At 70.0% G+C, this 42,030-nt stretch carries 39 protein-coding genes, 2 tRNA genes and 1 riboswitch; of the genes, 19 read left to right on the forward strand and 22 right to left on the reverse strand.

All coding sequences use genetic code 11. The annotated features are described in order from the left end of the window. Window positions 1-266: 266 nt before the first annotated feature. Entirely contained in the window at window positions 267-1,823 is a 1,557-nt protein-coding gene (locus ACWEF2_RS18285) for an alkaline phosphatase D family protein (RefSeq protein ID WP_453816600.1), read from the forward strand. A gap of 241 nt (window positions 1,824-2,064) precedes the next feature. Here ACWEF2_RS18285 and rocD read toward each other — a convergent pair whose 3' ends face one another. The 5 genes from rocD to ACWEF2_RS18310 all read right to left on the reverse strand — a co-directional run bounded on the left by rocD (window position 2,065) and on the right by ACWEF2_RS18310 (window position 7,188). Further along, entirely contained in the window at window positions 2,065-3,276 is a 1,212-nt protein-coding gene (rocD, locus tag ACWEF2_RS18290; RefSeq protein WP_453816602.1) for an ornithine--oxo-acid transaminase, read from the reverse strand. Between the two features lie 43 nt (window positions 3,277-3,319). Next, window positions 3,320-4,114 (reverse strand): dimethylargininase, encoded by a 795-nt coding sequence (gene ddaH / locus ACWEF2_RS18295; protein ID WP_355592952.1) that lies wholly within the window; start codon window positions 4,112-4,114, stop codon window positions 3,320-3,322. 108 nt (window positions 4,115-4,222) lie between these two features. Next, on the reverse strand, window positions 4,223-4,696 hold the full coding sequence (locus ACWEF2_RS18300) for an Lrp/AsnC family transcriptional regulator (RefSeq protein WP_355592950.1): 474 nt from the start codon (window positions 4,694-4,696) through the stop codon (window positions 4,223-4,225). 210 nt (window positions 4,697-4,906) lie between these two features. Next, window positions 4,907-5,614, reverse strand: coding sequence for a DUF5941 domain-containing protein (locus tag ACWEF2_RS18305; protein WP_453816605.1), 708 nt, complete (start codon window positions 5,612-5,614; stop codon window positions 4,907-4,909). Beyond that, on the reverse strand, window positions 5,611-7,188 hold the full coding sequence (locus tag ACWEF2_RS18310) for a CDP-alcohol phosphatidyltransferase family protein (protein WP_453816607.1): 1,578 nt from the start codon (window positions 7,186-7,188) through the stop codon (window positions 5,611-5,613). Before ACWEF2_RS18310 ends, ACWEF2_RS18305 begins: the two co-directional genes overlap by 4 nt. A gap of 162 nt (window positions 7,189-7,350) precedes the next feature. Between ACWEF2_RS18310 and recO the strand changes: the two genes are divergently transcribed. Together recO and ACWEF2_RS18320 are read left to right on the forward strand one after the other, a co-directional pair. Continuing rightward, window positions 7,351-8,088, forward strand: a complete 738-nt coding sequence (recO, locus tag ACWEF2_RS18315; RefSeq protein WP_453816609.1) for a DNA repair protein RecO — start codon at window positions 7,351-7,353, stop codon at window positions 8,086-8,088. Further along, window positions 8,085-8,864 (forward strand): isoprenyl transferase, encoded by a 780-nt coding sequence (locus ACWEF2_RS18320; RefSeq protein ID WP_453816611.1) that lies wholly within the window; start codon window positions 8,085-8,087, stop codon window positions 8,862-8,864. The genes recO and ACWEF2_RS18320 overlap by 4 nt, the downstream gene beginning before the upstream one ends. Before the next feature lie 64 nt (window positions 8,865-8,928). Here ACWEF2_RS18320 and ACWEF2_RS18325 read toward each other — a convergent pair whose 3' ends face one another. The 6 genes from ACWEF2_RS18325 to ACWEF2_RS18350 form a co-directional block, all read right to left on the reverse strand. After that, window positions 8,929-9,477, reverse strand: a complete 549-nt coding sequence (locus ACWEF2_RS18325; RefSeq protein WP_355592940.1) for a CGNR zinc finger domain-containing protein — start codon at window positions 9,475-9,477, stop codon at window positions 8,929-8,931. A gap of 169 nt (window positions 9,478-9,646) precedes the next feature. Continuing rightward, entirely contained in the window at window positions 9,647-10,051 is a 405-nt protein-coding gene (locus ACWEF2_RS18330) for a Fur family transcriptional regulator (protein WP_453816613.1), read from the reverse strand. Further along, window positions 10,048-10,881 (reverse strand): metal ABC transporter permease, encoded by an 834-nt coding sequence (locus ACWEF2_RS18335; protein ID WP_453816615.1) that lies wholly within the window; start codon window positions 10,879-10,881, stop codon window positions 10,048-10,050. The genes ACWEF2_RS18330 and ACWEF2_RS18335 overlap by 4 nt, the downstream gene beginning before the upstream one ends. Then, window positions 10,878-11,630 carry a metal ABC transporter ATP-binding protein gene (locus ACWEF2_RS18340; protein WP_453816617.1) on the reverse strand — a complete coding sequence of 251 codons (753 nt, stop codon included), beginning with the start codon at window positions 11,628-11,630 and terminating at the stop codon, window positions 10,878-10,880. Before ACWEF2_RS18340 ends, ACWEF2_RS18335 begins: the two co-directional genes overlap by 4 nt. 57 nt (window positions 11,631-11,687) lie before the next feature. Beyond that, the gene (locus tag ACWEF2_RS18345) at window positions 11,688-12,608 is read right to left on the reverse strand and encodes a metal ABC transporter substrate-binding protein (RefSeq protein ID WP_453816619.1); all 921 of its coding nucleotides are present in this window, start codon (window positions 12,606-12,608) and stop codon (window positions 11,688-11,690) included. A 74-nt stretch (window positions 12,609-12,682) separates the two neighbouring features. Further along, window positions 12,683-13,072: a DUF6703 family protein gene (locus ACWEF2_RS18350; protein ID WP_453816621.1), complete on the reverse strand. Its 390-nt coding sequence runs from the start codon at window positions 13,070-13,072 to the stop codon at window positions 12,683-12,685. A 186-nt stretch (window positions 13,073-13,258) separates the two neighbouring features. Between ACWEF2_RS18350 and ACWEF2_RS18355 the strand changes: the two genes are divergently transcribed. The 4 genes from ACWEF2_RS18355 (at window position 13,259) to ACWEF2_RS18370 (ending at window position 19,549) form a co-directional block, all read left to right on the forward strand. Next, the gene (locus tag ACWEF2_RS18355) at window positions 13,259-13,537 is read left to right on the forward strand and encodes an antibiotic biosynthesis monooxygenase family protein (RefSeq protein WP_355592930.1); all 279 of its coding nucleotides are present in this window, start codon (window positions 13,259-13,261) and stop codon (window positions 13,535-13,537) included. A gap of 122 nt (window positions 13,538-13,659) precedes the next feature. Next, window positions 13,660-15,045 (forward strand): glycine--tRNA ligase, encoded by a 1,386-nt coding sequence (locus ACWEF2_RS18360; RefSeq protein WP_453816623.1) that lies wholly within the window; start codon window positions 13,660-13,662, stop codon window positions 15,043-15,045. Between the two features lie 415 nt (window positions 15,046-15,460). Further along, entirely contained in the window at window positions 15,461-18,103 is a 2,643-nt protein-coding gene (ppdK, locus tag ACWEF2_RS18365) for a pyruvate, phosphate dikinase (RefSeq protein WP_453816625.1), read from the forward strand. 213 nt (window positions 18,104-18,316) lie between these two features. Continuing rightward, entirely contained in the window at window positions 18,317-19,549 is a 1,233-nt protein-coding gene (locus ACWEF2_RS18370; protein ID WP_453816627.1) for a deoxyguanosinetriphosphate triphosphohydrolase, read from the forward strand. Window positions 19,550-19,592: 43 nt separating this feature from the next. On the opposite strand, the gene ACWEF2_RS18375 is transcribed toward ACWEF2_RS18370, so the two are convergent. Beyond that, the gene (locus ACWEF2_RS18375; protein WP_453816629.1) at window positions 19,593-20,417 is read right to left on the reverse strand and encodes a peptidoglycan DD-metalloendopeptidase family protein; all 825 of its coding nucleotides are present in this window, start codon (window positions 20,415-20,417) and stop codon (window positions 19,593-19,595) included. Window positions 20,418-20,608: 191 nt separating this feature from the next. On the opposite strand from ACWEF2_RS18375, the gene dnaG reads away from it, so the two are divergent. From dnaG to ACWEF2_RS18400, 5 genes are all read left to right on the forward strand, one after another. Continuing rightward, entirely contained in the window at window positions 20,609-22,471 is a 1,863-nt protein-coding gene (gene dnaG, locus ACWEF2_RS18380; protein WP_453816631.1) for a DNA primase, read from the forward strand. Between the two features lie 185 nt (window positions 22,472-22,656). Further along, window positions 22,657-23,760: an RNA polymerase sigma factor RpoD gene (gene rpoD / locus ACWEF2_RS18385; RefSeq protein ID WP_453816633.1), complete on the forward strand. Its 1,104-nt coding sequence runs from the start codon at window positions 22,657-22,659 to the stop codon at window positions 23,758-23,760. A 249-nt stretch (window positions 23,761-24,009) separates the two neighbouring features. Next, a complete protein-coding gene (gene efeO, locus ACWEF2_RS18390; RefSeq protein WP_453816635.1) occupies window positions 24,010-24,867 on the forward strand; it encodes an iron uptake system protein EfeO in 858 nt (285 codons plus the stop codon). A 757-nt stretch (window positions 24,868-25,624) separates the two neighbouring features. Further along, a complete protein-coding gene (locus ACWEF2_RS18395; RefSeq protein WP_453816637.1) occupies window positions 25,625-26,923 on the forward strand; it encodes an MGH1-like glycoside hydrolase domain-containing protein in 1,299 nt (432 codons plus the stop codon). Continuing rightward, on the forward strand, window positions 26,920-27,381 hold the full coding sequence (locus tag ACWEF2_RS18400) for a hypothetical protein (protein WP_453816639.1): 462 nt from the start codon (window positions 26,920-26,922) through the stop codon (window positions 27,379-27,381). The genes ACWEF2_RS18395 and ACWEF2_RS18400 overlap by 4 nt, the downstream gene beginning before the upstream one ends. 162 nt (window positions 27,382-27,543) lie before the next feature. Here the strand turns inward: ACWEF2_RS18400 and ACWEF2_RS18405 are convergent, their stop codons facing one another. Continuing rightward, window positions 27,544-27,879, reverse strand: a complete 336-nt coding sequence (locus ACWEF2_RS18405) for a YtxH domain-containing protein (RefSeq protein ID WP_453816641.1) — start codon at window positions 27,877-27,879, stop codon at window positions 27,544-27,546. Window positions 27,880-28,042: 163 nt separating this feature from the next. Between ACWEF2_RS18405 and ACWEF2_RS18410 the strand changes: the two genes are divergently transcribed. From ACWEF2_RS18410 to ACWEF2_RS18420, 3 genes are all read left to right on the forward strand, one after another. Further along, window positions 28,043-28,118: transfer RNA gene (locus ACWEF2_RS18410), tRNA-Asn, on the forward strand. A gap of 356 nt (window positions 28,119-28,474) precedes the next feature. Then, window positions 28,475-29,584 (forward strand): nitric oxide synthase oxygenase, encoded by a 1,110-nt coding sequence (locus ACWEF2_RS18415; protein ID WP_453816643.1) that lies wholly within the window; start codon window positions 28,475-28,477, stop codon window positions 29,582-29,584. 215 nt (window positions 29,585-29,799) lie between these two features. Beyond that, on the forward strand, window positions 29,800-30,573 hold the full coding sequence (locus ACWEF2_RS18420) for an enoyl-CoA hydratase-related protein (RefSeq protein ID WP_453816644.1): 774 nt from the start codon (window positions 29,800-29,802) through the stop codon (window positions 30,571-30,573). A 29-nt stretch (window positions 30,574-30,602) separates the two neighbouring features. On the opposite strand, the gene ACWEF2_RS18425 is transcribed toward ACWEF2_RS18420, so the two are convergent. Both ACWEF2_RS18425 and galK read right to left on the reverse strand, forming a co-directional pair. Then, a complete protein-coding gene (locus ACWEF2_RS18425; RefSeq protein ID WP_453816646.1) occupies window positions 30,603-31,106 on the reverse strand; it encodes a DUF402 domain-containing protein in 504 nt (167 codons plus the stop codon). Between the two features lie 223 nt (window positions 31,107-31,329). Continuing rightward, window positions 31,330-32,448 (reverse strand): galactokinase, encoded by a 1,119-nt coding sequence (gene galK / locus ACWEF2_RS18430; protein ID WP_453816648.1) that lies wholly within the window; start codon window positions 32,446-32,448, stop codon window positions 31,330-31,332. Between the two features lie 153 nt (window positions 32,449-32,601). Here galK and ACWEF2_RS18435 point away from each other — a divergent pair. Together ACWEF2_RS18435 and ACWEF2_RS18440 are read left to right on the forward strand one after the other, a co-directional pair. Further along, window positions 32,602-32,675, forward strand: a tRNA-Ile gene (locus ACWEF2_RS18435). A 355-nt stretch (window positions 32,676-33,030) separates the two neighbouring features. Continuing rightward, entirely contained in the window at window positions 33,031-33,870 is an 840-nt protein-coding gene (locus ACWEF2_RS18440) for an SAM-dependent methyltransferase (protein ID WP_453816650.1), read from the forward strand. Window positions 33,871-34,006: 136 nt separating this feature from the next. Here ACWEF2_RS18440 and ACWEF2_RS18445 read toward each other — a convergent pair whose 3' ends face one another. Then, window positions 34,007-35,263, reverse strand: coding sequence for an RNA polymerase sigma factor (locus tag ACWEF2_RS18445; protein WP_453816670.1), 1,257 nt, complete (start codon window positions 35,261-35,263; stop codon window positions 34,007-34,009). 3 nt (window positions 35,264-35,266) lie between these two features. Further along, window positions 35,267-35,665, reverse strand: a complete 399-nt coding sequence (locus tag ACWEF2_RS18450; RefSeq protein ID WP_453816652.1) for a YciI family protein — start codon at window positions 35,663-35,665, stop codon at window positions 35,267-35,269. 296 nt (window positions 35,666-35,961) lie between these two features. Between ACWEF2_RS18450 and ACWEF2_RS18455 the strand changes: the two genes are divergently transcribed. After that, entirely contained in the window at window positions 35,962-36,330 is a 369-nt protein-coding gene (locus tag ACWEF2_RS18455) for a hypothetical protein (protein WP_453816654.1), read from the forward strand. Between the two features lie 167 nt (window positions 36,331-36,497). Here ACWEF2_RS18455 and bluB read toward each other — a convergent pair whose 3' ends face one another. Together bluB and ACWEF2_RS18465 are read right to left on the reverse strand one after the other, a co-directional pair. Further along, window positions 36,498-37,118 (reverse strand): 5,6-dimethylbenzimidazole synthase, encoded by a 621-nt coding sequence (gene bluB, locus ACWEF2_RS18460; protein ID WP_453816656.1) that lies wholly within the window; start codon window positions 37,116-37,118, stop codon window positions 36,498-36,500. Window positions 37,119-37,154: 36 nt separating this feature from the next. Continuing rightward, window positions 37,155-37,350, reverse strand: a riboswitch (cobalamin riboswitch). Between the two features lie 114 nt (window positions 37,351-37,464). After that, window positions 37,465-38,892 carry an aldehyde dehydrogenase family protein gene (locus ACWEF2_RS18465; RefSeq protein WP_453816658.1) on the reverse strand — a complete coding sequence of 476 codons (1,428 nt, stop codon included), beginning with the start codon at window positions 38,890-38,892 and terminating at the stop codon, window positions 37,465-37,467. 93 nt (window positions 38,893-38,985) lie between these two features. On the opposite strand from ACWEF2_RS18465, the gene ACWEF2_RS18470 reads away from it, so the two are divergent. Further along, complete coding sequence (locus tag ACWEF2_RS18470; RefSeq protein WP_453816660.1) at window positions 38,986-39,429, forward strand: MarR family winged helix-turn-helix transcriptional regulator; 444 nt, start codon at window positions 38,986-38,988, stop codon at window positions 39,427-39,429. Window positions 39,430-39,475: 46 nt separating this feature from the next. On the opposite strand, the gene ACWEF2_RS18475 is transcribed toward ACWEF2_RS18470, so the two are convergent. From ACWEF2_RS18475 to ACWEF2_RS18485, 3 genes are read right to left on the reverse strand one after another with little or no spacing between them, the layout of a single operon-like run. Then, window positions 39,476-40,021 (reverse strand): NADPH-dependent FMN reductase, encoded by a 546-nt coding sequence (locus ACWEF2_RS18475; RefSeq protein ID WP_453816661.1) that lies wholly within the window; start codon window positions 40,019-40,021, stop codon window positions 39,476-39,478. Window position 40,022: 1 nt separating this feature from the next. Beyond that, window positions 40,023-40,580 (reverse strand): flavin reductase family protein, encoded by a 558-nt coding sequence (locus ACWEF2_RS18480; RefSeq protein WP_453816663.1) that lies wholly within the window; start codon window positions 40,578-40,580, stop codon window positions 40,023-40,025. After that, window positions 40,577-41,707 (reverse strand): LLM class flavin-dependent oxidoreductase, encoded by a 1,131-nt coding sequence (locus tag ACWEF2_RS18485; protein WP_453816665.1) that lies wholly within the window; start codon window positions 41,705-41,707, stop codon window positions 40,577-40,579. The genes ACWEF2_RS18480 and ACWEF2_RS18485 overlap by 4 nt, the downstream gene beginning before the upstream one ends. Window positions 41,708-42,030 lie beyond the last annotated feature (323 nt).

The raw sequence follows: 42,030 nt of genomic DNA on the forward strand, positions 1-42,030 counted from the left end.
CGTCGTGGCGCGAGAGCGCGCGGTCGGTGGCACCTCGCCCGGCGGACGGTGGCCGCCGGATGATTTGTCAGACCTTTACCGGGTGATGCGGTCACTTGCGATCCTGTGGCCGCGTTTTGGGTATTCCCCTACTTTGGTGTCATCCGTTGTTATCCGCCCTGGTGTCCGGGCACTGTGAAGGTCCGGGCACCGTGATGGGACGTGCCGACAGGGCGGGCTTCAGGACGTCGGAGCCCGCCGGTTGAGTAGTGGCTGAGGGGTTGAACGTGCCGGAACTTGTGGTCGGGCCGCTGCTGCGTTACGTGGACGAGACGAGCGCGTCGATATGGGTGGAGACCAGCGAGCCGTGTGAGGTGACGGTCGAGGTCGGCGGGGTGGAGACGCGGGCGCGGACGTTCTCCGTGCACGGCCACCACTATGCGATCGTGGACGTCTCCGGGGAGGGGACCTACGAGGTCCGCCTCGGCGGAAGGGCCGTCTGGCCGTTGCCGGACCAGCCGCCCAGCCACATCCGGCTTCTCGGCCCCGGAGGGCCGCGGCGGGTGATGTTCGGTTCCTGCCGGACCAGCGTGCCGCACGACATGCCGCACACCGTCTCCCACGGGGTGGACGTTCTGCGCGCCTACGGCTGCACGTTGATGGAGAGGCCGCGGGAGGAGTGGCCCGACATGCTCCTGCTGCTCGGCGACCAGGTCTACGCCGACGAGCCCTCCGCGGAGATGCTGAAGTTCATCGCCGGGCGCAGGGACGACGAGCCGAAGACCGAGATCGCCGACTTCGAGGAGTACGCCGAGCTGTACCGGGTCGCCTGGACCGACCCGGAGATCCGCTGGATCCTCTCCACGGTGCCCAGCGCCATGATCTTCGATGACCACGACCTGCGGGACGACTTCAACACCTCCGCCTCCTGGCGCGAGAAGATGGCCGGGGTTCCGTGGTGGCGGCGCCGGGTCGTCTCCGGGCTCGGCGCCTACTGGGTCTACCAGCATCTGGGCAACCTGTCCCCGGCGGAGCGCGCGTCCGACGAACTGCTCGGCAAGCTGTGCGCCGGGGAGGACGACGGGGCCGATCTTCTCGACGCCTTCGCCGAACACTCCTACCAGGTCCCCGCCGACAACCGCTGGAGCTACTGCCGCGACCTCGGCGACACCCGTCTGATCATGCTCGACTCGCGCTGTGCCCGCCAGCTCACCCCCGGCGACCGGCGCATGATCGATCCGGTGGAGTGGGAGTGGCTCACCGAGCAGCTCCACCGGGGCGGCGCCGAGCGCTTCGTGATCGGCACCTCGGTGCCGTTCCTGCTGCCCGCCGGCATCCACCACATCCAGAACTGGAACGAGGCCCTGGCCCAGGGCGCCTGGGGCAGGCGGGTGGCCCGGTGGTCCGAGGCGCTCCGCCAGGCCGTCGACCTGGAGCACTGGGCGGCCTTCCGCCGCTCCTTCGAGGACCTGTCCAGGCTGCTCGCGGCGCTGGGCAAGCCCGTGGTCCTCCTCTCCGGCGACGTGCACTACTCCTATGTGGCCAAGGCCAAGGGGCTGCCCATCTATCAGCTTGTCTGCTCGCCGATCCGCAATCCGCTGAGCCGTACGCTCCGGCTGGCCAACATCGTCGCGCAGTTCGGCCTCGCCACCCTGATCGGCGGCAGCCTGTCCCGCCTGGCCAGGATCCCCAGGCCGCCGTTCAGCTGGCGGATCATCCACGGCCCGTGGTTCTCCAACGCGGTGGCCGGTCTGTCGCTGGACACCGTGCCGCTCTCCGTCCGGTGGGACACCGCCGGGACCAACGGGATCTCGGAGATCAGTACGGTGAAGCTCACCCCCTAGGGACGTCCGCGGGGAGTGCCGGCCGGGGGCGCCGCCGGTACCGGTGCCGGGCGGACGGCGGCGCGGGCCGCCCGGGTACGGCCCGCGCCCCGGGAGCGCTCTCGCCCCTCCCGGATCTCACGGCCCGTCGCGGCCCTCGACCGAGGTGTCGCGACGACCACGAGAACGACAGGCGGGACGCGGGCCGTACCCGCATGGTCCCGTGCGGTCCTGTACGGTGCCGTACCGGGCCCGTGCCGGGTTACCCGGCGTATTCCTTGAGGGCGTCGGCGAGCTGGTCGACGGCCCAGTTGAGGTCCTCCTCGGAGACGACGATCGGCGGGGCGAGGCGGATGGTGGAGCCGTGGGTGTCCTTGGCCAGGACGCCGCGGCGCATCAGCGCCTTGGAGATCTCCCGGCCGGTGGCGAGGGAGGGGTCGACGTCGACGCCGGCCCACAGGCCCCGGCAGCGTACCGAGACCACGCCCTGGCCGATCAGGCCGCGGAGCCTCTCGTGCAGCACCGCCCCGAGCTCCTTGGCCCTGGCCTGGTACTCGCCGGTGTTGAGCATCTCGATGACGGCGCCTGCCACCGCGCAGGCGAGCGGGTTGCCGCCGAAGGTCGAGCCGTGCTGGCCCGGCTTGATCACGCCGAGCACGTCCTCGTCGGCGGTGATCGCCGAGACCGGGACGACACCGCCGCCCAGGGCCTTGCCCAGCACGTAGATGTCGGGCACGACCCCCTCGTGGTCGCAGGCGAAGGTCTCTCCGGTGCGGCCGAGGCCGGACTGGATCTCGTCGGCGATCATCAGGACGTTCTCCGCGGTGCACAGCTCGCGGACCTGGGTGAGGTAGCCGTCCGGGGGGATCAGCACGCCGGCCTCGCCCTGGATGGGCTCCAGCAGCACCGCGACGGTGTTGGCGTCGACGGCCTCGCGGATCGCCTCGATCGAGCCGTACTTCACGACCTTGAAACCGGGGGTGTAGGGGCCGAAGTCGTCGTGGGCGTCCGGATCGGTGGAGAAGCTGATGATCGTGGTGGTGCGGCCGTGGAAGTTGTCCTCCATCACGATGATGTTGGCCTGGTCCTGGGCCACGCCCTTGACCTGGTAACCCCACTTGCGGGCCACCTTGACGGCGGTCTCCACGGCCTCGGCGCCGGTGTTCATCGGCAGGACCATGTCCTTGCCGGTGAGGTCGCCCAGGCCGGCGGCGAAGGTGGCGAACTGGTCGTGGAAGAAGGCGCGGCTGGTCAGAGTGAGCTTCGCCAGCTGCTCCTGGGCCGCTCCGATGATCTTCGGGTTGCCGTGGCCGAAGTTCAGTGATGAGTAGCCCGACAGGCAGTCCAGGAACCTCTTGCCCTCCACGTCGGTCACCCAGGCGCCCTGCGCCTCGGCGATCACGACGGGAAGAGGATGGTAGTTATGCGCGCTACGGCGCTCGCTGAGTTCAATGAACTCTTCTGTGCTCGTCATCCGATACTCGCCGTTCCTTGGTTCGTGACCGTCCTACCGTGAGTTATCCCCGGATCTCCAACGTGCAGCACTTGGGGCCGCCGCCTGCCTTGCGGAGCTCCGACAGCTCCACCGGGACGACCTCGAAGCCGCGACGCTTGAGCTCCAGCTGGAGGCCGGTCGCCTCTGCGTTGATGACCACATTGGTGCCGTCGCTGACCGCGTTGAGTCCCAGCACGGTCGCGTCATTCTCGTCTGCGATGACGGCGTCGGGGAAGAGGCTTCTCAGCACCTCCTGGCTTCCCGCCGAGAAGGCCCCTGGGAAGTATGCCACGTTATGTCCGTTTAGCGGGAACAGGGCGGTGTCCAGGTGGTAGAACCGCGGGTCCACCAGCCGCAGCGACACCGTCGGCCGGCCGAGGAACTCCTGGGCCTCCCCGTGCGCGCCGACGTCGGTGCGGAACCCCGTCCCGGCCAGCACCAGATGGTCGAGCGTGAGGAAGTCGCCCTCGCCCTCGTTGGTGAAGGCGGGCTCGTGCAGCCGGTCGTAGCCGTTGCGGGCGAACCAGTCCAGGTAGGCGGGCCCCTCGGCCGCGCGCTCCCGATGGGTGAACCGCGCGCCGTACACCCGGCCGCCGACGACCAGTGCCCCGTTGGCGGCGAAGACCATGTCCGGCAGGCCTTCCACCGGGTCGATCAGGCTGACCCGGTGTCCGAGGTCCTCGTAGGCGCTCTTGAGCCCCTCCCACTGCCGGACCGCCACCTCGCGGTCGGCGCCGGACTCGGGGTCCATCCACGGATTGATCGCGTACTCGACCGCGAAGTGGTCGGGCCGACACATGAGGTAGTGCTTGGTCATGGAAACCCCGTAAGGGACGTCGTGGTGAGGACGGCACAAGCCTAGAAACGGGGGTTCACGCGGGCCAAGAGCTTGTTTTTGCGCGTTGGCGCGGGTTTGTTGCGTAGTTCAGGCGACGAACGGCGATTCGTTGTGTGAGGTGATCAACGGCGCGTCGATCAGGCGGGAGAGCACGATGGAGCTCTTGGTCCGCACCACGAACGTCTCCGAGGCGATGCGCTCGATCACCTGCTCCACGTGGCGCACATCGGTGGCCCTGATGTGCAGCAGGGCGTCGGCCTCGCCGGTGATGGTGCACGCGGAGACCACCTCGGGATGGCGGGTGACGGCCACCCCGATCTCCGCCGGCGAGGTCTTGCCCGCACAGAACAGCTCCACATAGGCCTCGGTGGTCCAGCCGAGCGCCGCGGGTTCCACCCGGGCGGTGAATCCGGTGATGGCCCCCGTCTCGCGCAGCCGGTCCACTCGCCGTTTCACCGCCGACGCCGACAGGCCGACACGCTGGCCGATCTCCGCGTAGGTGGCACGGGCATCCTCGACGAGCGCCCCGATAATGTCACGATCCAATCTGTCTAGTTCCACGTTGTTTTCTAGCACAGTGAGAGACCGCGAGAGACTTTCGCGGCCCCCCGGGAGGCTCGGGAGGACCCCTGATGGTCTAGGCCGTTTTGGAACGAGTCCACCTGCGGCGGGTGTCCCGGGCCCCGCCCCACGGAGGTCCCGGGATCGATCCATGTCTCCGGCGGACGGCCGGGCCGGGTTTCGGGCCGGGGTCTCGGCCCCGCGGGGGTCTCAGGCGGTCTCGGCCTCGCCGGTGGCCTGCTCCATGGCCTCCTCGGGGGAGGCCTCCAGGTCGTCACCGGCCTGGGCGAGCGCCGTCGCCTTGTCCAGGCGGACCCAGCTCGTCACGCTCTCCACGGCGAACAGCACGCCGAGGTAGAGCGTGAGCGCGGCCAGCACCCAGGTCAGCACGCCCAGCGCGGCCCCGGCGCCGATCAGCAGCAGCCGGATCTCCCAGCCCAGGCCCGCCTTGAACACCCAGTCGGGCGGCCAGATGCTCTGCCGCGTCCGGTACACCGTGTCGTAGGTGTGGTAACCGATCACGTAGATCAGCACGAACAGCATCCACTTGGGCGCCCCGGCGTCCAGGCCGATCAGGATGATCGTGAGAAACTCGGTCCCCCGGATCAGCGGCGGCACCAGCCAGTCGAGCCGCCCCAGGTGGTCGCGGGCCGCGGTCGGCAGCACCAGGGCCACCATGATCAGCACCGGGGCGAGCAGGATCGGGCCGTCCTTCAGCAGCCCGGTCGCCGCCATCGCGACGATCGCGAGCAGCGCGACGACGACGGACGGCACCGGGGGCAGTCCCGGGCCGACCCGGCCGCGGAGCGCCGCCACCAGCGGGCCGTCGTCGCGGTAGGCGAGGAGCCGGGCGGTCTGGACGCGCAGCCGCTCCTCGTAGGGGTCCGGGGCGGGGGTGGTCTGCGGCTGGGTGATCATGCGAGTGACCTCATCAGACGTCCGGTGAGAGAGTAGGTGGCGCCGATGCCACCCCAGATGATCAGGGTGAGGAAGGTGACCCGGGCGTCGAAGAGGGCACCGACGATCGCGATGGCGGCGAAGCGCTCGCCGATCGGGAACACGATCATCTTGCGGACCCAATAGACGATCTTGTACTTGCCCGCCTTGGCCCAGATCCTCAGCAGGCCGCGGATCCCGCCGCTGCGTGCGATCTTCCGCTGCTCCAGGGCCGCGCGAAGGTCGGTGTCGGGACTGACCGACAGCGATACCGAGGGCAGCGGTGACGGGGGTCTGCGCCGGTTGGCCGCGCCGAAGGAGAAGTCCAGCAGGTGCCTGATGGACTGCACGCCGAGCGCGATCAGTGCCAGTGTCCACACGTCGCCCACGCCGGAGACGGCCGCGCCGACCGCCAGACCGGCGAAGACCACATACTCCTTGAACCGGTCGAAGGTGGCGTCCAGCCACGCCCCGAGCACACCGAACTTGCGGGCGTAGCGGGCTACCTGCCCGTCCACGCAGTCGAACACGAACGCGAAGTAGATCAGGATGCCGCCGGCGACCATCCCGGCCCGCGCGCCGGTGGCGAAACAGGCCGCCGCCGCCACGCCCAGCGCGATCGAGATCAGTGTGACCTGGTTGGGCGTGAGCCCGCGCCGGGCGGCCCAGCGGGCGATGAAGCGCGAGTAGGTGCTGACGAAGTAGGTCGTGAAGAAACCGTCGGCGCCCTTGACCGCGTTGTTCAGCCGGGCCTGGTCCTCGTTGAACGACGACATCTCGGCCACCGCCTGGGCGGCCTCCTCCGGGGTGTTCAGCCGGCGGAAGAACAGGTCCCGCCGCCCCCGGACGCCGACCGAGACGCCCCGCCGTACCAGCCCCAGGACCAGGAGCTGGACCAGGTCGTCCTCCGGGCCGAACAGGTGGGCCATGTCCGCGAGCTCGCGGGCGGCCTCCGCCAGCGTGGCCGCGTGTTTGTGGTGCAGGTGCAGCGGGCCGAGGAGGACGGAGTTGGGACGGGTGACCGCGTGGAAGGCCGAGCCCACCGAGATCACCCGGGACCTGCCGGCGCGGACCCGGACGGGGAGACCCTCCAGGGTCCGGTCGCCGATCTCCGGCAGCGCCTCCTCGATGGGGACGTCGGGGACGATGGCGTCACCGTTCTCGTCCTCCTCGCGGGGCTCCTTGACGATCAGCGCGAGCGCGCCGCGCTTCGATTTGGTGATCTGGTAGATCAGCTCGTCGTGGATCAGTGAGCCGGCCGGGAGGATGAGCAGGTTCTCGGTGGCGTGCTCGACCGCGTCGGCCACGGCGCGCAGGTCGCCGGCCAGATCGGAGGTCTGGACGAGCCGCCCTGGCAGGCCCCGGTAGGCCGCGGCGTCGCCCGAGCGGGCGATCGTCACCGGTGCGGGGTCGAGGGAGGCGAGCTGGCCGTGCAGCTTGCCGATCACCGTGGGGCAGCCGGGCAACGCGGGCAGAGTCAGCGCGGCGGACGGGGTCGACTGACCGGGAGCGGCATCGGGGCCGGGGGATGAACCCAGCAGGACCACGCGGGGCATGGGACCCTTTCATGCAGGGATGGGGTGAAACATGGCGCGGAGAGGTCGCCAGGGGCCAAAGTTTAATGAGTTTTAGGGGAACAACACGCACTCGTGATCCATCCGTGCCCGTTGATCATGATTGAAGCCCCGTCACGCAGGTCACCGCACTAGACTGATCGGGTGAGTCTGTACCGTGACGAGGGCGTCGTGCTCCGCACCCACAAGCTGGGCGAGGCCGACCGCATCGTCACCGTCCTGACCAGACGGACCGGCAAGATCCGGGGTGTGGCCAAGGGGGTCAGGCGGACCATGTCGCGCTTCGGCGCGCGGCTGGAGCCGTTCACCCACGTCGACCTTCAGCTTCACACCGGCCGCACGCTCGATGTGATCACCCAGGCCGAGACCATCCGCCCGTACGGCGAGGCGCTCGTGGCCGACTACCCGCGCTACACGGCGGGCACCGCGATGCTGGAGACCGCGGACCGGCTGATCATGGCGGAGAAGGAGCCGGCCCTGCGGCAGTTCCTGCTGCTGGTCGGGGGCCTGCGCACGCTCGGGGGCGGGGAGCACGAGCCCCGGCTGGTGCTCGACGCCTACTTCCTGCGCTCGCTGGCCGTCGCCGGTTACGCCCCCGCGCTGGAGGCGTGCGCCCGGTGCAAGGGCACCGCGCTGCGGGCCTTCGCCATCGTGGCGGGGGGAGTGGTGTGCGGGGCCTGCCGTCCCGCGGGCGCCGCGGTGCCCGCCGGGGAGACGATCACCCTGATGGCCTCGCTGCTCAAGGGCGACTGGCTCACCGCCGACGCCTCCGACCACCGGCACCGCGTCGAGTGCAGCGGCCTGGTCGCCGCTTACCTCCAATGGCACCTGGAGCACGGCATACGCTCTCTCCGACACGTAGAAAGGGAGCCCGCCACGTGAACATCCGTCCCCCGTCCCCTCACCCGTCCGGCGCCACCCCGCCCCCCATCCCCCGTGACCTCGTGCCGCGGCACGTGGCGATCGTGATGGACGGCAACGGCAGATGGGCCAAGCAGCGCGGTCTGCCGCGCACCGAGGGGCACAAGGCGGGGGAGGCGTCGCTCTTCGACGTGATCGAGGGCGCGATCGAACTGGGCGTCCCCTACCTGTCGGCCTATGCCTTCTCCACCGAGAACTGGAAGCGCTCCCCCGACGAGGTGCGCTTCCTGATGGGCTTCAACCGCGACGTCATCCGCCGCCGCCGGGACGACCTCCACGCGATGGGGGTCCGGGTCCGGTGGGCCGGTCGGCCGGGGCGGCTCTGGAAGAGCGTCATCCAGGAGTTGCAGGACGCCGAGCGGATGACCGAGGGCAACTCCACGCTGACCCTGCAGTTCTGTGTCAACTACGGCGGTCGCGCCGAGATCGTGGACGCCGCGCTGCGCCTGGCCCAGGACATCGCCGACGGGCGGGTCAAGCCGGCCAGGGTGAAGGAGGAGACCTTCGCCCGATATCTGGACGAGCCGGGGATCCCCGACGTGGACCTGTTCGTGCGCTCCTCCGGCGAGCAGCGCACCTCCAACTTCCTGATCTGGCAGACGGCCTACGCCGAGATGGTCTTCCTCAACCGCCTCTGGCCCGACTTCGACCGTCGTGACCTGTGGGAGGCCTGCGAGACCTACGCCAAGCGCGACAGGAGGTACGGCGGGGCCGTGCCCAACGCGGTGCGGACCTGAGCTGAGCCGGGCGGCCGGACCCCCGCCGCGCGAGCCCGGTCACGGGTGGTCCCCGGGGGGTGTCTCAGGCGCGGCGGCGGGCCCGGTAGGCGGCGACGTGCATCCGGTTGCCGCAGGTGCGGCTGTCGCAGTACACCCGGGAGCGGTTGCGCGACTCGTCCACGAAGAAGTTGTCGCAGTCGGGGGCCGAGCATGTGCGCAGGCGCTCCCACTCGCCCTCGACGAGCAGGTGGGCCAGGGCGACGCCCAGGTCGGCCGAGAGATGCTCGTTGAGCGAGGCCCCCGGCGCGAAGTAGTGGATGTGCAGGGGGTGGCCGTCGTGCTCGGTCAGCCGGGGGATGATCCGGGTCCCGCTCAGTAGCGTGTTCAGCCGAATGGCCGCGGTGGCCTGGTCGGGGGCGGCGAAGACCTTGAGGAACGCCTCGCGGAGGGCCCGCACCCGGGTCAGGTCCGTGGTGGTCAGCTCGCCGATGCCGCTCACCTCGCGGCGTTCCACGAACGCGCCGAGCTGGCGCAGGTCGGTCAGGCAGTCCGGGCCTCCGGTGGCCGGGGAGGTGTTGACCAGATCGACCACGGTTGCGAGTGAGTGCACCATGTCATGTCCGAATGGCATGTTGACTCCTGTTGGGTGCGGTTTTGGCGCGGGGAACGTGCACGGCGGTCCGCCGTTCCGGAAGATTATCTCTCCGGCACGTGATCGGGGGGCTTTCCCCGCCGCGAGTCACGGGTTCGCCGCGGGCGGGGCCCGCGGCCGTGCGAACCCACCGTGACACCGGGGCGGTTCAGACCCGGCCCACGGCCTCGGGGACCTGGACGGTCGAGCACGAGGCGCAGGTGCCGAAGACCTCGACCGTGTGGGTCACCTCGGTGAAGCCGTGCTCGGAGCCGACCGCCTCGGCCCAGCGCTCCACCGCGGGACCGGCGACCTCCACGGTCCGGCCGCAGTGGCGGCAGACCAGGTGGTGATGGTGGTCCCCGCTGGTGCACGCGCGGTAGACCGACTCCCCGTCGTCGGTCCTGAGCATGTCGACGTGGCCGCTGTCGGCGAGAGCCTGCAGCGCCCGGTAGACGGTTGTAAGCCCAATTTTGGCTCCTTCTGCACGCATTTCGGCGTAGACGTCCTGCGCGCTACGGAAGCCCTCGCTGTGGCGGAGAACGTCATGGACGGCATCGCGTCTGTTGCTCATGGAATGGACTCCTGTGGTCGGCTCCGGCGTACGAATCTACCGAGCCCGAGGGCCAGGACGAACCCTCCGAGCGCTACGATCACAATGATGGCACCCGGGGGCACCTTGACATAGAACGACGAGGTGAGCCCTCCGAGCGTGGCGGCCATTCCGAACAGCATGGAGAGCAGCATCGTGCTCCGGAAGCTCCGGGTGAACTGCTGGCTGGTCGCCACCGGGACCACCATCAGCGCGCTGACCAGAAGCAGCCCCACCACGCGCATGGCGATGACCACGGTCAGCGCCGCGGTGACGGCGATCAGCAGGCTCAGGAAGCGCACCGGCAGGCCACTGGCCTTGGCGACCTCCTCGTCCTGGCAGAGCACGTAGAGTTCGCGTCCGAAAAAGAGGACGACGCCCAGAACCGCCGCGGCCAGCACGGCGATCACCCACACGTCCTCGACGGTGACGCTGCTGATCGACCCGAACAGGTAGGACATCAGGGTGGAGTTGCCGCGGCCCGGCGCGAGCGAGATGAGCAGCACGCCTCCGGCGATGCCGCCGTAGAACAGCAGCGCGAGCGCCACGTCGCCGCCGGTCCTGCCGCGCTCGCGGACCAGCTCGATGGCCACGGCGCCGGCCACCGAGACCACCACGGCGGTCAGCACCGGGGCGGTGTTGGTCAGGAAGCCGAGCGCCACACCGGTCAGCGCGACGTGCCCGATGCCGTCGCCGAGCAGGGCCAGGCGGCGCTGCACCATGAAGGTGCCGATGGCGGGGGCGGCCAGGCCGACCAGGAGGGCCGCGATCAGCGCCCGCTGCATGAAGTCGAATCGCAGAAGCTCGATCACGACGTGGGCCTCCAGTCGAGCGGGCTCAGGGGGTTCTCGTCGGCGTGCGGATGCACGTGGTCGTGGCCGGGCAGGGCGTGCGCGCCGACCGCGTGGGGCGGCGGCCCATCGTGGCACACGCACCCGTCCCTGAGCACCACCGCGCGGGTGATCAGCGGCTCCAGCGGGCCGAGCTCGTGGGCGACCAGCAGCACCGTCCTGCCCTGGCCGATGAGCCTGCCCAGCGTGTCGGCCAGCAGTTGCCGGCTCTCGTGGTCCACGCCGGCCGTGGGCTCGTCCATGACGAAGGTGTCGGGTTCCCCGGCGAGGGCGCGGGCGATCAGCACCCGCTGCTGCTGTCCCCCGGACAGGGACTGAACCGGATCGGCGGCCCGATGCGCCATGCCGACGGCCTCCAGGGCGCGGTCGGTCGCCTGGCGGTCGGCCGCGCCGGTCGGGCGGAACCGCCGCTGTCTGGCGATCCTGCCGGAGGCGACGACCTCGCGGATGGTGGTCGGCACGCCGCCGCCCACCGAGAGCCGCTGGGGCACGTAGCCGATCCGCCGCCACTCACGGAATCGCGCGGGTGGAGTGCCGTACAGCAGGGTCGTGCCGCCGGACAGGGGGCGTAGACCGAGCAGGGCACGGATGAGGGTGGACTTGCCCGACCCGTTGGCCCCCAGCACGGCCACCGCCTCGCCGGGTTCGATGGTCAGGTCGATGCCGCGGAGCACCGGGCGGCGGTCCAGGGTGACCTGGCCCCCGTTCATGCTGAAAACCGCTTGGTTGGATGTCACAGATCGCCTTACGAGCAGCGGAAGGGCGTTTTACGAGCAGCGCAGGGCTGCCTGAAGGGTGCTGAGGTTCTGGCGCATGGCGGACAGGTAGTCGCCGTTCGCCGGTCGGCTCTCGACCGGGTCCAGGACCGCGGTCGTGGCGCCGACCTCCTTGGCGAGAACCTCGGCGACCTTCGGGCTGACGAGGGTCTCGGTGAAAATCGTAGTCACCTTCTCCTGCTTGGCCACTTTCGCCACCTCGGCGAGACGGGCCGGAGCGGGCTCGGACTCCGGATCGAGACCACTGATCCCGATCTGACGGAGTTTGTAGCGGTCGGCGAGGTAGCCGAACGCGCTGTGGCTGGTGACGATCGCCGTCGAACCGCACCTGCCCAGGCCCTGGGCCAGCTCGCCGTCCAGGGCGTTGAGATCGGCCGAAGTCTTGTTGGCACGGTCCCTGTAGGCCCGCGCGTGGGCGGGGTCGGCCGCGGCGAGCCTCTCACCGAGCTCGGTCGCGATCGTCGCGAGGCGGGAGGGGTCGAGCCAGATGTGCGGGTCGTAGCCGGTGTTCTCGCCGTCCCCCTGCTCGCCCTCCCCCGAGGGGCCGGGGAGGACCTTCACCGCGCCCGTCACGTCGAAGCCTCGGCCGGGCGCGTGCTGCTCGACCGCCTCGTCCACGGCGGGCTGCACGCCCTTGACGTAGACGACGAGCCTGGTCCTCTCCAGTTCGGCGATCTGGTTGAGCGTCAGCTCCAGGTCGTGCGGCTCGACCCCCGGCCTGGTCAGGCCGGTGACGGCGGCGTCGCCGCCGCCGACCCGCTCGGCCAGCCACTGCAGCGGGTACATGGCGGCGGTGACGTCGGTCCTGCCTCCCTGGGCACCGCTGGGCTGGGCGGAGTCGGTGGAACCGGAGCCGCAGGCGGTCGTGGCGGCGAGAACGGTGGTGAGAGCGAGCAGCCCTACGGTGCACATGCGGGTACGTCGGGAGGAGTCGGACATCATGCGTATCAGTATGCGCGCAAATGAAAACGGTTGTCAAAATCGCCTTAGAACGCTCCGAAACGGTCGGCGGCGAGCAGCAGCAGGAAGGTGAGCAGGGCGACGCGCAGGATCCGGCCCCTGACGCCCAGTGACGGCCACGACATGTAGGCCAGCCAGCCGACGAACCCGATCACCGGCAGCACCGCGAGGGCGCCCCAGAGGGACGGCACGGCGAAGGCGGCCAGGAGCAGCGCCACCAGCACCACGGGAAGCACCCACCGGGGGAGCTGGAACAGGAGGACCAGCGGGGCCGCGCTCCGTCTTTCGACCCTCCGCCGCAGGCCGGTGGCGCCCGGGGTGAAGAACCGCTCGCCCGGCGGGAGCGGGCGTCTCTCCTTGCCGGGGCGGCGCCGGGCCAGTGGATGTACGGGGCGCTCACGGCGTTTGTCGGCCACGGCCAGAGCCTAGCGCCGGGGCCCCCGCCGGGACATGCTCCCGCGCCGGTCGGCTTACATGCGGTATGTCGGCTTACGTGCGATGTGTCGGTCCACACGCGCCGGCCGTACGCGCCGGATCGGTCCACGGGCGCCGGGGAGCGGTCCGTGCCGGGACCCGGGCGGGAACTCTGGCATGCTGGGCGGATGCTCGCCGTCATCCGTTACTCGGTGCCGCCAGGCCGGGCCGAGGAGTTCCTGAAGCAGGCGCACGACATCGTCGGCACCCTGGCCGGGCAGCCGGGGTACGTGCGCGGCCGGGTGGTCCGCTCGGTGGACGAGCCGGAGCTGTGGGCGCTGGTCAGCGAGTGGGAGGGCGCCGGATTCTACCGGCGGGCACTGGGGGCGGCGCGGATGACGATGTATCCGCTGATGACCCTGATGATCAACGAGCCGAGCGCGTTCGAGGACGTAGATCATCCCTAGTTACCTTTATGCACACAAGGCGGGCGCGATGGTTTATGCGCGCCTGCCGGTTGCCCGGCTCCCCTAAGCTGGGAACTCAATCAATTCCTCGCCGACCTCCAGCCGGATGGAGATTTTCCGTTATGGCACGCCGTACCGACATCATGGACACCATCGTCAGCCTCGCCAAGCGACGCGGGCTCGTCTACCCCTCCAGCGAGATCTACGGCGGCCTGCGGGCCTCGTGGGACTACGGACCACTGGGGGTGGAGCTCAAGAACAACGTGAAGCGGCAGTGGTGGAAGACCGTGGTGCAGGGCCGTGACGACGTGGTCGGCCTCGACTCCTGTGTGATCCTGGCCCGTGAGGTGTGGCAGGCCAGCGGCCACGTTGACACCTTCAGCGATCCGCTGACCGAGTGCCAGTCCTGCCACAAGCGCTACCGCGCCGACCACCTTGAAGAGGGGTATCAGGACAAACACGGCAAGCCGCCGGTCAACGGCCTGGCCGACATCACCTGCCCCAACTGCGGCACCAAGGGCTCGTTCACCGCGCCCAGGCAGTTCAGCGGGCTGCTGAAGACCTACCTCGGCCCGGTCGAGGACGAGTCCGGGCTGGCCTACCTGCGGCCGGAGACCGCCCAGGGCATCTTCATCAACTACCTCAACGTGCAGCAGTCGGCGCGCCGGAAGATCCCGTTCGGCATCGGCCAGATCGGCAAGTCGTTCCGTAACGAGATCACCCCGGGCAACTTCATCTTCCGCACCCGCGAGTTCGAGCAGATGGAGATGGAGTTCTTCGTCAAGCCCGGCACCGACGAGGAGTGGCACCAGTTCTGGATCGACGAGCGCTTCCGCTGGTACACCGACCTGGGCATCAACCCGGAGAACCTGCGCCTGTACGAGCACCCGCAGGAGAAGCTGTCGCACTACTCCAAGCGGACCGTCGACATCGAGTACCGCTTCAACTTCACCGGCGGGGAGTGGGGGGAGCTTGAGGGCGTCGCCAACCGCACCGACTTCGACCTCACCGCGCACGGCAAGGCGTCCGGCACCGACCTCAGCTTCTTCGAGCAGGAGAGCGGCGAGCGCTACGTTCCCTACGTGATCGAGCCCGCCGCCGGTGTGGACCGCGCCACTCTCACCTTCCTGATCGACGCCTACGACGAGGACGAGGTGCCCAACTCCAAGGGCGTCATGGAGAAGCGCACGGTGCTCCGCCTCGACCACCGCCTCGCCCCGGTCAAGGTCGCGGTGCTGCCGCTGTCGCGCAACGCCGACCTGTCGCCGAAGGCCAAGGACCTGGCCGCCCAGCTCCGCCGCCGGTGGAACGTCGAGTTCGACGACGCGGGCGCGATCGGCCGCCGCTACCGCCGCCAGGACGAGATCGGCACGCCCTTCTGCGTCACCGTCGACTTCGACACCCTCGACGACCACGCGGTGACCATCCGCGAGCGCGATTCGAGGGGCCAGGAGCGGGTGGCCCTCGACAAGGCCGAGTCCTACCTCCGCCAGCACCTCAACGACTGAGGACGGATCCGTCCGACCGCCGGCGGCCGGTGTCCCCGTAAGGGGCCGCCGGCCGCCGTTTTTCCTCGGTGTCCCACCCCCCCGGGCTCCGCCGGAAGGGCCGTCCCGCGCCGTACGGCCGGGCCGCCCCTGCGGCGGTACGGTCCGGCGGCCGTATACCCCGGATGGTGAACCTTCGGTGAACCCGTTTGAATACTGAGACAATTGGTTTATACCAATTGGTTTATACCAGTTCTTGGGGTGGGCCATATCATACCGGTTTTGGCGCCGATTTAAATTGGATTAGACCGCTATATGGGCCTTGACCTGCATAAATGCGTCTTCGCCGGGTGGGTGGTGTTTCGTCGGGTTCTCCGTCGGTAGAGTCCCAAGCAGGCGGAACCACACGTCGTTTGAAGTCGCAGAAGGAGCAACCGTGCCCAAGTACGTTTACGACTTCACCGAGGGCAACAAAGATCTTAAGGATCTGCTCGGCGGTAAGGGGGCCAATCTGGCGGAGATGACCAATCTCGGGTTGCCGGTGCCCCCCGGCTTCATCATCACAACCGACGCGTGCCGCCGCTTCCTGCAGGACGGCGAACTCCCCGAGGGCCTGGAGGAGGAGATCTCCCACCACCTGGCCGAGCTGGAGAGCCGGATGGGCCGTCGCCTCGGCCAGGCGGACGACCCGCTGCTGGTGAGCGTCCGCTCCGGCGCCAAGTTCTCCATGCCGGGCATGATGGAGACCGTCCTGAACATCGGTCTGAACGACGAGTCGGTACACGGCCTGGCCAAGCAGGCCGGCGGCAACGAGCGGTTCGCCTGGGACTCCTACCGGCGTCTCATCCAGATGTTCGGCCGGACCGTGCAGAACATCGACGCCGAGCTGTTCGACGACGCCCTGGAGGAGCTCAAGAACGGCCGCGACGACCTGGAGCTCGACGCGGCCGACTTCCGGAGCCTGGTCAAGACCTACAAGGGCATCGTCCGCGACCGGACCGGCCGTGACTTCCCCGCCGACCCGCACGAGCAGATGCGCATGGCGGTCACCGCCGTCTTCGACTCCTGGAACGCCCCGCGCGCCATCCTCTACCGCCGTCAGGAACGCATCCCCGCCGACCTCGGCACGGCGGTCAACATCTGCTCCATGGTCTTCGGCAACTGCGGCATGGACTCCGGCACCGGGGTGGCCTTCACCCGTGACCCCGGCAGCGGCCACCAGGGCGTCTACGGCGACTACCTGCAGAACGCCCAGGGCGAGGACGTGGTGGCCGGCATCCGCAACACCATGCCGCTGCAGGATCTGGAGCGGCTCGACAAGTCCGTCTACGACGAGCTCATGAAGATCATGGAGACGCTGGAGAACCACTACCGCGACCTGTGCGACATCGAGTTCACCGTTGAGCGCGGCAAGCTGTGGATGCTCCAGACCCGGGTGGGCAAGCGGACCGCGGGCGCCGCGTTCCGCATCGCCGTACAGCTGGTCGACCAGGGCCTGATCGACCTCGACGAGGCCGTGACCCGGGTGACCGGCGCCCAGCTCGCCCAGCTCATGTTCCCGCGCTTCGCCGGGGACGCGGAGAGCGCCAGGATCACCAGGGGGATGAACGCCTCCCCGGGCGCGGCCGTCGGCAAGGCCGTCTTCTCCTCCGAGCGGGCCGTCGAGCTGGCCGCCGCGGGCGAGGCCGTCATCCTGGTCCGCCGCGAGACCAACCCCGACGACCTGGCCGGCATGATCGCCGCCCAGGGGGTGCTGACCAGCCGGGGCGGCAAGACCTCGCACGCCGCCGTGGTCGCCCGCGGCATGGGCAAGACCTGCGTCTGCGGCGCCGAGGAGCTGGAGGTCTCCACCAAGGAGCGCAGGTTCACCGCCCCCGGCGGGGTCGTGGTCTCCGAGGGGGACGTCATCTCCATCGACGGTTCCAGCGGCGCCGTCTACCTCGGCGAGGTGCCCGTGGTCCCCTCCCCGGTCGTGGAGTACTTCGAGGGCGCGGTCGACCAGGACGACGAGCTCGTCCGGGCCGTGCACCGCGTCATGACCCACGCCGACGCCTCCCGGCGGCTGCGGGTGCGGGCCAACGCCGACAACGCCGAGGACTCCGCCCGCGCCCGCCGGTTCGGCGCCGAGGGTATCGGGCTCTGCCGTACCGAGCACATGTTCCTCGGTGACCGGCGGAAACTGGTCGAGGACCTCGTCCTGGCCACCTCGGACGAGGAGCGCGAGCACGCGCTGGCCGCGCTGGAGCCGCTGCAGAAGTCGGACTTCACGGAGATCTTCCAGGAGATGGCCGGGCTGCCGGTCACGATCCGTCTGATCGACCCGCCGCTGCACGAGTTCCTGCCCGACTACAGCGAGCTGTCGGTGAAGGTCGCGCTCGCCGGGGACCTGGCGGACGCCAAGGACCGCAGGCTGCTCGCCGCCGTCAAGCGCCTGCACGAGCAGAACCCGATGCTGGGCCTGCGCGGGGTACGGCTCGGCCTGGTCGTCCCCGGCCTGTTCGCCATGCAGGTCCGGGCGATCGCCGAGGCGGCCAAGGCCGTCGATGGCGCCCGCGCGGAGATCATGATCCCGCTGGTGGCCGCGGTGCAGGAGCTGGAGCACGTCAAGGACGAGGCGCGGCGGATCCTGGCCGAGACCGGTGTCGAGGCGCTGGTCGGCACGATGATCGAGGTGCCGCGTGCGGCGCTGACCGCCGGGCAGATCGCCGAGGCCGCCGAGTTCTTCTCCTTCGGCACCAACGACCTGACCCAGATGACCTGGGGATTCTCCCGTGACGACGTTGAGGCCGCCTTCTTCTCCAAGTATCTGGAGCTGGGCGTCTTCGGGGTCTCCCCGTTCGAGTCGCTGGACCGCGACGGGGTGGGCAGGCTGATGCGGATCGCCGTGGAGGAGGGGCGGAGGACCCGCCCCGACCTCAAGCTCGGCATCTGCGGCGAGCACGGCGGCGACCCCGACTCGGTCCACTTCTGCCACCAGGTGGGGCTGGACTACGTGTCCTGCTCGCCGTTCCGAATCCCCGTCGCCCGGCTGGAGGCCGGACGGGCGGCCCTGGCCGCCGCGGGCTCCGACACCCGCTGACCCGCTGACCCGCTGACCCGCTGACCCGCTGGATCGCCGGGACGCCCGCCGCCGATGTCCTCCGGCGGCGGGTACCGGTGGTGAAGGAGGACGGCATCGGGGCCGGTGGGGAGGTTCCGCGCGTCCTGGACGTCGTCCGCGCCCCGGAGTCATCAGGTGTTTCCCCGCTGTTCGGCATGGGACGCCACTTTCCTGGATAAAATCACTGCACTTATGCATCCCTACGACGAGCATGACCAGGACAGATGGGTACCGGAACCACCCGGCAACCCCGAGAGAGGCTCGTTCGAGCGGGATCGCGCCCGGGTGCTGCACAGCGCCGGGCTGCGCCGGCTCGCGGCCAAGACCCAGGTGGTCGGGCCGGGGGAGACGCTCGGCAGCGGGCAGCACATCCCGCGTACCCGGCTGACCCACTCGCTGGAGTGCGCGCAGATCGGCCGGGAGATGGGCCAGGTGCTCTGCAGGGATCCCGATCTGGTGGAGACCGCCTGCCTGGCCCACGATCTCGGGCATCCGCCGTTCGGGCACAACGGGGAGACCGCGCTCAACGAGCTGGCCGCCGGCTGCGGCGGGTTCGAGGGGAACGCGCAGAGCCTGCGCCTGCTGACCCGGCTGGAGGCCAAGGTCCTCACCGAGGACGGCCGCAGCGCCGGCCTCAACCTCACCCGTGCCTCCCTGGACGCCGCGGTCAAATATCCCTGGACCCGTGAGACGAGCCCCAAGTACTGCGCCTACGGCGACGACATGGTGGTCTTCGACTGGATCAGGGAGGGCGCCCCCGAGGGACAGGTCAGCTTCGAGGCCCAGATCATGGACTGGGCCGACGACGTCGCCTACTCGGTGCACGACCTGGAGGACGCGCTCCACTCGGGCGCCGTCGTGCCGCAGGCGCTGCGTGACCCCGCCGAGCGTCAGGAGGTGTGCGTGACCACCCGGGCCTGGTACGCCCCGGACGCCGACCCCGGCGAGCTGGAGGACATCTTCGATCGGCTGGTCGCCCAGCCGCTCTGGCCTCGCCACTTCGACGGTTCCCTGGCCGACCTCGCCGCGACCAAGGGGCTCACCAGCGCCCTGATCGGTCATCTCTGCCGTTCCGCCCAGGTCGCCACCCGCGAGGCGTACGGCCCCGCCGCCGGCCGTTACAGCGCCGACCTGGTCGTTCCCCGGGACGCCCGCCTGGAGTGCGCCCTGCTGAAGGGGCTGACCGCTCACTACGTGATGACCAGGGACGAGCACAGCGCCAAGCAGGCCAGGCAGCGTGAGCTCATCCACGACCTGGCCCACCTGATCATGTTGGGCGCCCCCGGCACACTGGAGCCCGCGCTCCGCCCCTCCTTCACCAGGGCCGCCGGCGACGGCGGGCGGCTGCGGGTGGTGATCGACCAGATCGCCTCCCTCACCGACACCTCGGCCGTCACCTGGCACAGGCACCTGTCCGGGCGCTGAACCTCCGGCCGGCCGCCGTACGGATGATCGCGGCGTCCGGCCTCTAGCCGCCCAGCGGGATCTTCTCCTCCGGGGTTCTCCCCGGCTTCGTGGTGGGCGTGGGGCCGGATTTGGGGGCGCACAGCGTCGCGCACTCGGGCGCGGCCCCGGTCTTGCTCATCACCGCCCGTGTCTCGTCCGAGGGGGAGAGCGTCCGGTTGCCCTTCAGCCAGGCGTCCAGGTAGTTCCACGGCTTGACCATGCCGCGCCGTACCCACCAGAGCGAGGGGTCGGCCTTCCAGGAGATCGCGAAGTAGAGGTTGCTGGCGGTGGACCGGGCGTTGCCCGAGTTGCCGACCTGGCCGAGGACCTGGCCCCCGCTGACCCGTGTTCCCGGTTTGATCCCCGGGGCGATCCGGTCCAGATGGCCGCCGAGGTAGCGCACGCCGTCGTCGCCGATCACGGTGACGAAGCGTCCCTCACGGTCGGGGCCGCGGTCGGTGGAGGGCTTCCACCGGTTCTGGGCGTTGACCTCGTCGACCACCCCGTTCACCGGGGAGACGAACGAGCATCCCCGGTGTGACCAGATCGTGCTCTTGGGCAGGATGAGCAGCTTTCTCTCGTAGGTCACCCTGCAGTCCTTCACCGGGAAGGTGTAGGTGAACTTCGAGATCTTGGGCGGCGGTACCTGCACCGGATCGTCGGCCGCCGGACGGGGCACGGTCGACTCGGGCCCCGGTGTCGGCGCGGGAATCGTCGCGGTGGCCACTCCTGGCGAAGCGGCGGCCACCTCGACCGCCGGAACCGGGGGCAGGGTACTGATGCCCGCCACCCCACCCGGTGACGCGCAGGCTCCGGTGACGAACACCGCGCCGCTGACGATGATCAATCGTGCTATATGCCCCGATCGCATGGTCTCCACCCGCGTAACGTTATCGAGAATCAGGCTTTACCTTTGTAACCGACCTTCCGATTGGTCATGACCTGTTCCGGAAAGTCGCCCGTCCCAACCGGCCTCCGAACCCCCGGAGCGTTCCGCCGGAGCGCCAACCTGTCGGGGCGCCCCACTAGACTCGCGGCGTGGCAGGCCGGATCAGTGACGAGGACATCGCGCTCGTGCGGGAGCGCTCACCGATCGCGGACATCGTGGGTGAGCACATCCAGCTCCGCAACGCGGGCGGCGGCAACCTGAAGGGGCTCTGCCCCTTCCACGAGGAGAAAAGCCCGTCCTTCAACGTCACCCCCACCCGTGGTTACTGGTACTGCTTCGGCTGTGCCGAGGGCGGGGACGTCATCACCTTCGTCCGGCGGCTGGAGCACCTTTCGTTCGGCGAGGCCGTGGAGCGGCTGGCGAACCGGGCGGGCATCCAGCTCCGCTACGAGCAGGGCGGCTACGTTCCAGGGCGGGAGCAGGGGGAGCGCAGCCGGCTCGTCGAGGCGCACCGGGCCGCGGCGGAGTTCTACGTGGCGAAGCTGGGCGGGCCGGACGCCGCGCTCGGACGCACGTTCCTGTCGGAGCGCGGGTTCGAGCGGGTCGACGCCGAGCATTTCGGGGTGGGCTACGCGCCCGCCGAGTGGGAGGCGCTCTCCCGGCATCTGATGGCCCGGGGCTTCACCGCCGCCGAGCTGATCAAGGGGGGGCTGGCCAAGGAGGGCCGCCGGGGCCCGATCGACCGGTTCCGGGGGCGGCTCGTCTGGCCCATCCGTGACATCACCGGCGATGTCATCGGTTTCGGTGCGCGAAAACTGAATGAGGCCGAAGATGGCCCAAAATACCTCAACACCCCTGAAAGTCCGCTCTACAAGAAGAGCGAGGTCCTCTACGGCGTGGACCTGGCCAAGCGGGAGATCTCCAAGCGTTCCCAGGCGGTGATCGTCGAGGGGTACACCGACGTGATGGCCTGTCACCTGTCGGGCGTGCCGACGGCGGTGGCCACCTGCGGCACCGCGTTCGGCCAGGAGCACATCAAGGTGCTGCGGCGGCTGCTGCTCGACCAGTCGGGGTCGCAGGGTGAGGTGATCTTCACCTTCGACGGTGACGCGGCGGGGCAGAAGGCGGCACTGCGGGCCTTCGCCGACGAGCAGAGGTTCGTCACCCAGACCTTCGTGGCCGTCCAGCCCGACGGGCTCGACCCGTGCGACCTCCGCGTCACCCGCGGCGAGGCCGCCGTACGGGACCTGATCGCCGGCCGGGAGCCGCTGTTCGCCTTCGCGATCCGCAGCGTGATCTCCCGCTACGACGTGAGCACCAACGAGGGGCGGCTGTCCGCGCTGGACGCGGCGGCGCCGATCGTGGCGGGCATCAAGGACAGGGCGCTGCGCCAGCTGTACGCCGTGGACCTCGACCGCTGGCTCGGCTTCAACAACGAGCGGTTCGTCATGGACCGGATCGCCGAGATCTCCGTCACGGCCCAGGCCACCGTCCGGGCGCGCGAGAGGCGGCCCGCCGGGCCACGCCGGGTCGCCGATCTCACCGACCCCGGCGTGCGGACCGAGGCCGAGGTGCTGAAGCTGGCCGTGCAGCGTCCGGCGCTGCTCGGACCGGGCTTCGAGGCGATCGGGCCGGAGGCGTTCACGCTGCCCGAGCACATCGCCCTCCACAAGCTGATCCTGGACACCGGGGGCATGGCCGCGGCAGGTCCCGGCGGGCGCGAGTGGGTGGACCGGCTGCTCGGCGAGGTGCCCGACACCTTGCGCGCGGTGGTCACCCGCTTCGCGGTGGAGGAGCTTCGCGCCGACCTGGCGAACGAGGAACGGTACGCCTCGGCCATGCTGGCCGCGCTGGAACTCATCTCGGTGACCCGGGCGATCGAGGAGCTGAAGTCGCGGATGCAGCGGACCAACCCGGTGGAGGAACAGCAGGACTACAACCGGCTGTTCGCCGAGTTGGTCGCTCTGGAGCAGCAGCGGCGAGTGCTGAGGGAACGCGCCGCCGGAAGCTGATCGTGTAGTCGGCTTTAATTTCCAAACATCGATTCGACCAAACCTGAATGAGGTCTCGGTTCGATAATGATCGCAGCCTTACCTTCGGTGACAAAAATAGGTCTGCCATTTAGGGGACCGAATACAGCAGACTGTCTCCCGTGGGTGCATCGGTGCTGCCAAGTGGGCCGCCATCGGTAGACCAGGTGGCCGACCTCGTCGCGAAGGGAAGGGAACGCGGGAGCGTCACGGTTGACGACGTCGCCGCGGCTCTCGACAGATCCGAGCTGCCGTCCGACGCGCTTGAACGCGTCGTGCGCATGCTCGCCGAGCACGGAGTGGAGGTTCTTGAGCCCCAGGGTGACGAGGACACCACCCGATCCGATGAGGAGGATGTCGGTAAACGGGCCCCGACCAGCGATCTGGTCCGCATCTATCTGCGGGAGATCGGCCGGGTGCCACTGCTCACGGCCGAGGAGGAGGTGGAGCTCGCCAAATGCATTGAAGCCGGCCTGTTCGCCGAGGACAAGCTCACCAGCGTCGTCTCGAGGCTGGTCTTTCCGGAGTTCAAGGAGCTCGTCTGGCAGGGAACACAGGCCAAACAGCGGTTGATCGAGGCCAATCTGCGGCTCGTCGTCTCGATCGCCAAAAGATACGTGGGCCGGGGGATGCTGTTCCTGGATCTCATCCAGGAGGGCAATCTCGGGCTCATCCGGGCAGTCGAGAAATTCGACTACACCAAGGGATACAAGTTCTCCACCTATGCCACATGGTGGATTCGCCAGGCCATCACCCGGGCCATCGCCGACCAGGCGCGCACTATTCGCATTCCGGTGCACATGGTCGAGACGATCAACAAGCTGGTCCGGGTCCAGCGCCAGCTCCACCAGGACCTCGGCCGCGAGCCGGCGCCCGAGGAGATCGCGCTGGAGATGGACCTGCCGATCGACCGGGTGATCGAGATCCAGCGCATCGCCCAGGAGCCCGTCTCGCTCCAGTCGCCCATCGGGGAGGAGGACTCCGACCTCGGCGACTTCATCGAGGACGCCGACGCGGTCGTGCCGATGGAGGCCGCGGCCTTCATCATGCTGCAGGACCAGCTCGACGACATCCTCGCGACGCTGTCGGAGCGTGAGCAGCGCATCATCCAGCTGCGGTTCGGCCTCGCGGACGGCCACCCCCGGACGCTGGAGGAGGTCGGCAGGGAGTTCGGCGTGACACGGGAGCGCATCCGGCAGATCGAGTCCAAGACACTCGCCAAACTGCGCCATCCGACCCGGGCCCAGATGCTGCGGGACTATCTCGACTGAACACCTCGGTACGGCGGAGGCCCCCGGAGACATCCCGTCCCGGGGGCCTCCGCCGTACCCGGGGCCGGTGCGCGGGAACGTCGCCCCTGGACGCCCTGGTATTTCTCGGGACGCTCCTGGACGTTCCGGGGATTCGGGGGGAGGTCGGGAGAGCGCGGCCGGCGGGATCATCATGGTGATCGGCATGTCGTCCGGGCGGTGCCGTGAGCTTGCAGGATCCTGGAGGCCTCACGACATCCAGGAGCGTCCATGCCCGCCGTTCTCCGTCCCGTCGCAGCCTGCGGCCTTCTCGCCGTCGCCCTCACCGGGTGCGGTCCGGCCGGTGACGGCACCCGCAGGGACGTCACGGTCCCGGCTGTGTCCGCCGAGACCGGCCCGCGGGCCGTGCGCGCGGTCGAACGGTATCGGGCCTACGCCGGCGATCGGATCGATCGCACCATCGCCAGGACCGAGGAGTTCGTCGCCGCGTTCAAGGAGGGTCAGGTGCGCAGGGCCAGGGCCCTCTACGCGCCGAGCCGCCTGGGCTGGGAGAGCGTCGAGCCGGTGGCGGAGGCGTTCGCGGACATCGACTCCAGGGTGGACGCGCGCGAGGCCGACCTCGGGCAGGGGCAGAGATGGACGGGCTGGCACCGCCTGGAGAAGGCGCTCTGGCGGACGCCGGGAAGAGCCGGGCGGGAGGCCGAATACGGTGATCTCCTACTGGCCGACCTCGGCACGCTCAGGGCCCGGCTGCCCAGCGTCGAGATCACCGTGGACTCCATGGCCAACGGGGCCAGGGAACTCCTCGACGAGGCGGCGTCGGGCAAGGTCACCGGTGAGGAGGAGACCTTCTCACATACCGACCTGTGGGATTTCAAGGGCAACGTGGACGGTGCGGCCAAGGTTTACCGGCTCCTGCGGCCGATCGTGCGGGAGAGGAGTCCCGGACTCGTCACCACGCTGGACACCGAGTTCGCCGACCTGAAAGCCCTGCTGGCCAGGCACGCCAGAGGCCACGGGTTCGTCTCCTACACCGAGCTGTCGCGGGACCAGGTCAGAGAGCTCGCCGACGCGCTCAACGCGGCGGCCGAGCCGCTGTCGAACCTGGCCGCGGTCACCGCGGGCTGACCCCTCCCCGGGCCTCCGGGCGCGGTGGGTGGTGTCGTGCCGGCCTCAGATGGCGGACGGGGCTAAGAGCCGCCCTGGCCGCCTCGGCCTCCATTGCCCCCATTACCTCCATCCCCCCCGTTGCCGCCGTTGCCGTCCTGGCCATCCTGCCCGTCCCGGCCGTCTTGTTCGCCCTGACGGTTCTGCTGATCCCGCTGTGGACTCCGCCGTCCGTCCTGATCCTCCCCGGGGCGTCCGCTCCATCCGTCCTCCTGGCCTTGCCCGTATCCCCGGTCTTGGCCGTTCTGCCCGTCCAGGCCGTTCCCGTCCCGCTCGTCCTCCCAGCCCCGGCCGCCTTGCCCGCCCCGGCCCCCATTGCCCCCATTGCCGTCGTGGCCGTTCCGGCCGTGCTGCCACTGTTCGTCCTGGCGGTACTCCCCGTTCCGCCCGCCCTGCCGATCGGGAGCGGCCGGCGCGGTGGGGGTGTCGGTGCCCGATGCCGGAGGTGGAGGTGTGTCGGCACTGGCCGTGGCCAGGGTGGCCGTCACCCCTCCCAGGGTGGTGAGAGACAGTGCACCGATCATGATTTTCCGTTTTATGTTCATGAGTGCCCCCTTTTGGGTGTTCTGCCCGGTGACTGCCGACGGCATTCCCGGGCCGCGCGCCGCACCCCGGAAAGGGGGCGTCTTTTGGGGTTCTTTCAGTCTCTTTGGCCGACTGGCACTTGTCGGCGGGCCGCCCCCTGTTCTCTTGGCGGATGTGAGCGCAGACTGAGCCAATGGAGGCACGGTCGGCGGTGGACGACACCGCGCTCGGACGCGAGGCGTGGTCCGTGCTCAACGCGAACCGCACGGGGTCCGCGACCGTGCCCGCCCCCGGTCTCTACCCCCACCAGTGGAACTGGGACTCCACCTTCGTCGCGCTGGGCCTGGCCCGCTCGAACCCCCGCAGGGCCGGCGCCGAGATGCTCAGCCTGCTGTCCGGGCAGTGGAGCACCGGCATGGTGCCGCACATCGTCTTCCATCCGGTCCGGGCCGGAGCCTACTTCCCGGGCCCCTCCGTCTGGGGCTCCCGAGACCATCCGGCCGCCCCCAACGGGGTGCCCACCTCCGGACTGACCCAGCCGCCGCTGCAGGCCCTGGCCGTCTGGTGGACGTGGCGGCACGCGGTGGACCGGGAGGAGGCCGCGGCTCTCGTCCGCCGGCTGTATCCGATGCTGGTGGCCCAGAACGACTATCTCGCCGCGACCAGGGACCTGGGCGGGGGAGGGCTGGCCGCGATCGTCCATCCGTGGGAGTCCGGCATGGACGACAGCCCCGTGTGGGACGCCCCGCTGGAGGCACTGACCCCGAACGGCCGGATGTGCCCGCTGGAGGCGCGCCCCGACCGTCTCCTCGACGGCCACCACGACCGCTACGTCTGGCTGGCCCTGCGCTACCGCGACTCCGGCTACGACGGGACCTACCTGCGCGAGGATCATCCGTTCGCGGTCGAGGACCCGATGTTCAACGGGATCTGGCTGGCGTCCTGCCACGCTCTCACCGAGCTGGCCCCGCTGGCCGGGGCCGACCCTGGACCGCATCGGGAGAGGGCCGAGCGGATCCGTGCCGGGCTGCTGGAGCGGCTCTGGACCGGCGACGCCTTCCACGCCCGCGATCTGCGTGCCGGGCGGCTCAGCCCCGTCTGCACGATCGGCTGCTTCGGGCCGCTGCTCGATCCCGCCCTGCCCTCGGAGCGGGTGGCGGACCTGGTGAGCGTGCTGGAGTCCCCCCGGTTCATGGGGACCACCGGATATCCCGTGCCGAGCTGTGAGATCCGCGCCCCGCAGTTCGACCGGTCCCGCTACTGGCGGGGACCGTCCTGGGTGAACACCAACTGGCTGCTGCGCCGGGCCGCCGCCGTACACGGCCTGACCGGGCTGGAGCGGCTGCTGGGGGCCGTCACCCTGCGCCTGGTACGGCAGTCGGGCTTCCGCGAGTGCTTCGACCCCTTCGACGGCAGTGGCCGGGGCAGCCGGGACTTCTCCTGGTCCGCGGCGCTCACCCTCGACCTGCTCGCCGATACCGTGGAAACATGAAGCTCTTCAACCGGATGCCCTCCGAGGTCCGTACGGCCGTCGCGCCGGCCGACCGGGTGCTCACCTACGCCGAGGGGCCCGGCGGCTATGTGATCGCCACGGACAGGGCGCTCTACCTGGGCGGGATCCGGCTGCCGTGGTTCCAGGTGGAACGGGGAGCGTGGGACGAGGAGGGGCTGACGGTCGTCACCACCGAGGGGGAGTCGCACCGCGCGCCGCTGCCCGAGCCGGGGCGGATTCCCGAGGCGGTGAGGGAGCGGGTGACCGCCTCGATCGTGGTGAACCACTACGTCCCGTTGGACGCCCGTGGGGGAGTGCGGCTGGTGGCCAGGAGGACCGACGACGACCGGATGGTGTGGAGGTTCGTCTTCGACCCGGACATGGATCCCGCCGACCCCGGCCTGCGGGCCCTTGCCGAGCAGGCGCTGGAGGAGACCCGCCGGAGCTTCGGCGTCTGAACCCGCCCGGGGGCGCCCGGATTCGAGGGCGGGGGAAGGCCCCGGGAGGGGCCTTCCATCAAAGATCATGGACTGTTTTCCGGGCTCCGGGCTCCGGGCTCCGGGCTCCGGGCTTCGCTCCGAGGGCCGTCGCCGTCGGCTCAGGGGGCTTGGCGGGGCGCCTCAGTAGGGCTCCCCGCGAGGGGTGGTGGTCCTGTCCTTCTCCGGCCAGCCGGTGCCCGTGTCGTCGTGCTTGCCGCTCTCCCAGTCGCTCTCCCAGCCGTTCTCCGACTGCAGGAAGGGCAGCCGGTTCCTGGCCACGTCCGCCACCTTGGTCCTGGCCACGTCGGTGACCCTGGAGACCTGGGCGCCGACCAGGCCCGCGGCCTCCTGGACCGCCGGGCTGTCGGACACCCGATGGACCATCCGCTTGATCTGCTCGTAACGTTCCCGGCCGGCGCGGCTTCCCAGGATGTAACCCACCGCAAGACCCACGCCGAACATCAGTCGATAGCGCATCTCCACCTCCACAGCCTGCTCCGCCGGACCCTACCCACAGATCGCGAGTCTTCTCCGACCTACCCCCGAGTATCGATGCGACACACACTCACGGAGTGCGCTAATCTATTCGTGCGCCGCAAGGAACGGGGAAGACGCCCCGGCCGGGCGGCGCGGAGCACGATCCCGTGTAGCTCAATCGGCAGAGCAGCCGGCTGTTAACCGGCAGGTTATAGGTTCGAGTCCTATCGCGGGAGCCATGATGGAAGGCCCCGGGAGCGCAGCTCCCGGGGCCTTCGCTTTTTGCCGTCCTGATTCCGCGGACAAATCGTGGTGAATCACAGAAAATAAGGGACGCTGCGCCCTGTGTCGCCGTGCTCGCCCTCGGTGACGCCGGACGTGGCCGCCGCGGACCAAGCGAGCGCAGTGGGGTGAGGGCCACTGCGTCCAGGACACCCGGCCGCCCCGGAACGGCCGTCGTGCCCGTGAGCGATACATGGGTGGTTTTTCTGTGCTGACCTGGCGAAGGTCCGATCAGTGTGCGCCGGAGACGGTCCACGGTGTTCACGAGGGCGTTAAGGGGAGGGGACGGGGGCGGCCGGCGCCGGACGCGGACGTGGCGGCGGCCCGGGAGTATCTGGAGCTGTTCTACGCGGAGAACCCCGGGGCGGGGTCGATGAGGCCCCGGCTGCGCGAGGTACGGGCCGAGATCGAGAGAACGGGAACCTACACGCACACGCTCGACGAACTCACCTTCGGGGCACGGGCGGCCTGGCGTAACAGCGGCAGGTGTATCGGGCGGCTCTACTGGCACTCGCTGCGCGTGCGCGACCGGCGTCGGGTGAGCACGGCCGAGGGGGTCGCCGTCGAGTGCGTGAACCACCTGCGCGCCGCGGTGTCCGGCCGCCGGATCCGGCCGACGATCACGGTGTTCGCCCCGGACCGCCCGGGGGCGCCGGGGCCGCGGATCTGGAACGAGCAGCTGATCCGGTACGCCGGATACCAGATGGACGACGGCTCGGTCGTCGGCGACCCCCGATACGCCGGCTTCACCACGATGGCGCGCGAGCTCGGCTGGCGGGGCGGCCCCGGCACACCCTTCGACGTGCTTCCCCTGGTGATCTCGATGGGCGACGGGGCGCCCCCGCTGCTCTGCGCTGTTCCGGGGGACGCCGTGCTGGAGGTGCCGCTCTCCCACCCCCGCTATCCGTGGTTCGAGCGGCTGGGGCTGCGCTGGCACGCCGTACCGGCCATATCGAGCATGTGCCTGGAGATCGGCGGGATCTGCTACCGGGCGGCGCCGTTCAACGGCTGGTACATGGGCACCGAGATCGGGGCCCGTAACCTGGCCGACCCCGACCGCTACAACCTGATGCCCGTGATCGCCGCCCATCTCGGCCTGGACACCCGGGACGACCGCTCGCTCTGGCGCGACCGCGCCCTGGTGGAGCTGAACCTGGCGGTCCTGCACTCCTTCGATCGGGCGGGGGTGACGGTGACGGACCATCACACCGAGTCCCGGCGCTTCCTGGCCCACCTGGAGCGCGAGGAGAGGGCGGGGCGGGTCTGCCCGGCGGACTGGAGCTGGATCGTTCCGCCGATATCGGCCTCCGCCACGCCGGTCTTCCACCGCTACTACGACGACGTGGAGTTGTCGCCGAACTTCGCGTACCACCCCGGCTCCGTGGAGCGGGCACTCGGCCGCCGATCCGTGACGGGAGGGTGAGTGGACCCGCCGGGGTGGGCGACGGCTCCTCCCGGCGGGGCCTGACGGGGTGGGACGGCACCGGAGTCGGCCGCGACGATGCCCTTCCTTCCCCGGGGGGCCGTACGGGGTGATGAGACGGGTGCCGGGGCGGCGCCGGGGAAGCACCGCTGTGGGCGGCGTTGCGGGCACCGTACCGAACATGATTCGGTGTGGAGGTGGGCAAGGAGGGTCACATGCTGGATCTGGTGCTGTCGTCCATCGAGCAGGGCGTGCTGACGCTGACGTTCAACCGCCCGGACCGGCTCAACGCCTGGACCGACACGATGGGGCGGCGATACTTCGACCAGCTCGCCGAGGCGGAGCGTAACCCGGAGGTCCGGGTGATCGTCGTGACCGGAGCGGGCAGGGGCTTCTGCGCCGGAGCGGACCTGCGGGTCCTCGACGCCATCCGGGACGGCTCCTACGAGGGGGAGCCGGACAGGCGTCCCGTCACCTTCCCCGTCACGATCGGCAAGCCCGTCATCGCCGCGGTCAACGGCGCCTGCGCCGGGCTCGGCATGGTCCACGCCCTGGTCTGCGATGTGGTCTTCACCGCGGCCGAGGCCACCTGGACCACCGCCTTCGCCCGTCGCGGCCTGATCGCCGAGTACGGCCTGTCGTGGATCCTGCCCCGGCTGATCGGCCAGGCCGGAGCCATGGACCTGCTGCTGTCCGGGCGGGCCTTCACCGGTGCCGAAGCCCGTGAGCTGGGGCTGGTCAGCCGGTCCGTACCCGGTGAGAGCCTGCTCGACGAGACCCTGGCCTACGCGCGGGAGCTGGCCGTCCACAGCTCACCGGCGTCGATGGCCGTGATGAAGCGCCAGGTCTGGGGTGACTGGAACCGGACCCTGGAGCAGTCGGAGGCCGACGCGACGCGCCTGATGGCCGACGCCTTCCGCCGCCCCGACTTCGCCGAGGGCGTCGCCAGCTTCGTCGAGCGCCGCGCCCCCCGGTTCCCGCCGCTGTAGCCGAGCCCCGGCCGCCCGGGTGACCCGGGTCAGATGACGCGGGAGAGCCAGCGGGGGACGGAGTCGAAGGGGGCGGTGCGGGTGGTGACGGCCTCCAGCAGCGTGGCGGCCGCGACGCGGGCGCCCTCGACCACCCCGGGAGGGTAGGAGTAACGGGTCCGGTGCTCCTCGAACTCGTCCTCGTCGTCCAGGAACACCCGGCCGTCCTCGCGCACCCGGATCACATCGAGATCGAGGTCGACCATGGTCACCTGGCCGTCGCTCCACCGGGGCACGGTCGAGACGTCGCAGTAGATCTCGAACTTGTGCGGCGTGGCGTTGAAGGTGGCCGTCCACCAGGTGTCGCGGGGGAAGAGCATCACGAACGGTTGAATCCAGGTGACCGGCGGCTCGTCACCCCTGCTGCCCCGGGTGCCCGCCGGGCAGCCGGTCCACACACCGTGCTCGTCCTCGCCGAGGAGCAGGGCGGGATGGTTCCAGTGCAGGGAGCCGTCGTACTTGCGGTAGACCACGTGCACGCTCTCAGAGGGCATCCCCCGACTTTAATCCGAGTCGTCCGAGGGAAAACCCGACGGCCTGCCCCACCGTCCGGTCCGCACGGTGGGTGGGGGGAATGACCGTGGCCGGTGCTCGGCCGGCCGCCGGGAGACCGTGTCCGGGTGCCGCCCAGCGAGGCGGATCGCCACCGGGAGGACGTGACGCCCCCACGGCGACAGCCCACCCGCGCCTCGGTCGGAAGCCCGCCCCGCGCCTCGGTCAGACCAGGCGGCGGGCTCCGGCGGCCGGGGTGGCGGGGTGGATCCCGGGCGCCGCCCAGCCGCGCTCGGCGTAGGCACGCGTCACCGCATCCCGTACGGCCTCCACCCGATCGTCGGCGACCAGCGCGATGGCCGACCCGCCGAACCCGCCGCCGGTCATCCGCGCGCCCCTGGCCCCGCCCCGGATCGACGCCTCCACCGCCACGTCCAGCTCCGGGCAGGAGACCTCGAACTGGTCCCGCAGCGACAGGTGGGAGGCGTTCAGCAGGGCGCCGATCTCCCGCACCGCTCCGGCCCGCAGCAGCCCGATCACCGCCTCGACCCGGTGGTTCTCGGTCACCACGTGCTGGGTGCGCCTGCGTTCGTCGCCGCTGAGCCGGCCGAGCGCGCCCGCCAGGTCGGTGACGTCGCGCAGCGCGTCCACCCCCAGACGCTTGGCGGCGTTCTCACAGTCCTGGCGGCGGCGGGCGTACTGCCCGTCGGCGAGCTCGTGGTGGACGCCGGTGTTGATGATCAGCAGTTGGAGGCCGTGCGCGGCGAGGTCCAGCGGGATCGTCCTGCCCGCCAGGCTCCGGCAGTCCAGGAACAGCGCCTTCCCCTGCTCCCCGAGCGCCGAGGCGGCCTGATCCATGATCCCGCACGGCATGCCCACGAAGTCGTTCTCGGCCCGCTGAGCCACCAGCGCGACCTCCATCTTGGCCAGGCCCAGGCCGTACAGCTCGTTGAGCGCCGTCCCGACGGCGACCTCCAGCGCCGCGCTCGACGACAACCCCGCCCCCCGCGGCACGTCCCCGTCGATCACCAGGTCCGCGCCCCCGACCGGATGCCCGGCCTCGCGCAGCGCCCAGAACACGCCGACGGCATACCGCGCCCACCCCTCGGCCTCGTCGAGGGTCTCGACGGTCAGCGGCGTGCCCGCCTGGAGCGACCACAGCCTGACAACGCCGTCCGCGCGCGGTGAGACCGCGGCGGTGACCCCCCACGGCACCGCGAACGGAAGCACGAACCCGTCGTTGTAGTCGGTGTGTTCCCCGATCAGGTTCACCCGCCCCGGAGCGTGCCACACCCCCCGCGGCTCCACGCCGAACGTCTCACGGAAAGCCTCGACAACCCGCATGCGCCAACCCCCTCGACAACGTCCCCCCGTAGGGTAGCGAGTCCCGGCACCCCCCGATTTCCCCGTTCAAGGTCACATCTTGAACCCGTACCGCTCGGCGGATGTGCGAACGGGGCCGACGTTTGGTTGAATGCGGCAGTACGGCGTGCGCGAGGGGCGGTAGCTCAGCCGGTTAGAGCAGGGGACTCATAATCCCTGGGTCGCGGGTTCGAGTCCCGCCCGCCCTACCCCTTGTGATCACACGAAAAGCACCCCTGACCTGGATGTTCACGGTTAGGGGTGCTCTTTTTCCGGCTGGTTGTCATTGGCTTGTAGCGGTTGGTCGCGCCCAATGCGCGCCCAATGCGTGCCCAAGGTTCGCAGGGGGGCGCCGTCGCGGGATCGGCGGTGATCAATCGGGATGCGATCTCTGGCGGGTGAACGGGCGGGCCGCGATGTCGTGCGGATCGCCTATGGCCGGTCCTGGGGCGGGGAGCCTGGCCGGTCGTTCTGTTCAAGATCCACGATTGGGGGGCGGCGGGGGGAGGGAAGGTTAGGTTGTGAGATGACGACTGAGCCCGAATTAAGGAGAGGTTTCCCCCTGTGGCATATGGTTCGTTCCCTCCCGGTCAGGCCACGCCCCACATCGACACCTCCGTGCCGCACTCGGCGCGCATCTGGAATCACTGGCTGGGCGGCAAGGACAACTACCCCGTGGACCGGCAGGCCGGTGACGCCTACGCCGCGGTCTTCCCCGGCATCGTCGACATCGCCCGTCACTCCCGGGCGTTTCTGGCCCGCACCATCCGCCACCTGGCGGGGGAGGCCCGGGTCCGGCAGTTCCTCGACGTCGGTACCGGCCTGCCGACCGTCGACAACACCCACGAGATCGCGCAGCGCGTCGCCCCCGAATCCCACGTCGTCTACGTCGACAACGACCCGCTGGTGCTCGTGCACGCCCGCGCCCTGCTCACCAGCAGTCCCGAAGGCGCCACCAGCTACGTCGACGCCGACCTGCGCGACCCCGAGGCGATCCTGCGCCATGCCGCCGCCGCGCTCGACCTCACCCGGCCGGTCGCGCTCATCCTGAGCGGTGTCACCGGCCACATCGCTGACTACGCCGAGGCGCGCTCCATCGTGGCCCGGCTGCTGGCCGGCCTGCCGGCCGGCAGCTACCTGTCGCTCAACGACGGCATCAGCGTCCCTTTCGAAGCCGCCCCCGGGGCCGACGACGGCGCCTACGACGAGGCTCAGCGGACCTACAACGAGTCCGGTGCCATCCCCTATGTCCTGCGTGCCCATGACGAGGTCGCCGGTTTCTTCGACGGCCTGGAACTGCTCGACCCCGGCGTCGTCTCGGTCCCGCTGTGGCGGCCGGACGCGGGCGCCTTCGGCGAGGTTCCGGTCATCGGCCAGGCCGGTGGCGTCGGCCGTAAGAACTGATCGCTCCCCCGCCTGAGGTGGGACGGGGAGGAGGTGGCGTCGGTCGTGAGAACCGACCGCGGGCGCCCGCCCGGCGCCGCATCCGCCTCGGACCGGCCGCCGGGTCCGATCTCTGTGCCGTCCGGGGGAGTCTCGGTTACCCGGGTTGCTCCGGGGCGGCGAGGTGGGCGGCCCGGGTGGTGAGGTAGTCGCGTTCGGGGATGTTCGTCGTACGGCTCGCCGCCGCGCGGTAGTGGTGGACGGCCGCCAGGTGGTCGCCGGTCATCTCCAGGAGGTGGGCTCGGGCCGCGTGCAGGCGGTGGTGCCCGGCCAGGCGCTGGTCGGTGTCGAGGACGTTGAGCATGTCGAGGCCGGTCGCGGCGCCGTGCACCATGGCGGCGGCCACGGCGCGGTTGAGCGAGACCATGGGGTTGTCGGACATGCGTTCCAGCAGGCCGTACAGTGCCAGGATCTGCGGCCAGTCGGTCTCCTCGGCCGTCGCGGCCTCGTCGTGGAGCGCGGCTATCGCCGCCTGGAGCTGGTAGGGGCCGACCGCGCCCCTGGCCAGGGTGGTGGTGATGAGCTCGACTCCTTCGGCGATGGCCGCGCCGTCCCACCGGCCGCGGTCCTGTTCGGCCAGCGGGATCGGGGCGCCGCCGGTGTCGGTGCGGGCGGGGCGGCGGGCGTCGGTGAGAAGCATCAGCGCCAGAAGCCCGGCCACCTCACAGTCGTCGGGGAGCAGGTCGCGGGCCATCCGGGCCAGCCGGATCGCCTCGCGGGACAGCTCCACGCGGTGCAGGTGAGGGCCGGCGCTGCCGGCGTAGCCCTCGTTGAAGACGAGGTACAGCACGTGCAGCACCGCGCCGAGCCGCCGCGTCCGTTCCTCGGGGGCGGGCATCCGGAACGGGACGCCGGAGGCCTTGATGCGCTGCTTGGCCCGGCTGATCCGCTGGGCCATGGTCGCCTCGGGCACCAGGAAGGCCCTGGCGATCTCGGCGGTGGTCAGACCGCCTACGGACCGCAGGGTGAGGGCGATCGCCGAGGCCGCGCTCAGCGCGGGATGGCAGCACAGGAACAGCATGATCAGCGTGTCGTCCCGGTCCGTCCGGTGCGGGTCGTCCGCCGGCGGCGCCGTCCACCGGTCCGGGGGCGTCTGCGCGGCCGCCCGCTCCTCCCGGCGGCGGCGGGCCTGCTCACCGCGTAGCCGCTCGGCCATCCGGCGGGAGGCGACCTGGATGAGCCAGCCCCGAGGGTTGCCTGGCACGCCCTGTTCGGGCCACTGGGCCGTGGCGTCCAGCAGCGCCTCCTGAACCGCGTCCTCGGCGGCGTCGAAGTCTCCGAAACGCCGGGTGAGCACGCCGACGACCTGCGGCGCCAGTACGCGCAGCAGGTCGTCGGCGGCCGGGGTGTTCAGCGGTCAGAGCTCCTCGGGCGGGCCCGACATCACCTGGCGCACCTCGATCGGCATGTTCAGCGGCCTGCCGCCGGGCCCGGGCGCGGCCGAGACGTACGCGGCGAGGTCGATCGCCCGCTCCAGGCTCTCGCAGTCGACGATCCAGTAGCCGACCAGGAACTCCTTGGTCTCGGGGTAGGGGCCGTCGGTGACGACGGGGGCGCCGCCGTCACCGGCCCGCACGATCCTGGCCTGTCCCGGATCGGCCAGCCCCTGCGCGTCCACGAACTCCCCCGCCTCGACGAGTCTGCCGTTCGCCTCGTGCATGAACGCGATGTGGGCCTTGAGGTCCTGCGGAGGCCAGGTGTCGACCGGCGGGAGGCCGCTCTGCGGACCGAACTGCATCAGCAGCATGTACTTCATGTTCGCGCTCCTCAACCTTCGTGCGCTCTCGTCAGCGCTTTCGGGTGTAGGTCGAAGCAGACCCTCGTATTCTCGACATCCCCGCGAGGATACGAGAAAAAAGTCATTCGAACTCCGGTTGCCGTAGAATTCCGCCCCATGGCGACTGGTCCGTGTCTCTGTTCGGACAACCGGCCCTCGGTGGCCGGCGTCTACTCTCCGCCCCTTCCTTGTAGCCAGGAGCTATCTTGCGGAGAATCACTCCACTTGCCTTATTTACTGCCCTTATGGCGGGATGTTCCGGTTCGCAGGAGCCCTTGCCCATCACTCCCGGCACCGGTGTCAGCCCGCGCAACAGAGCGGCCTGTGTGCAGTACGAGCGGGCGCTGTACGACCTCGACGAGACCATCGCCAGTGACCTCATCCCGATCGTCCTGCAGATTCACACCTACGACGGGGAGAAGGCCGTACGTGAGGCGGCCGAGTCGGCGGACGAGGAGGCCGGCCAGGCCATGGAGCACACCGCTTCGGCGCTCGCGGTGCTCGGCACGGCCGTCACCGAGACCTATGCCTCCTCCGGAGGGCTGGACGTCGACCGCGAGCTGGCCGCCCTGAGGGCGTCCGTCGACGCCGTGCGCCTGTTGTGCGCCGGGACCGGTTCGCCGGTGACCGTGGCGATCCCGTAGTCCGGACGCGAGAGTCTCCGGCCCCTCCCCGCCGGTACTCCGTGGCCGTTCGAGATCGCGGTTGGGATCCGCGCCGATAGTGGCGTCGCCGGGCCCGGCCACGGGGGTGGCGTCGCCGCCGTGGCCGGTACGGGATCCCCTCCGCGGAGCGGGCCGGGGCGGACGTCTCACCAGCGTTCGTGATGAACCGCGGTGCGCAGCGCGACGCGACTGCGCCACCCGTGGCGCTCCAGGTCGGGCACCGCCTCGACATGGAAGACCGGCCCCAGGCACAGCCAGGCCACCGGGCGGATCTCAGCGGGGATGCCGAGCAGCCGCCGTACGAACGGTTCGCGGTAGAACGACACCCAGCCGACCCCCATGTTCTCGGCGGTGGCGGCCAGCCACAGGTTCTGGATGGCCAGGCAGACCGAGTACAGGCCGGCGTCGGCGATGGCGTGCCGGCCAAGGACCGCGGGGCCGCCCCGCCCGGCGTCGTAGGTGACGACCACCGACAGGCTCGACTCCAGCACCCCGTCGATCTTTATCCGGGCGAACCGCTCCGCCTCGCTCCCGGTGAGGGACGCCGCGAAGACGGCTCGCTCCCGCTGGACGTGATCGTGAAAGGCCTGACGGGTATCCCGGTCCCTTACCAGGACGAAGTCCCACGGCTGGGACAGTCCCACACTGGGGGCCGCGTGTGCGGCGCCCAGCACGCGCTCAAGGACGTCGTCGGGGACGGGCTCGCCGCTGAACTGGGCCCGCACGTCACGGCGGCGGTGGATGACGTGATAGATGTCGGTGTTCACAGGGCAGGCTCCCGCTGCGTCATGCCACCTCGGCGGGTGGCAGGTGAGAGCGAGGCCGGTCTTCGGACTCTCGGATCTACGCCTTCACCGTCCGCCTTCCCAGCCCGAAGGCCAGTGGCCGCACGCGTGTGCATGGACGGCAGCTCCCCGATCACCGCGGCGGGCCCGTGCCGGAATCACACCGGCTTCCCGATTCTCCTCCCCGGGGAGGCACCTCGCGTCAGTTCATGCCACCCGCGACTGTAGCGCAGCTCGCGGGTACGGTCCGGGTGTCGCCGGGCCGTACCCCGTCCGGGGCCGGACCGGCCGGCGGGGCGTGGGGATACCCCGCCGGATCCGGCGGCCCTTATCCGCTGACCTGTACGAGGTGCTTGATCTCCTGGAACTCCTCCAGCCCGCGCACACCGTTGAGCCGGCCCAGCCCGCTCTGCTTGAACCCGCCCTCCTCGAACTGGTCCAGCACGACCGCCCAGGCGTTGCACCACACGGTTCCCGCCTCCAGTTCCCGGGCGACCCGCAGGGCCCGGTCGCCGTTGGCCGTCCACACCGAGGCGGCGAGGCCGTACTCGGTCGCGTTGGCGCGGCGGACGGCGTCGGCCTCGTCGTCGAAGACCTCGAACGTCGCCACGGGGCCGAACAGCTCCCGCTGGATCAGCGGCGAGTCGATGTCGTCGACACCGAGCAGGGACGGGCGGTGGTAGGCGCCCCGGCTGAGCGGGCCGTCCTCGACCGGGCCGCCGCGCACGATGACCTCCGCGTGCGGTGCCGCGTCCGCGATGATCGCCTCGACGCGGCGCGCGTTCGCCATGTCGATCATCGGGCCCATCTCGCTTGCCGGATCGTCACCGGGACCGACGACCACCTTCTCCAGGGCGCTCGCCAGCCGCTCGCGGACCTGGCCGGCGATTCCGGCCTGGACCAGGATCCGGCTGCCCGTCATGCAGAACTGGCCGCTGAACGTGGTGATCCCCTTGACGAGGGTGGGCACCACCCGGTCGAGGTCGGCGTCGTCGAACACGATCATCGGCGTCTTTCCGCCGAGTTCGAGCGAGAGCCGCTTGAGGGACGCGCCCGCCGCCTCCATGATCTTGCGGCCGACCTGGGTGCTGCCGGTGTAGCTGACGACGTTCACCTGGCCGGACTGGACGAGCCGCTTCGCGCCCTCGTCCCCGGACTCGGTGAACAGGTTCAGCACCCCGGCGGGCAGGGAGGCGACCTCGGCGACGACCCGGGCCATCGCGTGGTTGACCAGCGCCGTCTGCGCGGGCAGCTTGACCACCGCGGTACAGCCGGCCGCCAGGGCCGGGGCGAACGACCGGACGGCCAGGATGACCGGTGAGTTCCACGGGACGATCACGCCGGCAACGCCGATCGGCTGCCGCAGCGCCATGGAGAAGACGCCGGGCCTGGCCTCGGCGGCGCGGCCGGTGTCGGCCAGCGCGAGCGCCGCGTAGTACCGCAGCTTCGGCGCGACCAGGCTCAGCTCGAACTCGGCCTCCGGGACGATCTTTCCGTTCTCCCGGGCCAGCAGGGCGACCAGTTCGCCACGGTGGCGTTCGAACGCGGTGGCCAGCTCGAACAGCGCCGTCGCCCGCAGTTCCCGGTTGTTTTTCCACTCGTGGTGGGTGAATACGTCGCGGGCCACGCGGATGGCCTCGTCCACCTGCTCGACGTCGGCATCGTAGAATCGGCCGAGAACGTCACCGGTGGCCGGCTCCCTGGATTCGCCCGGCCGTGAAGAGGTCAGCCATTGACCTCCGATATAGTTCGCCACAATGGCATCCTCAGGGACGCCGACGGGGTGAGACATGTCGATCCTCTCTTTGCGGGCCAACTGGATTCGAGTGGTGGAGGAGACGGAGTACGGATGTCGGGGGACGGAGAGAACATCCCCATCCATTCGATGCCGGGATTTCTGATCCGGCGGCTTCACCAGCTTCACGACACCATTTGGGAAAAAGAACTGAACGGCTGGATCACCGCTCCTCAGTTCGGTGTTCTCTCGACGCTCGCGGTCCGGCCGGGAATTCATCAGCAGAATCTCTGCTCGCTGGTCGCGCTGGACTCCTCCACCGCCGCCGACATCGTCAACCGCCTGGTCAGGGCGGGCCTGATCCGTAAGCGGCGCGATCCGGCGGACCGCCGCAGGAGCCTGCTGGAGCTCACCCCGGCCGGCGAGCGGGTCGTCGAGACGGCGACCCCGCTCGTTCACGAGGTGAACAGGCGGCTGACAGGGGCGCTGTCCGAGGCGGACGTCGCCCTCCTGGGCGACCTCATCGGCAGGGTTCTCGACGCCCGGCCCCGGAGGTGACGACGCCCTGGGCGGGCGTCGGGAACCCCGCCGGGAGCGCGCTCACCTAGGTTCCTCGCGCGGCGAGGGGAGCCGGGCCCAGCACCCTGCCACCCACGCACGACGTCAGCTCGATCAGCGCCGTGACCAGCTCGCCGATCTCGGCTTGGGCCCGCGGCGCGGGCGTGCCGCCGACGATCGAGCCCGCCTCGACGAAGCAGCTCGTGGGCAGGCGCAGCGCGCCGAACCACGACAGCACGTCACCGAGGTGGCGGTCGACCGCCAGATAGTGCTGTGGCGCCGCCCCGACGACGAGCAGTCCGACCGGTTTGGAGCGCAGCGCCGACACGGGAAGCCGGTCCAGCAGCTCCTTGAGGACCGCGGGGAACGAGGCGCGGAACACCGGCGAGGAGATCAGCACCGCGTCGGCGGTCTCGATCGTCTCCACCGCCGTCTCCGCCCAGTCTCCGGCCGGCCCGGTACCGGCCCGGGGTGTCAGCCGTTCGATCCGCAGGGTGGGGTCCAGCGCCCTGCCGTACCTCTCGGCGGCGGTGAGCGCCGCGGCCAGCCGCCCCGGCGGGGTCGGGCTTCCATACACGGTGACCAGTTTCATGTCATCCTCGTCCCGCCACGGGCTCTCCCCGCGGATCTCCTGTGCGCACGTACCTTCCGTGGTGAAACAGCAGCGGCCGGACCTGCGGGTTCACGCTGAGGGCGCGCACCCGGCAGACCGCGATCGTGTGATCGCCCGCCGGACGCTCGTCCTCGATCTCGCAGTCGACCCAGCCGAGCGCGCCGTCCAGGATCGGCAGCCCGCTCGGCGAGGGTTCCCAGCGCACGTCGGCGAACTTGTCCCCGCCGGACACGGCGAACCTCCTGCTCAGGTCCTCCTGGTCCGCCGCGAGGATGCTGATCACCGCGGCGCCGGCGGCCCTGATCAGGGGCCATGTGGTGGAGGAGGCCGCAGGGCAGAGCATCACCAGTGGCGGTGACAGCGACAGCGCCCCGAAGGACTGGCAGGTGAAGCCGACCGGTGTCCCGCCGACGACCGAGGCCACCACGGTGACGCCGGTGCAGAAGCCGCCGAGCACGCGCTTGTACTCCGCCACGCTGATCGCCGATTCCACCGTCGTGTCAACGCCTTCCTCCCGGCCGATGGCGGACACGGTCACCGCCTCAGACCGGCTTCCCGCATCAGCGGCAGGATGCGCTCGCCGAAGTAGCCCAGCTCCTCGTGGTAGTCGAGGAAGCCGAGCAGCATGCCGTCCACCCCCGCCTTCGACAGCGCGAGCAGCTGGTCCACGATCTGCTCCGGCGTGCCGATGAGGGGGTAGCCGCCGTAGCCGGTGATGAACCGCTCCTGCATGGCCTTGATCTGCTCGAACGACTGGCTCTGCGCGCCCAGCCCGCTGGAGACGCTCGCCGCGACCGCCCAGTCGCCCTTCTCCAGGATCAGGTCGTAGAGCTGCTTGGTCTCCTTTTCGGTGTCCCGGCAGATCACGTTGCCGTAGCTGATGATGCCCAGGTCACGGCCGTGGCCGTGTGCGATTTTGCGCACCTTGTCACCGGTGGCCTTGGCCTCCTCGGCGTTGGCGAAGGCGATGAAGTTGAAGTCGCACTCCTTGGCGCAGAACTCCAGGCCGGCCGGCGAGTTGCCCGCGTTCACCAGGACCGGGTAGGGCTGCTGGACCGGCTTCGGCTCGGCCTCCGCCTGCCTGATCTCGAAGAACTCGCCGTCGAAGTCGAAGGTGCCCGACTCGGTCCACAGCTTCTTGACGATGGTGATCCACTCGCTGCCGTAGCGGTAGCGCGTGTCGTGTTCGCGCTGCCTTCCGCCGAACATCTCCATCTCCTGGGTGTACCAGCCCATGGTCATGTTCAGGCCGAACCGCCCGTGGGAGATGTGGTCGACGGTCACCGACTCCTTGGCGGCGACGATCGGGTGCTTCGTCGGCACGTGGGTCGTGGAGAACACCATGATGTTCTCGGTCGCCTGCGCCAGGCCGGCGGCCCAGGTGTGCGTCTCGAAGTTGCGGCCGTTGAAGTTGCTCTCACCGCCCATTCCCTTCCACCGGGCGATCGGCACGAGCGCCTCGAAACCGAGACCGTCGGCCACCTTGGCGATCTTGACCGTGTGGTCCCACGTCGCCTCGTAGCTCGACGGCGCCAGGCTCGCCATGACTCCGTAGCTGCAGTTGGTGCCGAAGACGCCCAGCTTCATGGGCTGGTCGTTGAAGAGCGGAACCCCGCTTGCACGGCGGGCCTCATGAAGTTCGTCATAACTGATGTCGGCGGACATGATGATCCTTTTCTTGTCGGTCGCGAAAGTCGAGGTTGCCGGTCATGAAAGTCGGTGATGAGAGTCGGTGGCGAAACGGGTGCGGCCGGTGAGGAACCGGTCGGCCTCCGGTGGAGAAACTCCGAAGAATCGCGGGGCGCCGAGGTATTGCGAGAAAGCTAACCGCGCCCGGACGGTCGCTCTATCCGGGCGGCGAAGCCGCTTACGGCCGAAAAGCGAAGGGGGCGTCCGCCGACCTGCCGATCGTGCGGGCCGTACAAGGCCGGCTCGACGAGGGTTGATCGGCTACGTGCTGTGACATAAAAGCACTGGACGTGTTGTTG

It is taken from the genome of Streptosporangium sp. NPDC004631, from assembly GCF_053601935.1.

What these genes read in the sequence shown, in the direction of transcription:
- ACWEF2_RS18420 (WP_453816644.1), top strand. Translation starts at nt 29,800, where the DNA reads ATGCTGGATCTGGTGCTGTCGTCCATCGAGCAGGGCGTGCTGACGCTG.
- ACWEF2_RS18395 (WP_453816637.1), top strand. Translation starts at nt 25,625, where the DNA reads ATGGAGGCACGGTCGGCGGTGGACGACACCGCGCTCGGACGCGAGGCG.
- ACWEF2_RS18345 (WP_453816619.1), bottom strand. Translation starts at nt 12,608, where the DNA reads ATGTGCACCGTAGGGCTGCTCGCTCTCACCACCGTTCTCGCCGCCACG.
- ACWEF2_RS18400 (WP_453816639.1), top strand. Translation starts at nt 26,920, where the DNA reads ATGAAGCTCTTCAACCGGATGCCCTCCGAGGTCCGTACGGCCGTCGCG.
- ddaH (WP_355592952.1), bottom strand. Translation starts at nt 4,114, where the DNA reads ATGACCAAGCACTACCTCATGTGTCGGCCCGACCACTTCGCGGTCGAG.
- ACWEF2_RS18325 (WP_355592940.1), bottom strand. Translation starts at nt 9,477, where the DNA reads ATGCCATTCGGACATGACATGGTGCACTCACTCGCAACCGTGGTCGAT.
- ACWEF2_RS18330 (WP_453816613.1), bottom strand. Translation starts at nt 10,051, where the DNA reads ATGAGCAACAGACGCGATGCCGTCCATGACGTTCTCCGCCACAGCGAG.
- ACWEF2_RS18485 (WP_453816665.1), bottom strand. Translation starts at nt 41,707, where the DNA reads ATGTCCGCCGACATCAGTTATGACGAACTTCATGAGGCCCGCCGTGCA.
- ACWEF2_RS18425 (WP_453816646.1), bottom strand. Translation starts at nt 31,106, where the DNA reads ATGCCCTCTGAGAGCGTGCACGTGGTCTACCGCAAGTACGACGGCTCC.
- ACWEF2_RS18355 (WP_355592930.1), top strand. Translation starts at nt 13,259, where the DNA reads ATGCTCGCCGTCATCCGTTACTCGGTGCCGCCAGGCCGGGCCGAGGAG.
- ACWEF2_RS18475 (WP_453816661.1), bottom strand. Translation starts at nt 40,021, where the DNA reads ATGAAACTGGTCACCGTGTATGGAAGCCCGACCCCGCCGGGGCGGCTG.
- ACWEF2_RS18305 (WP_453816605.1), bottom strand. Translation starts at nt 5,614, where the DNA reads ATGATCACCCAGCCGCAGACCACCCCCGCCCCGGACCCCTACGAGGAG.
- rocD (WP_453816602.1), bottom strand. Translation starts at nt 3,276, where the DNA reads ATGACGAGCACAGAAGAGTTCATTGAACTCAGCGAGCGCCGTAGCGCG.
- ACWEF2_RS18470 (WP_453816660.1), top strand. Translation starts at nt 38,986, where the DNA reads ATGTCGGGGGACGGAGAGAACATCCCCATCCATTCGATGCCGGGATTT.
- ACWEF2_RS18360 (WP_453816623.1), top strand. Translation starts at nt 13,660, where the DNA reads ATGGCACGCCGTACCGACATCATGGACACCATCGTCAGCCTCGCCAAG.
- galK (WP_453816648.1), bottom strand. Translation starts at nt 32,448, where the DNA reads ATGCGGGTTGTCGAGGCTTTCCGTGAGACGTTCGGCGTGGAGCCGCGG.
- ACWEF2_RS18450 (WP_453816652.1), bottom strand. Translation starts at nt 35,665, where the DNA reads ATGAAGTACATGCTGCTGATGCAGTTCGGTCCGCAGAGCGGCCTCCCG.
- ACWEF2_RS18405 (WP_453816641.1), bottom strand. Translation starts at nt 27,879, where the DNA reads ATGCGCTATCGACTGATGTTCGGCGTGGGTCTTGCGGTGGGTTACATC.
- ACWEF2_RS18340 (WP_453816617.1), bottom strand. Translation starts at nt 11,630, where the DNA reads ATGAACGGGGGCCAGGTCACCCTGGACCGCCGCCCGGTGCTCCGCGGC.
- efeO (WP_453816635.1), top strand. Translation starts at nt 24,010, where the DNA reads ATGCCCGCCGTTCTCCGTCCCGTCGCAGCCTGCGGCCTTCTCGCCGTC.
- ACWEF2_RS18370 (WP_453816627.1), top strand. Translation starts at nt 18,317, where the DNA reads ATGCATCCCTACGACGAGCATGACCAGGACAGATGGGTACCGGAACCA.
- ACWEF2_RS18310 (WP_453816607.1), bottom strand. Translation starts at nt 7,188, where the DNA reads ATGCCCCGCGTGGTCCTGCTGGGTTCATCCCCCGGCCCCGATGCCGCT.